This is a genomic window from Pseudomonas sp. HS-18 (assembly GCF_020401845.1).
GTDB lineage: Bacteria > Pseudomonadota > Gammaproteobacteria > Pseudomonadales > Pseudomonadaceae > Pseudomonas > Pseudomonas nitroreducens.
In genome coordinates this window covers 2559337-2615857 of the sequence record NZ_CP084413.1, presented here as the reverse complement: position 1 = coordinate 2615857, position 56521 = coordinate 2559337, and the positions used below count along the sequence as shown (strand labels likewise).

Genomic DNA, 56521 nt, shown 5'->3' with positions numbered 1-56521 from the left:
GGGCTCGCGGCTGACATTGGTCTTCAGCAGGGTCAGCAGCTTGCTGGCGACGATCTGCTGGTAGTGCTCGTCCACCCGAGCCAGACGTTCGCCGGCTTCGGACTCCTGGCAGACCATCGACAACAGGTTCACGAAGCCTTCCAGTTCGCCCAGCCGGTAGCGATTCTCGGTGAAGCGCACGCCACCGCGCGGTGCGTTCCAGCGCTGCTCGGCACAGATGGTTTCGAGCAGGGTCACCGGAATCTTCAGGATGAATTTCTCGCAGTCGTCCGAGTAGGTCAGGTCGACCGGATCGTCCGGGTTGATCAACAGCAGCTCGCCCGGCGCCAGGTAGCGCTCCTGGCGCTGGCCGCGCCAAAGGCAGTGGCCGCTGAGGAGAATCTGCAGATGGAAGATGCTTTCCAACGCCGGCGAGGTGACGCGCACCGCGCCGCCATAGCTGATACGGCAAAGGTCGAGGCTGGCGAAGCGGCGGTGGTTGAGGCTGGCCTGGGGATGACCGTGCGCCGGCAGGCGCAGGTCGTGGGTGCCCACGTGCTGGTTGACGTAACCGGAAACCGCGTAAGGATCGGCACGCTCGAATACACGGCTGCGCTCGCTCAGCAGGCTTTGCATAGAGGCACTCACAGTTGTTGTTAGTGGCCGCAATCTGCGTTGCGGTGCATCCAGTCTATGCAAGTGCAGCAGGGTCGGCGCGAGGCAGAGATGAATGGCAACACAATCCCTGCCCCGCTCGCTGCTCAGGTAGCGTCGGCGTGGCTCACCAGCCCCTTGACCAGCACCGCCGCCGTGGCGATAGCGGCCGGCACCATCAACGCGGTCAACACCTGCTCGAAGTTCCAGCCCAGGCCCAGCAGGGTCGCGCCGATCCAGGCGCCGAGGATGGCGCCGAAGCGGCCGATGCCGAGCATCCAGGACACGCCCGTGGCGCGTCCCTGGGTCGGGTAGAAGCGCGCGGCGAGAGACGGCATGGCCGACTGCGCGCCGTTCACGCACATTCCGGCAGCCAGCACCAGGGTCGCCAGGAGCGTGACGGTACCCAGGCTCTGCCCGACGAAGTAGGCGAACACGCCCGCCAGGCAATAGAAGATGCCGATGACCTTGTGCGGATTGAAGCGGTCCATGGCCCAGCCCACCGCCACCGAACTGAGCACCCCGCCGAGCTGGAACAGCGCGCCGATGAAGGCGGCCTGCTCCATGCTCGCGCCGGCGTCGCGCATCAGCGTCGGCAGCCAGCTGGTGAGCAGGTAGACGATCACCAGGCCCATGAAATAGGTCAGCCACAGCAGCAGGGTTCCCGCGCTGTAGGTGCCGGAGAAGATCACCTTGAACACGTTGCGGCTCTGCACCGTCTTCTGTTCCGGCACGCTGAACTCGCGGGCCGTGACCACCTCGGCCGGCGCGATGGGCGCCAGCACGCGCTTGACCTTGTCTGCTCCGCGATTGCGCACCACCAGGAAACGCGCCGACTCCGGCAGCCATACCAGCAGCACCACCGCCAGCAGCAGCGGCAGAACGCCGCCGAGCAACAGCAGGCTGTGCCAGCCGTAGGCCGGGATCAGTTTGGCGGAGACAAAGCCGCCCGAGGCCATGCCGAGATTGAAGCCACAGAACATGCTGGTCACCAGCAGCGACTTGAGGCGCTCGGGGGTGTACTCCGAGAGCAGCGTGGTCGCGTTGGGCATCGCCGCGCCCAGGCCGATCCCGGTCAGCAGGCGCAGCGCCATCAGCTGTTCGAGGTTGCTGCTGTAGGCCGACAGAAGGCTGAACAGTCCGAACAGGAATACCGCTACCACCAGTACGCCCTTGCGCCCGAAACGGTCGGCCAGCGGGCCGGAGCCCAGGGCGCCGAACACCATGCCGATCAACGCGGCGCTCATCACCGGACCGAGGCTGGCGCGGTCAATGCCCCAGTCCTGGGTCAGCGCCGGGGCGATGAAGCCCATGGCGGCGGTATCCAGACCGTCGAGGAAAACGATGAGGAAGCACAGCAGCACGATGCGGCACTGGTACAGCGACAGCGGCTGGGCGTTGATGAAGGACTGGACGTCGAGGGTGCCGGCAGCGGGCACGTGGGCGGAACTGGTCATGCGAAGACTTCCTGCGAAGGCGTCGTCGCGGGAAGGCCGGCTGGATCGCCCTGCACTCCCGCAAGCTGGACAGGAATGAGGCGCGAGCCGGTGGACGCAAGGACCGGCGGATGGGGCAGGCACACAGGGGCCATGGCTGACGCTCATTGTTGTTATTACCCGTCCGGCTGGACGGGTCGAGCAACAGTACGAAGAGACGTGCAGCCGTTCAATTCGATAATCGCCACAGTGGGCGGTTAGCGAACGGGTTTAGCGCTGAGCCGATCCGAGCCGCGACTAATGGAACAGCCGTGTGCCCAGCTCGCGGCTGGCCTCAAGCAGCACCGGTAGGAAGCGCGTTTCCAGCTCCTGGCGCGACACGCGCCCGGCGTGGGTGCCGACGTTCAGCGCGGCCAGCACCTGACCGGCGGAATCCTTCAGCGGCACGGCGATGGAGCGCAGCCCGACTTCCAGTTCCTGGTCGATGATCACCCAGCCCTGCTGGCGGATCTCGGCGATGCTCGCGCGCAGCATTTCCGGGGTGTGCACGGTACGGCTGGTTTTCACCTGCAGGTCGGCGTGGGCGAGGTAGTCCTCCAGCGCGTCGTCGTTCAGCCCGGCGAGCAGGATGCGGCCCATGGAGGTGCAGTACGCCGGCAGGCGGCTGCCGACGCTCAGGTCCACCGAAATCAGGCGCTGCGGCGTGGCCGAGCGGGCGATGTAGAGAATCTCGTCGCCTTCGAGCGTGGCCATCGAACAGGCTTCGTGCAGTTGCTCGCTCAAACGGTCGAGGATCGGTTGCGCGGTGACTGCCAGCGGCGTCGAGGACAGGTAGGCGTGCCCCAGGGTCAGCACCTTCGGCAACAGCGAATAGGTGCGGCCGTCGGAGGTGACGTAGCCCAGCTTCATCAGCGTGTGCAGGCAGCGGCGTACGGCGGCGCGGGGAATTTCGGTGCGGTGGCTGATCTGCGCGATGGTCAGGTGCCGTTTGCGCTCCTGGAACGCGTGGATCACCGCCAGGCCACGGGCCAGCGAGGTCATGAAGTTCGGGTCGCCGGTGAAGGCCTCGATGCGCTTGGCGGGCGAAGCGATGATCGGCGGCGCAAGGGGCGGCAGGCTGGCACGGGGGGAGTCGGTCATTGTTGTTGTCCTGGCAGGCGAATGCCGGGCGATTATCGACACGCATGGGCGATTATCGCAACACACTTGGCCGATTATCGAACAGAGGTTATCCATGCTTAGCGAATCTAGCGCATCGCGCCAGGGACAACCTGGGTTCGCGAGCAAGCTCGCTCCTTCAGGAAAACGCCTGCGCGCTCTTCGTAGGGCCAAGGGGACGCCTAGTCCTTGCTTGCGAACAACTCTCGACAGCCCGCGCGACCGCCTACAGCGGCTCCAGCTTCAACTGCCGCAACCGGCTCAGCGTTCGCGAGAAGTCCAGCGCGGCCCCGCCCGCCGCCAACTCGTCCAGCGACACCGTGGCGAACAATTGCAGCCTCAACTGCCGGTCGTAGGCGATATCGATGAAGTTGAGGAAGCGCATGCTCACGTCCGGCGGGTAGTCCGCTAGCGGGCCGAGACCGCTCACCGCCATGCGCGGGAAATGCTCGATCAGCCACAGGTAATCGCTGGCTGAGCGCGGGCGTTCGAACATTTCGCTGAAATCCATCCACGCACAGTGATCGTCGTGGGCATGCACCTTCAGCGGGTGGTGATTGACGCTGAGCACCTCGTCGAACTTCGCGTCCGCCGCCAGCCCCAGTCGGGAACCGACCAGTTCGAGATCATCGGCGCGCGCCGGCCAGAGGAAGCTGCCCCACTCTTCCAGCGACGTACTGTGCTCGCGATAGTCCTGCCCGGCATCCACCGAAATCACGTCGAAGCGCTTTTCGATCAGCTCGATGGCCGGACGGAAGCGCTCGCGGTACAGCGGGTTCGGACAGAGATTTTCCGGTTCATAGTTGGACGTACAGACCAGGCCTACGCCTTCGTCCACCAGCACCTTCAGCATCCGCCCCAGGAGCATGGCGTCGCCGATGTCGTGCACGTGGAATTCGTCGAAGCACAGCAGCCTGGTTTCCTCGGCGATGGCGCGGGCCACGCGCACCAGCGGGTCGGACTGCCCGGTGATCGCCAGCATGCGTGATTGCAGTTCCTGCAGGAAAGCATGGAAGTGCACGCGGCGCTTGGCCTGGGTCGGCGCGGCGGCGAAGAACTGGTCCATGACGAAGCTCTTGCCGCGCCCCACACCGCCCCACAGGTAGACGCCTGCGACTGGTTTGCGCAGGAAACCGTGACGCCCGGCAAGGAAGTCGTCGAGCCAGGTGGCGAGGTGGTCCACCGCCGTCACCTGAGCTTCGTCAGCGCGATAGCCGCGCTCGTCGAGCGCGGCCGCGAAGTGCCGCCGAACGCGGTCGGCGACCGGTTCGGCGGATGTCTCATGGAGTCGTGTATCAGAAGTCAAAGAACACCGTTTCCGCATTTCCCTGGACGCGGATATCAAACCGGTAAGCGAGCCTCCCGTCCACCTCGCAACGCTTTGCAATGAGGGTTTGCCGACGTTCGGGCTGCTCGATCAGGTTCAGGATCGGGTCCACGGCATTCGCTTGCGCCTCGTCGTCGAAGTACAGGCGCGTCTGCAAATGGAGATTGATACCCCGGGCGAACAGCGAGACGTTGATGTGCGGCGCCATGGGCACACCGGCAGCATTTTTCACCACACCGGGCTTGATGGTCTGCACCTGCCACTCGCCAGCATCGAAGGTCGTTGCCGTGCGTCCGAAGCCATTGAAGGGCTTTTCCAGATCGAAGGTAGTGTCATACACGCCCTCATGATTCGCCTGCCACAACTCGAGGAAGGAATCGCGGATCAGGTGGCCGTTGCCGTCGTACACATGGCCGATCAGCAGGATGTGTTCGCCGGGCGCGCCGGGCTTGGCCATCTCACTCCAGATTTCCTGGTCACGGGCCGGATTACCGGCGGCGGCCAGCGCCAGGCCGATGTGCACGTAGGGGCCGGCGGTCTGCGAGGGGGTTTCCGGCAGCAGTTCGATAGGCATGGTCGGTCCTCCTCACTTGTTCTCGAAATGGGTCTTGCGCTGGCCGCGCAGCACGATATCGAAGCGATAGGCCAGGCAGTCCATGGGGTTGGCGTTGCTCATGTCGAGCTTCGCGATCAGGCTTTCCACCGCATCCGGGTTGGCGATGGACCTGACGATGGGGCACATCGGAATCAGCGGGTCGCCCTCGAAGTACAGCTGGGTGATCAGCCGCGTGGAGATCGACGGGCCGCTGATGGAGAAGTGGATGTGCGCCGGGCGCCAGTCGTTCGGGCCGTTGCGCCAGGGATACGGGCCGGGCTTGATGGTGCGGAAGACGTATCGTCCTTCGCTGTCGGTCAGCGCACGGCCGACGCCGCCGAAGTTCGGGTCCAGCGGCGCGAGATAACGGTCGTTCTTGTGGCGATAACGGCCGCCGGCGTTGGCCTGCCACATCTCCACCAGGGTATGCGGCACAGGCTTGCCGTACTGGTCCATGACCCGGCCGGAAACGATGATGCGCTCACCGATGGGCAGGCCACCGTTGTTGAAGTTGAGCAGCAGGTCATTGTCGTGCTCGCCCATCTTCAGGTGCGAGAAGTCCGGGCCACTGGTTTCGGAAACCGATTGCGGAATGCTCACCAGCGCCTGGCGCGGGGAACGGGTGATGGAAGTCTTGTAGTCGGGCGTGAGGGCTTTGGGGTGCCAGTTTCGGTCACGAATGACGAAGCGGCTGTTTTCCGCGTCGGACATATCGGTCTCCTCTTGTTGGATTTATAGGAGCCTGTTGCATCAGGCAGTGCGGCAGAGTGTCACCCGCCCAACGGACCTGGAAAATTGAAAAGATACCCGCCATCCATAACCATCTGGTTATGGATAAGTCTCGCTGCGATAAGCTTCCCCCACCTCGCGCAGTACCTCCAAGCACCAGTGCGCACCGAGGGAAAGCGGCAGCGTCGAGTTGCTGCAAATCCCCACTGAACCGCCCGGTTCCTGTACATCCAGCGGCAGTTCGACCATCTCGCCGGAGCGCAGGTCCAGGCGCACCGAATCCAGCGGAGCGATCCACAGGGCATCACTGGTCAATACATAACGGCGGCTGAGCACCGTGGACAGGGTTTCCAGCCTCTGGCGCGGCTGGCCGAGGCCGCTCTGCACCAGCAGGCTGTCGGCGGACTTGCGGATGGTGGTGCCGGCCAGCGGCAGCACCAGCGGCCAGTCGTCCAGCGCCGAGGGCGGCAGCGGGCGACCCAGCAGCGGATGGCCGGCGCGGGCCACCAGGGTCATCGCCTCGCTGTACAGGTGCTCGAAAGCGAGGCCCTGGATCTGCGGGCTTTCGGTCATGCGACCGACCACCAGGTCCAGCTCGCCCACACGCAATTGCGAGAGCAGGTGCGCACTCGGCCCGGTCACCACGCTGACCACCAGCGCCGGGTGACGCTCGTGCAGGCGCCGCACCGTCTCCGGCATCAGCAGGCTTTCGACGGTGGAGAGCACGCCCAGGCGTACCGTGCTGGAGGCGTACTCGCCGCCGCGCAGGCTGTTCACGCCGTCACGCAGCGCCTGCACGCAGGGGCCGGCGTAGCGCAGGAAGGCTACTCCCGCTTCCGTCAGACTGGCCCCGCTCTTGCCGCGCTCGAACAGGCTGGCTTCGAGCAGGTCCTCCAGCTCCTTGAGCGTCTTCGAGATGGCCGGCTGGCTCACGGCCAGGGCATCCGCCGCGCGGGCCAGGCTGCCCTGGCGGGCCACTTCGAGGAAGCACACGAGGTGGCGGAACTTGATACGCGAATCGATATTCATGGCGGCTCAACGCAGCTCGCGGAACGCGCGGGGCGAAAACCCGGCGTAGCGCTTGAAGAATCGGGAGAAATACGCGGGTTCGGAGAAGCCCAGGCTGTCCGACACCTGCTGGATGGTCATGGCTGTGTACACCAGGTTGCGCTTGGCCTCCAGCAGCAGGCGCTGGTGGATCATCTGCAGCGCCGACTGCCCGGCCAGGCGCCGGCACAGCGCATTGAGGTGCGCGGCGCTGATGCCCAGCGCCGCCGCGTAGTGTTCGATGGGCCGATGCAACCGGAAATCCTGCTCCAGCCGGCGGGAGAACGCCTGCATATGCTCGACGCCGCGATCCTGCTGGCTTGCCTCCGCACGGGACTGCTCCAGCGCCCGGCGGCTGAGCCAGACCAGCAGCATGTTGAGCAGCGATTGCAGCATCAGGTCGCGGCCCGGCGCCTGCCCGGCGTACTCGCGGTCGATGGATTCGAACAGCGCATCCAGGTGACGCTTGCCCTCGCCCACGGCAAAGCACGCCGGCTGCTCCAGCACCGTGCTTTCCAGCAGGCTACCGAGCTGTTCGGCCAGTGGCAGACCCATGCTCAACACCCAGCCCTGCACGTCCTCGGCGAAGCGAAAACCGTGCACCGCCAGCGCCGGCGTGACCTGCAGCGACGCCTCGCGGATCGGCGTCAGCTGCCCCTCCACCTCCAGCTCCGCCGCACCGGCCTGCACGTAGAGCAGTTGCACCAGGTCGCCATGGCGATGCGGGCGGATTTCCCAGTCATGCAGGCGACTGCGCGAGGCGATCGACTCGCAGTGGATCAGGTCCGGCGTCGGCCAAACCGTCGTTTCGCCATACAGGCGGAACACCGGGACCGGATTGTCAGCACGTTGTTCGATCACCGCCCGCATCCATGAAAAATCCAAGAAGACTGTTGGAAATTACCTTCAAAGACCGATCCCATCCACAAAAAATGCAGGAGATAAAAACAACAGCGCTCTCCAAGGAGCCACGCCATGAAGACCCAAGTCGCCATTATCGGCGCCGGCCCTGCCGGCCTCCTGCTTGGCCAGTTGCTGCACAAGGCTGGCATCGACACCGTGATTCTCGAACGCCAGACCCCCGACTACGTGCTCGGCCGCATCCGCGCCGGGGTACTCGAACAGGGCACCGCCGACCTGCTGCGCGAAGCCGGAGCCGGCGCGCGGATGGACGCCGAAGGGTTGCTCCACGACGGTTTCGAGCTGGTGCTCAACGGCCGCCGCGAGCGTATCGACCTCAAGGCCCTCACCGGCGGCAAGCAGGTGATGGTGTACGGCCAGACCGAAGTCACCCGCGACCTGATGCAGGCCCGCGCAGCCAGCGGCGCGATGAGCGTGTATGAAGCGACTGACGTGGAGCTGCACGACGTCACCAGCGACAAGCCCTACGTCACGTTCACCCATCAGGGCGAACGCGTGCGCCTGGACTGCGACTACATCGCCGGCTGCGACGGCTTCCACGGCGTGGCCCGGCGCAGCATTCCCGCCGAGCGCCTGAGCGTCTTCGAACGCGTCTACCCCTTCGGCTGGCTCGGCCTGCTCAGCGACACCCCGCCGGTCAGCCACGAACTCATCTACGCCAGCAGCGAGCGCGGTTTCAGCCTGTGCAGCCAGCGCAGCGCCACCCGTAGCCGCTACTACCTGCAGGTAGGGTTGGATGAGAAGGTGGAGGATTGGTCTGACGGGCGTTTCTGGGACGAGCTCAAACGCCGTATTCCCGAAGACGTTGCGCGCCAGTTGGTGACCGGGGCGTCGCTGGAAAAGAGCATCGCCCCGCTGCGCAGCTTCGTGGTGGAGCCGCTGCAGTACGGCCGGCTGTTCCTGGTCGGCGACGCCGGGCACATCGTCCCGCCCACCGGCGCGAAGGGACTGAACCTGGCGGCCAGTGACGTTGACGCGCTGCATCGCATCCTGGTGAAAGTCTACGCCGACGGCCGAACCGACTTGCTGGCGCAGTACTCGCCGATTGCCCTGCGGCGCATCTGGAAGGCCGAGCGCTTCTCCTGGTGGATGACCTCGATGCTGCACCAGTTCCCCGACAGCGACGCCTTCACCCGGCGCATGCTGGAGACCGAGCTGGACTACTTCCTCGGCTCCGAGGCCGGGCGCACGACCATTGCCGAGAACTATGTCGGGTTGCCGTTCGAGGACGTGGCTTAGTGCCGACTCACCGAGCTTGCAGGAGCAACCGTCGTTCCCTGGCTGTTCGTACCGATGCTTTCCCCTCTCCCGCTCGCGGGAGAGGGTTAGGGTGAGGGGCTCTTGATCGGGCAGGAGCGAGCTTGCTCGCGAACCGCCCCAAAGGCGAACCCACTCGCACGACTGTTCGCAAGCAGGCTCGCTCCTACAAAAAGCATCGCGATCTATCCTTACCCTCCAGCCACATCGCTCGCCGCGACACCGCCGGAGGCCGTCATCGACCCGGACGAAGCCAACTTCCTCAGCTACCTGCTCGCCGAAAGCGGCGACGGAGACGCGCGCGCCTTCGCCACGCTGTACCGCTGCACCGCCCCGCGCCTCTACCCCTTGGCGCTGAAGCTGAAGGCCGATCAGACACAGGCAGACGCCCTGCTGGTCGACACCTTCCTCCACGTCTGGACCGACGCCGACCGCTATCACCCCGCGCGAATCGCCGCGCTGGACTGGATGATCGCCCTGCTCTACCAGCTCGCCGGCCACCCTTCCCCACCGCCCAGCGACGAACCCTGGCCGGAACTGCCGCCCCCGGACGAACTCTGGCCCGCCATCCATGCGCGCCTGCCCGATGACGAAGAGGACAGCCCCGGCCTGCGCTGGCCGCTGATCATCGCCAGCGTGGTCGGCGTGCTGATCGGCGCGGTGATCTGCCTGAGCCTGCTGATGGAGCTGCGCCCCGCGACTTAGGCGCTTGCCTGAAAGACGATGGCTGCCGCCGCACATCCGCTCTCCGTATATCCGGAAACTCCCCGCCACACCCCGTAACCCGCCATAAAAACCCTGAATTCGGTGCGGCATCACCTTGCCAATCCGTCACGCAGTTGGCATAAACGTCCGAATGTTTTTCGCACACATAACAAGGAAGTTTCGATGCGCATTCTCGGACGCGTCCTACTGGCGATTTTGCTGCTGCTCTTGCTCGTCGGCGGCCTCATCGCCTGGTACACCGCGCATCCCAACCTGCCGGAATACACTCCGCCGCAGAAGATGATCCACCTCGAGGAGCAGTGGTCCAAACAGGACCGCGAAACCTACTACTACACGCCCCAGGGCACCCAGGTGAAAGGCCTGCGCTACGACTGGTTCACCCACCTCGAGCAGCCTTTCAACAAGGACAAGTTCGCCTCCCCGGAAAACCTTGCGCGCTTCGGCTTCCTCATCGAGCCCGAGCAGATCGGCCGCGCCCCTGACGACACCCTGGCCGCCACCGCAAAGAATCCCGGCAACCTGCCGGTCGGCTTTGCCCGCCACCAGGACGGCGAGACCGGCGCCTGGTACCTGGACATCACCTGCTCCGCCTGCCACACCGGCGAGCTGCGCTACAAAGGCACCGCCATCCGCATCGACGGCGGCGCGGCCATGCACTCCATCGCCTCCACCGTGCCCACCCTGCGCGGCGGCGCGTTCGGCCAGGCGCTGGGCGCCAGCCTCGCCTCCACCTACTACGTGCCGTGGAAGTTCGACCGCTTCGCCAAGGGCGTACTGGGCGACCGCTATCCCAAGGGCAAGGCCGCGCTCAAGCGCGACGTGCGCAACGTGCTCGGCACCCTCGTCTCCACCGCCTGGAACGACACCCACCGCGGCCTCTACCCGACCCTGGAAGGCCCCGGCCGCGCCGACGCCTTCGGACGTATCGCCAACAGCGTGTTCGGCGATGGCATCGACGCCTCCAACTACCGCGTCGCCAACGCCCCGGTGAACTACCCGCAGGTGTGGGACATCTGGAAATTCGACTGGGTGCAGTGGAACGGCTCGGCCATGCAGCCCATGGCCCGCAACATCGGCGAAGCCCTTGGCGTCGGCGCCACCCTGCGCCTGTTCGAAAGCGACGGCAAGCCGGTGATGGGCGATGAGCGCTACGCCTCCAGCGTGCGCCTGCGCGACCTCTACACCCTCGAAGAAACCCTCAAGCAGCTCAAGCCGCCGGCCTGGCCGAAAGACGTCTTCGGCGAGATCGACCTGAAGAAAGCCTCCCAGGGCCGCGCCCTGTTCCAGGCCAACTGCGTCTACTGCCACGGCCCGCACGTGAAAGAGCCCGGAGCCAAGGACTACATCGCCCCGGCCCGCGTGCCCGAGTGGCGCATGAAGCTGGTGTCCACGAAAGAGATCGGCACCGACCCGACCACCGCCGACAACATCGCCGACCACACCTTCGACATCCGCGCGCTGAAGCTGAAGACCGACGAGCTGCAGGGCATGAACGTCCACCTCTACCCGCAGAGCGACGTGCCACTGGACCTGTCGAAGATCTCCGCCGCCAAGGGCCTGGCCTACGTCACCGCCTTCGTCGAGCAGCGCGCCTACCGCGACGCGCACATCAGCGAGCCACAGCAGCAGGAAATGAACGGCTACGGCCTGCCCATCGGCGTGCAGGAACTGCGCGCCTACAAGGCCCGCCCGCTGGACGGCATCTGGGCCACCCCGCCCTTCCTGCACAACGGCTCGGTGCCCAACCTGTTCCAGATGCTCTCCCCGGTGGCCGAGCGCGACGCGCAGTTCTGGGTCGGCAGCTTCGAGTACGACCCCAAGTTCGCCGGCTATCGCACCGAGCGCTTCCCCGGCGGCTTCCTCTACAAGACCAGCGTCACCGGCAACAGCAACCGCGGCCACGAATTCCGCGACGGCTGCCGCCAGGACGGCGTCATCGGCCGCGCCCTGTCGCCGGAAGAACGCTGGGCGCTGGTGGAATACCTGAAGGTGCTGGGCAACGCCGAATACGAAAGCAAGCTCGACCCGAACGTCCCCACCCCAGCGTGGACGCCCGGGCCAAAGTGCGAATGACCGGCCAGCGCTGAACTGTCTTTTGTTTTTTTGTAGGACCGAGGGGGACGCCTAGTCCTTGCTCGCGAACAGACTCCCCACCGCTCCAGAGTGAAGCGGGTTCGCGAGCAAGCTCGCTCCTACAGGCAACCCTAGGCTCCGCAGCAACCTGTAACACCGATCCGCCCCCTCTCCCCCTGGGAGAGGGCTGGGGTGAGGGCCAGCCGCCCGCTCCCAAGCACCACCGAAACACCGACCCCATCCCCTCTCCCTTCAGGGAGAGGGCTAGGGAGAGGGAAACGCTCCACAGCCAGCCCGCACGGGCCAGGGAACGGAATCCCCTCCAAAAAAAGAAAACACCAAAGGACCCCGTGCCATGCGCTCCCTGCTCACCCGAATCTGGCTCTTCCTCGGCAAATGGCTCGGCCGTCTGCTGCTCGCCATCGCTGCCATCGGCCTGCTCGGCTGGGGCATCGGCAGCCTCTACTACGCCTGGAAATTCTCCGGCCCCGTCTCCGCCCAGGAAGAAATCCCGCCGGGCGAAGCCCAGCTCACCCAGGCCATCATCGAAGACGCCGTGCGCATCGTCGAACAGCACCGCGACAACACCCGCGTGCTGCGTGATGCCCACGCCAAGGCCCACGGCTGCGTGAAGGCCGAAGTCACGGTCGCCAGCGACATCGCCCCCGGCCTGCGCCAGGGCGTGTTTGCCGAACCGGGCCACAAGTGGGAGGCCATGGTCCGCTTCTCCAACGGCAACGCCTACCCGCAGTTCGACAGCGCCCGCGACGCCCGCGGCATGGCCATCAAACTGCTCGACGTCCCCGGCGCCAAGCTGATGCCCGGCAAGGGCCACGACACCGAGCAGGACTTCGTCATGTTCAACCACCCGGTGTTCTTCGTCCGCGACGTCGCCGAATACCGGCAGAACTTCGCCGCCCAGGCCAGCGGCCAGAAGGTCGCCGCCTTCTTCCCCAGCTGGAAGCCCAGCACCTGGGAAATCCGCCACCTGGTCATCGCCCTGCAGACCCTCGCCCCCGCGCCCGACAGCCCCTTCGAAACCGGCTACAACGGCATCGCGCCGTACAAGCTGGGCGAGGCGAACAACATCAAGTTCCGCGTCATCCCGCAGACCGAAGGCTGCCCGGCCTACCAGCTACCCAAGCTCAACGAAAAACTGCCCAACTTCCTGCGCACCGCCATGTACCAGCAACTCTCGGTCGACCGCGTACCCGCCTGCTTCGCCCTGCAAGTGCAGAAACAGGACCCGAGCAAGTACATGCCCATCGAAGACACCAGCGTCGAATGGAGCGAATCCGACGCCCCCTTCCAGACCGTCGCCACCGTCAGCATCCCGCCCCAGGACTTCGACAGCCGCGAGCAGAACCTCGCCTGCGACAACATCTCCTACAACCCGTGGCATGCCCTGCCGGAGCACCAGCCAATTGGCGGGATCAACCGGTTGCGGAAGGCGGTTTATGAGGCGGTGAGTGTTTATCGGCATCAGCGCAATGGGGGGGGGTGGGGAATGAGTTACAGAAACAGCTATTAATCTAACGACAAAGAACTTATGAAGTAGCTCTTGAACGAGCTCACCGACCCTATTTAGCGAGTGACGTTTTGAGCCAACTTACTCGGATAGAAACACAGCAGAGAATATTTTAAAAATTACACAAGCACGCATAAAAGAACAGAAAGAAGGAGAAAAAATTGGACTTCACACTAGACACATCAGAAAAAATCATATCTCTAATCGCAGGACTTATAGCCATTGGATCAGTGATTTTTTTCAAGAAAAAGACAGGGGACACAACACCAGCTCAAGCCACACAAACCAACACCAACACCAACACCAACACCAACACCAACACCAACACCAACACTCAGATGGTGACAATTAATCTCACCGAAACTACCCCAACAGCACAAAAAGAATCGGACGCAAGCACAAATAACTTAGACATAGTCGAACTCAAAAGAAAAATTAGAATCCTTTTTATAGATGATGACACTGACTTCAAGATTGTTGGAATCCTCAAAAACATGGGATGGTCGTATACAAATATAATCATAGATGCGACATCTCTAGAGCAGCCAGAAATCACCGAAGCCGATGTGATTTTTGTCGACATCCAAGGCGTAGGGAAGGCAATGCAATATACAGAAGAAGGATTAGGTCTCGCCTCAGCGATAAAGCGTCGACACCCTATGAAAAAAGTCATTATTTACTCAGCCCAAGAAGAAGGCGAGCGCTTCCACGAAGCCCTACAGGCTGCAGACTACAGCCTACCCAAAACTGCCGAACCAGTTCGTTTTGAAGATACAATAGTTAAAGTTTTGAAAAAATGATTTCTCAAACCTTAAAAGTCACTCTTTGGTCGAAAGAGCGCACCGACCCTCTCATCGACCAACTTCTAGACGAGCTTTTGAAAGTACAAGCCGAACTGCCTGACTCTGGCTCTCGGGTAGTTAAAATAGGCGGGAGAAAAACCCGAATAGCCAGGTACCAAAGGGATCAATATACAATTATTGCCGCCTCAGAGAATACAGACAGAGTAAACAGCAAGAAATTAATGGATCAAGACATTAATTCGGTATTCTCAGCCGCAGCAACAATTGACTCATCTATAAGACAAGCAGAGCAGCGAACCAGAAGACTTATTCACAACCTAAAAAGCTTAACCGCAAAAACCAGCCAAGAAATATTCTATCTTGTAGGTCAAGACAGAATGCTATCCGACCCCAAAGAAACCATTAACTACATTGAAGGTGAAATAGAGAAAAAACCGCATGAAACAGCAAAAGCAATCATAGAAATACTCAAACACCAAGCTGCGCAAAAAGCAGAATACTCCGCCTTCGAAAAGCTTTCAGGAAAAATAGAGTCGATAAAAAAGGAAAACCACGACATCCACAGAGTGTTAATGAACGTTTTTTATCTTTTCTTCGGAGAGTTTCTAGACAAAAAAGTCAAGGTATCGGTGGATCGCACACGACTGCAGGCAAATTTTGACTATGACTCTATACACGCCTGCATATACTACCTCGTCGAGAATGCCGCCAAATACACCATGCGCAACAGCACTTTTAATGTATTCACCACTGAAGATCACAATGGCTATATAGACATTCGATTCGAAATGGAAAGCCTTGCGGTAACTCAAGAAGAGCAGCAAAAAGTTTTCGACGAGGGATTTTCTGGAAAAAGCGCAATCGCGAACAATCTGCATGGAACTGGAATCGGACTCTACTTAGCAAAGGCAATGGCGACACTAAATGGAGCCACCCTGAATTTCACCGCAGGGAAACCAACAATCAATCAAAGTTTTGCAAGAAATTCTTTTGTATTATCTTTAAAGGAAGCCGTCTCCGGCTAAATATATAATAGAATTCTTTATGATTGACTGAAGACCGCTTAACTATTAGGGGCGTGGCGGCGGATAACCGCTTCGCGGTTATTCGCCCTACGGTGTTGCCGGTGAATACCGTTCGTAGGATGGGCGGCCAAGGCGCTGCCTCGATGCAAGGCGGATTCAGAGCCGGCCGGTCAGCTTGAGGACGGTGAAGACCAATCCGCCGATGGTCATCGCGGCCGAAAGGATGGTGCCGAGGATCAGCGGGACGAAGGTAGCCGGCGAGACATGGGGCGAGACTTCCAACTGGAAGCCGGGGCGGATGTGTTCCGGGGTCAGGCAGGTGACCTGGTAATCGCCGGGTTCGCTGCAGCTGAACTCGCCCAGTGGGTTGCTGGAGTTGCCGCCCATGTCGCTGCGCCGCACGCTGAACAGGTTGAAACGGCTATAGCGCTGGTACGGCACGGGCTGGCCGGAGGCGCGGGCGGTGATGGCGAAGTCGGCGGAGAAATAGGCGGTGCCGGTGACCACGGTGAAGGCCGGGAAGACGATGTTGATGACGTAGCGCCCGGCGCGGGGCAAGGCGACCGTTTGCGGGCGCGTGGCGTCGGCCCAGCGCTGGCGCACGGCCGGGAAGATGATGCGGCGCAACCGGCCGATACAGCGGGTCAGCAGGTAGCCGCCCAGCAGCATCAGCACGGGAGCGCCCCATAGCAGGGTGGTGGGTTCGAGGGTCATGGGCGCCCTGCTCTGTCAGGTACGTTGGCTGGGGTAGCAGGAACTATAAGCCAGCCGTTCCCCGAGCATGCAATCTGCGGCGCTGCGCGGGCCCGATCCTGCAATCTGCATGGCCATCGGCCGCCGAAATTTTCCAAGCCATTGATTAGACTAGAAATATTATTTTGTTACACCTGGCATAGCCGCTGCAGCGGAAAGACGGAGGCTTCCACCTCTCTTTCACGGAGCAGTCAGCAATGATTACAACGACCGATGCCTACGCCACCACTGCCGTGGATACCACCGACCATTCGGGGGTGTCCTGGGCGGCGGTATTCGCCGGAGCCGCCGGGGCGGCGGCGCTGTCCCTGATCCTGATCATCCTGGGCTTCGGCCTGGGCTTTTCCGCGGTGTCGCCCTGGCCGGGCGATGGCGCGACGCTCAAGCAGATAGGCGTTTCCACCATCGTCTGGCTGATGCTGACGCAGATCCTCGCCTCGGGCCTGGGTGGCTACATCGCCGGGCGCCTGCGCGCGCGCTGGGCAACGCTGCATGACGACGAGGTGTATTTCCGCGACACCGCGCACGGCTTCCTCGCCTGGGCCGTGGCGACGCTGGTAACCGCGACGCTGGTGGTGGGCTCGGTCAGCAATATCGTCGGCGGTGGCCTGCAGGCCGGGGCTTCTGCGGCAACCACCACCGCCGCTACCGCGAGTTCGAACACCAGCGCCAGTGGTACGGACGACGGCTCGGCGTACTTCATCGACATGCTGTTCCGCGATAACCGCCCGGTGGCCGTCAGTGACGACGCTGCCCATGCCATCGCCACGCGCATCTTCCTGCGCGGCCTGGCCGACGGGCAGTTGAGCGCGGACGATCGCAGCTATCTCGCCCGCGTGGTTTCGCAGCGTACCGAGATCAGCCAGGCGGAAGCCGAGCAGCGCATCGACCAGGTATTCGCTGCGGCCCAGCAGGCCAAGCTGAAAGCACAGCAAGCGGCCGATACCGCGCGCAAGGTGGCCGCCGCCTCGGCGTTGTGGATGTTCGTGGCCCTGCTCTGCGGCGCCTTCTTCGCCAGCTTCCTGGCCATCCACGGTGGCCGTCGCCGCGATGCGGTGGTGCTGCTGACCAATACCCGCACGCTGCATTCCACGCAGTCCCGTCCTGCCCACTGACCGGAGGCACACCATGCGCTCGATCCTTCTGTATTTCCTCGGCGTTCCAATCCCGATCATCATCCTGATCGCGCTGTTCTGGCACTGATTGCGGCCGGTTGGCGCAGTGACGAAAAAGCCGTCCTCGGGACGGCTTTTTCAATGGGGCGCCGAGTGGGTTCGCAAGCAAGGAACCGGCGTCCGTCCGGACCTGCACGATCAACCCTTTCCCTTCCGCAGCCAGGAATGGGGAGAGCTGCGCAGCCCTTCCAGAAGAGGCCAATTGCCCGGCCGGTTCCGGCAGGAACGAACCTTCCGGCGAATCATCGGAACAGCAGTCGCAACGGCGATGGATAGAGCAGCACTCCAATCCATCCTAAGTACATGGCGACCTCAGCCGCAGGAGCCGTCCATGGTTTCCTGGCTTTCACGGATGATGCGCTGGCCTTCGTCGCGCAGTTGCGTCCAGGTGGGTATTTCATGGCAGAGCTCGGCGACGCGCACGGTCATCTCGCCGATCTTGTGCATCGCCCTGGCGGAGCCGCAAATGCCAAGGTCCTGGTTGTTGGCTTGCTGGCCAAGCCGTTCCATGTAGGCCTGGCCTTTCTGCTGCGCTGCCTGGCAGCCGCCGGTGAGGTCGACGGAGCCGACTTCGCCGGAAACCGCTGCGCCACCGGCGCTCTGGCTGCCACCGGCCGGCGCAGCCGGGGCATCGGCCTGCACCAACTGGCTGTTGCTGAACACGCCGCTGGCGGTGGTGCCATTCGGGTAGCGATAGGTGCCGTGGCCGCTGAGCGTGCCGTTCTGCAACTCGCCTTCGTAGCGGTCGCCCTTGGCCCACTGGATCACCGCGGGGCCGTTGAAACTGCCCTTGCGCAGGGTGCCCTCGGTGGTGGAGAACACCTGGCCGTCCACCAGCGACAGGAGGATGCCCTTGCCGTCGGCGAAACCGCCCACGCACTGGCCGGACCAGATGTAGCTGGGATTGGAGCGCTGGGCGTTCCAGTCCTGAACCAGGCAGCCCTTGTCCGTTCTGGCGAACTCGCCGGCAAGGCCCGCTGCGCTGACAAGCATGGCGAGCAGGCTCGCCAGTCCGATTCGATTCATTCGATCACCCGCTGACAAGGCTTCAGGGCCCGATGGCTTTCCTGCCGGCAAAGAATAGTGGCGGGCCGATATCACCGCTAGCCGGGAGACAGCGGCGGCGCGGAGGAGACTTCGTACTTATCGCCGCCGCGGGCAGGAAATATCCGATAGAGCCCGCTCCCCCCGCTCCCTAGCCTTGCGCTCCATGCAATCGAGGGCGCGCGAGCTTGCTCATTCCGGGCAGAAATACCCGCCGCCCTCCTGCCCTGGAGAGTTTCTGCATGTCTGCCGTCGAGAAGAAGTTCCAAAAGCTGGCCGCCACCTTCCGCGCCGCCCTGGCGGCAGGCAATTACCGCCAGGGCCGCGACGTGGCGCGTCAGGCGCTGCAGCTCTCGCCGAACAATCCGACGCTGCTGACGGACTACGCCCTGTGCCTGATGCGCACCAAAGACTACGAACAGGCCTACAAGACCTACCTCAAGCTGCTGAATACGCTGGGCGAAGAGAGGATGCCGGACACCGCGCTGGACGGGCTGACGGAGGTTTGCGGCTGGCTGAAGCGGGAAGACCTGGTGCGCCGCTACGGCAACCTGTCGCTCAGCGTGGCGGATCGCAAGTACGGCCAGCTCCCCGCCTATCCCCTGCCCGATGCGCCGCCCCCGCCGTTTGACGGCTCAATCCCGGAACGCAACCTGATCGTGTTTTCGCTGTTCGGCGCCCGCCCCCGCTATTGCGAGAGCGCGCTGAAGAACGTGGAAGCCGCACGCGAGCTGTTCCCGCAATGGCGCTGCCGCTTCTACGTGGACGACACGGTGCCGCCGACGGTGCTGGATCGCCTGGCGAAAGCCGGGGCGCAGGTGGTGCTGGTGGACGCGGCGACACGCGCTTCGATCCCGCCGACGATGTGGCGCTTCCTGGTGATGGAGGACCGCGAAGTCTCGCGCTTCCAGGTGCGCGATGCCGACTCGCTGCTCTCCGAACGCGACCGGGCGGCCGTTGAGGCGTGGCTGCGGAGTGGCTACTGGTATCACCACATGCGCGATTACTTCAGCCACACCGAACTGCTGCTGGCGGGCATGTGGGCTGGCTGTCACAACCCGAACCTGCCGGGCATCCGCGAGCTCATCGCCCAGTACCTGAAGGATGAGAAGGCGCATCCGCGCTTCGCCGACCAGTACTTCCTGCGCCGCAGCCTGTGGCCGACCATCCGCCAGAGCCTGCTGAACCATGACGAACTGTTCGGCTTCCTGGAGGCGCAGCCCTTCCCCGCGCACGAGCCGGTGCGCTGGCGGATGGAAGCCTTCCATGTGGGCTGCAACGTCAGCTACCAGGGCATCAAGGTGCCGAGCCAGCTGAAGGACGGCGAGCTGCAGCCCTGGGGCCTGTTCGAAGCCGAAGGCACGCTGCTGTGCCGTTACGAATCGTCAGTGGCCAAGGGGCACTGGGAGGAATGGATGCCGTACTTCCTCTGCGACGCCATCGCGGACGGCCGCTGCACGGTGCGCAGCCTGGCGTGATTGATCCCCGAGTGCGAATCGCGCCGGTGGCGCGACTCCCCGCCATCCTGCGAAAGCGCCCGCGGCCGGTCAGTAGACTTCCGGCACCTGCAACTCCTGCGGCGTGGGATGCCGGCGGTAGCCTTCGTGGCGCTGCCGCTCGGGCAGGCTGACAGCGGGCAGGTGCACTTCCTGGTAGGGAATCTGGCTCAACAGGTGGCTGATGCAGTTCAGTCGTGCGCGCTTCTTGTCATCGGCCTGCACGATCCACCAGGGCGCCTCGGGGATGTGGGTGCGCTCGAGCATGATTTCCTTCGCCTTGGTGTAGGACTCCCAGCGGCGGCGCGATTCCAGGTCCATGGGGCTGAGCTTCCATTGCTTGAGCGGATCATGGATTCGGCTGAGGAAACGGTAGTGCTGTTCCTCGTCGGAAATGGAAAACCAGTACTTGATGACCTGGATGCCGGACCGCACCAGCATGCGCTCGAACTCGGGCACGCTGCGGAAGAACTCCTCGTACTGGCCGTCGGTACAGAAGCCCATTACCCGCTCGACCCCGGCGCGGTTGTACCAGCTGCGGTCGAACAGGACGATCTCCCCCGCCGCCGGCAGGTGCGAGACGTAGCGTTGGAAGTACCACTGGGTCTGCTCGCGGTCGTTCGGCGCGGGCAGCGCGGCGACCCGGCACACGCGCGGATTGAGGCGCTGGGTGATGCGCTTGATCACGCCGCCCTTGCCCGCCGCGTCGCGGCCCTCGAAGAGGATGACCACCTTGTGGCCGGTCTTCACCACCCAGTTCTGCAGCTTGACCAGCTCGGCCTGCAGGCTGAACAGGGTGTGGAAGTAGCGCTGGCGCGCCAGGCGTTCTTCATGGGTTTGCAGGCTGCCGTGGCGCAGCCCTTCGAAATCGTAGAGTTCGTCGAACAGTTCGAGTTCGAGCTCTTCGTCGCGGTCGTCCTGCAGGTCGCGCTGGACGCGCCGTGGGAAGTTCTTGTCATCGAGCAGCATGGTGGGTTGCCTTGTGCCGTCACTGGCTCAGCCACATTGAGTGACACTTTCATGACAGAAAAATGTAGTCACGCTTTATGACGAATTCATTACAACCAGTGAAAGAAGTTTCTTGCAAAGCCCGTGCTAGAGCGTCCCTTGATAGGACACCCGATGAATTAAGAAGATCTTAAGAACGCACGCCGAGCCGCCGAGCGGTGCTGGTATCGAAGCGCTATCAGCCCGGGGAAAAGGCCGCGAACATCCGTCCGCGGCCGTGGGGAAGTGACTATGCGGGGAGGAAAATGCTCAGGCGTCAGCCAGCGGGCGCGGCTTGTTGACGTACTTGAAGGTGCCCGAGGCGGACGCCACGGCCACGCCCGCGCTATTACGCAACTCGGCCTCGCAGAAGGCGATGGAGCGCGTGTGGTGGCGGACGCTGCCAAGGGCTTCCAGCACTTCGCCCACTTCCCCGCCCGGCCGCAGGAAATTGGTCTTCATTTCCACCGTCACCACGCCGCGGCCGGCTTCGTCGGCATCGCTGGCACTCAGGGCCATGGCGACATCGAGCAGGGTCATGATCAGCCCGCCATGGGCGTTGGCCCAGCCGTTCACGTGCTGCGGTTCGACGCGCACTACCAGCCGACCGGGGCCGTTGCCGTCCTCCGCCGGGGCATGGCGGAACTGCAGGAGGTCGAGCATGGGAATGGCGATGCCACGGTGTGCGGTGTAGAGCTTGAGCTGTTCGATATCGAGGGGCATGGGGCTTCCTGGTGCAACGAGTGGGGCCAGGCGATATTCCCCGCTCCGACCGGCGGATCGCAAGCCCGGCGAAGCTTCATGCACGGCGGGAATGCCCGTCGATTGCAGCGCTCAGGCGCCCCACCGGCGCCCCTCGCCACGGGTGGTCAGCGCGCCTTGCGGGTGCCGCTCTTCTTTTCGCTCTGGCGCTCGACGGCCTGGACGAAGAGTTCCTCTACCAGCAGCGACTGGATCGGCGAGCGTGTTTCCAGCGACAGGCTCATGGACTCCAGCTTCTGGTTCACCCCCAGGCGGGCGATGCCACACAGCAGGATGCGCTGGGCGCCGAAGATGCTGCCCTTGTCGACCAGCACTTCGCGGGGCTTGTCGCCGTCCAGGTAGCTGATCTTGAGGGCTACAGCGGTGTCGTCGCGCACAGCCAGGTTGAGCCAGGTGGCAACGTTGAACTCGACCACCCATCCCAGGCCGGTCTTCTTGGCCACGGCTTCACGGACCAGATGAGCGGGAACCGGACCCAGGGGGGTACTGTGGTTTTCCATGGGGTTACTTCTGACGGCTGCGGGTAGAGCGAAATGCGCTAACGGAAGACCCGAGTTTATGTGAAGCAGTTCAAGTTTTCAGTCTGTATTTTGTAAGACACCGACTATTGAGTAAGCACGAAGTTACAGATCCGGGGCGCTCTAAAATGCCGGTTACAGCCCGGAAACGGATGACGGAAAAAGGCTGACGACGCGGATCGGCAGAGGCGCTCCGACAAAGTGAATGACTACAGGCCAACATCAGGCAAGGCCGGCCCGGCGGGAAGCCGAATCGGCCCTGGCGTGTCCAACTGGCTGGCGCACGCGCCGGTGCGGCCGGGCCCTGAGGCCTGCTTGCTCAGCCTGCGCCAGCGAGGGTGCGTGGCCTCTGTTCGCCCGCGCGGTTCTTGCGCACTTCACGGCGCTCTATGAAGTCCAGTTCTTCCAGGGCGTCCGTGCGGTCCTGCAGGTCTTCGATGACTTGCGGGGTCAACCGCTTGCGATGTCGAGTCATACCTGCCTCCTGAATTCGTATGCCTCATGTTTTGGATTAGCACGCGAGGGGAAGGATTCAAAGGCTGCCTGCGACGGATTACCCCAACGGTCAGCCGCCAAGGATGTAAGACGTCGCCGGGAAAGACGCCTTTCTGCCGGAGCGAGCTTGCTCGCGAACACCCCGCGGCTCTGCGGCTGGGCGGATTCGCGAGCAAGTACCAGGCATTCCCCTCGGTCCTACGAAGAACTCCAAGGCGGGCTATGGCAAACCGCGATGTCCGTCCGCTCGCGAATCAGCGCAATTCGTCGACCAGGCTGGCGACCGTGACCAGCACCGCCTCCGCGAGCGCCTTCGACCGCGCCCCGCTCCACCCGGTACGCGGATTGGGCGACAGGTTGTGGTCCTTGAACGGCATTTCCAGGGTCAGCGACAGGCAGTCGTAAGTGCGGCCGACGTGATTGCAGGCCAGGGTCAGGTTGGCCTGGCCGGGAGCGTCCTTCGGGTAGCCGTGCACGCTCTGGAATTCGCCGTTGGCTTCCAGGCGCTCGCGGAACAGGCTTTCCAGGCGATCCAGGCGCGGCGTGAACTCCGGGTTGCCTTCGCAGCCGGCGGCGAACACGAAGGGGATTTCCTCGTCGCCGTGCACGTCAAGGAACAGGTCGACGCCGTACTGGGCCATCTGCTGCTGGACGAACAGCACTTCCGGGCTTTCCTCGGCACTGGGCGCGGCCCAGGCGCGGTTCAGGTCCTTGCCGGCGGCGTTGGTACGCAGGTGGCCGTGGAAGGCACCGTCCGGGTTCATGTTCGGCACCAGGTAGAAGTCGGCGCGCTCCAGCAGGCGCTGGACCTCGGCATCACCCGATTGCAGGCGCTCGATCAGGCCCTCCATGAACCACTCGGCCATGTGCTCGCCGGGGTGTTGCTGGGCGATCAGCCAGATCTTCCGCGCACCCTCCACGCCCTTGCCGATGCGCAGCAGGGGCAGTTCGCGGCCTTCGATGCTGTGGCCGGTGGCGAGCAGCTCGGCGCCATTGGCCTGGGCGCGCTTCACCAGGTCGGCATGGCGCTCGCGGCTGTAGGGCTCGAAGTAGGCGAACCAGGCCTGGGGCTGTTCGGCAACGAGGCTGAAGTGCAAGCCGTTGGAATCATAGGTACTGGGCACGCGGAACCAGTCGCGCTGGTCATACGAAGCCACCGCGTTGTAGCCCGGCCAGCCGCCGGTGTAGCTGGAGCCGGGGGCGTTGGTCAGGCTGAACTGATATTGCTCACCGGGCTCCAGACCTTCCGCCTTGAAGTGGAACCACTGGAAGTGCGGGCTTTTCGTGTCCGGGCGCAGCGCCAGGCGCACCTGGCGCGGGTCGCTGTCGTCGATGACCCGGATATTGCCGCTGTCGAAATCGCAGTCGATTTTCATGAATTCTCCGTAGGCGCACGAACCCGAGGCGCCAAAGCCCTGCATTTTCGCCCTCCCCGCCGCGTCTGTCATGTCTGCGTGACTTGCGTTGAATCATATATTATGTTCGTAATATAAATCGAGTAACGCTTATCCCAGGCCATGCGCTGGTGATCCGGCGAGCGCGGGCTAACCTCGATTGACCCCTTTTTCCAACTCGGAGAGCACTGCATGAGCGCATACGATGTGATCGTCATCGGCGGCGGCCCCGGCGGCTACAACGCGGCCATTCGCGCGGGCCAGCTGGGCCTGAAAGTTGCCTGCGTGGAGGGCCGCGAAACCCTCGGTGGCACCTGCCTGAATGTCGGCTGCATGCCGTCCAAGGCGCTGCTGCACGCGTCGGAACTGTACGAAGCGGCGGCCGGCGGCGAGTTCGCCAACCTCGGCATCCAGGTCAAGCCCAAGCTGGACCTGGCGCAGATGATGAAGCAGAAATCCGAGAGCGTGACCGCGCTGACCAAGGGCGTGGAATTCCTCTTCCGCAAGAACAAGGTGGACTGGGTGAAGGGCTGGGGCCGCATCGACGGGCCGGGCAAGGTGGAAGTGACCGCCGCCGACGGCAGCAAGAGCAGCCTCACCGCCAAGGACATCATCATCGCCACCGGTTCCGAGCCCTCCCCGCTGCCGGGCGTGGAAGTCGACAACAAGCGCATCCTCGACTCCACCGGCGCGCTGTCGATTCCCGAGGTGCCCAAGCACCTGGTGGTGATCGGCGCCGGCGTCATCGGCCTGGAGCTGGGTTCGGTATGGCGCCGCCTGGGTGCGGAAGTCACGGTGATCGAATACCTCGACCGCATCTGCCCCGGCATGGACCTGGAAACCGCCAAGACCTTCCAGCGCGCGCTGACCAAGCAGGGCATGAGCTTCAAGCTGGGCTCGAAAGTCACCCAGGCCAAGGTCAGCGGCAAGCAGGTGACGCTGAGCGTGGAGCCGGCTGCTGGCGGCGCGGCGGAGTCGATCCAGGCGGATTACGTATTGCTCGCCATCGGCCGCCGCCCTTATACGCAGGGCCTGGGACTGGAAAGCGTGGGCCTGGCTACCGACAAGCGCGGCATGCTGGAGAACCACGAACACCGCAGCAGCGTGCCGGGCATCTGGGTGATCGGCGACGTGACCTCCGGCCCGATGCTCGCACACAAGGCCGAGGACGAGGCCATCGCCTGCGTCGAGCTGATTGCCGGCAAGGCCGGGGAAGTGAACTACGACGTCATCCCCAGCGTGATCTACACCCATCCGGAAGTGGCCACCGTGGGCAAGACCGAGGAACAGCTCAAGGCTGAGGGCCGCGCCTACAAAGTGGGCAAGTTCCCCTTCACCGCCAACAGCCGGGCGAAGATCAACCACGAGACAGAGGGCTTCGTGAAGGTGCTGGCGGACGAGCGCAGCGACGAGATCCTCGGCGTGCACATGATCGGCCCGAACGTCGGCGACATGATCGCGGAGTACTGCGTGGCCATGGAGTTCCGCGGCGCCGCCGAGGACATCGCCCGCACTTGCCACCCCCACCCGACCCGCTCCGAGGCACTGCGCCAGGCGGCGATGAACGTGGACGGCTGGGCCATGCAGGCCTGACCGCTCGTCGCCAACTACAAATGGCACGTGCGGCGCGATGGCGCACCCAAAAAATCGCGACAGGCCACGGCTGACGGGGTCTGTAGCGACTGAAACAGTTTTATTTGCGACTATTTTGTGTACAACCGCGACATGGGTTGTGACTTTCTTCGACTCTGAATCCATCAATTGCGTGAACGAACACGAAAGTGGATGAGCCGCTTTCGCCACCTTCGCAATGGATTACCACGCAGAGAGATCACAACCATGCATGCGACTCTTCGTTTCAACGAGGCTCTGCTGATCACTGGACGAGCCTTCCAACCCTTCAATTGTGTGACCTGGGTTGACCAAGGGGGCGACGGCAGCCTCGACCTGTCCGTCCTCGATCGCACCGGTACCCGTCTGCTGGGCCTCACCCGCATTCCCAGCTCCGCCTACTCCGACCCGGAGCAGCTCGAAGGCCTGCTGAATCAGGCCCGCGACGAGCTGAACCGCGAAGGCTACCGCCTGCAGGAATGGCACATGCCCGCCTGATCCGCAGACAGGTACCCAAAGAAGCCCGGCCCCAAGCCGGGCTTCTTCATTTCCGGCGCCAGCCGTCGGCAACCGCTCAATTTGCCGCTTCGTCTGCCGACAACGAAGTGTCGGTCGCCGTCCGGCTGCATCGTTTCAGCTTCGATTCCGAACATTGGCTTTCCGCTCGTCCGAAACCCGCATTCCACTGCCGGTTCAGCGGGAGCAGCGACCGACAATGATGGCAATTTGCAGCCATCCTGTGTTTTGCTCACCCCGTCTCGTCTTCCACCGGGCCTTCGGCACGCAGTACGGTCTCGTTCAATGCTCGATCTGCAGCGATATTTCTACAGCGGCGACACCCCTTCGCTGCTTGTTTTCGGCGAGCACAACAATGCTCTGGTGCTGCTCTCCATCCTCATTGCCGTCTTCACCTCGACCATGGCCCTGCAACTGTCAGGCGTGGCGCGGCTGGCGCGCAGCCCGTTCTACCGCCAACTGGCCATCGGCACCGGCGCGGTGGCCCTGGGCGGCGGCGTGTGGGCGATGCACTTCATCGGCATGCTGTCCTTCCAGCTCTGCGCGGCGGTGCGCTACGACCCGTTGATCACCCTGCTTTCCGGCCTGCCGAGCCTGTTCGCCTCCTGGATAGCCCTGAGCCTGTTGGCCCGGCGCAACGTCAATCGCCTTCAGCTTATTGGCGGCGGGGTGCTGGTGGGCGCCGGCATCGGTGCCATGCACTACAGCGGCATGGCCGCCATGCAGATGGCTCCGCTGCTGCGCTACAACCCGTGGATGTTCGCCCTGTCGATCCTTGTCGCAGTGGTGCTGGCGGTGATTGCGCTCTGGGTGCGCTTCGGCCTGCGCGGGCGGATGCGGCCGAACCTGGCGATCCTGGTCAGCGGCCTGGTGATGGGCCTGGCAATCGCCGGTATGCACTACACCGGCATGGCCGCCGCGCGCTTCGTCGGCCGCGAGGAGTTCGGCGTGCCGCAGGGCGTGCAGGGCAGCTTCTACCTGGCGCTGGCAGTGTCCATGGCCACCATCAGCCTGAGCATCTGCGTTGCCGCGGTGAATGGCCTGCTGCGCTATCGCCAGCTGTTCCAGGAACTGGAGCGCCGGCGCAAGCACCTGGATTCGCTGCTCGACGCCGCCGTCGAGGCGATCCTCACCATCGACCACAGCGGCGTGATCCGTTCGGTCAACCACGCGGTGCTGCGCCTGTTCGGCTGGCACCCGCACGAGCTGGTGGGCAAACCCATGCAGGTACTGATGAACGAGGCTTACGGCCATCAGTTCCGCATGGCGCTGGATAACTACAAGAGCAGCGGCAAGCGCCAGTTCAGCAACTCCGAACTGGAGCTGGAAGGCCTGACCCGCGACGGCCGGGAAATCCCCGTGCGCGTCAGCCTCGGCGTCACCGATCACAACGGCAAGCCCTGGTTCGTCGTGTTCGTCGCCGACATCAGCGAACGCCGCGAGATGGAGCAGGCCCTTCGCACCAGCGAGGAACAGTACCGCTCGCTGATCCGCAATATGCCCGGCATCGTCTTCCGCGTCCTCCCGGACCACGCCTGGAGCACCCTGTTCGTCAGCGATGCGGTCGAGGCCGTCACCGGCTGGTCGGCGCAGGACTTCAGCGACCAGCGCATCACCTTCGCCCAGCTCTACCATCCCGATGATCAGGAAGCGGTGAACGAGGAAGTCCGCCGCGCCATTGCCGAGCGCCGCAGCTACGTCGTCGAGTACCGGCTGTTCGACCGCAGCGGCGCCGAACACTGGATCTGGGAAGGCGGCAGCGCCTGCTATGACGAATCCGGTAACCCGCAGTGGATCGACGGTGTGCTGCTCGACCAGACCGAAACCAAGCTGCTGAGCAACGAATACGAAGGCAAGGTCACGGCCATCGGCCGCGCCATGGCGCTGATCGAATTCGACCTCGAAGGCCGCGTGCTCGCCGCCAACGACAACATCCTCGAACTCTTCGGCTACACCGAAGCCGAGGTGCTGGGCCAGCACCACAGCCTGTTCTGCCCGCCGGACATCGCCGCCAGCGCCCAGTACCAGGCGTTCTGGCAGGCACTGCGCAAAGGCGAGCACAGCGCCGGCGAATACCGCCGCCTGGCCAAGGACGGGCGCGAGGTTTGGATCCACGCCACCTACAACCCGATCCTCGACTTCGACGGCAAGCCGGTGAAGGTGGTAAAGCTGGCCACCGACCTCACCCCGCGCCGCGTCATGGAGCAGGAACTGCGCAGCGCCCGCGACCGCGCCGAACAGGCCGCCGCCGCGCGCAGCAGCTTCCTGGCCAACATGAGCCACGAAATCCGCACGCCGATGAACGCCATCATGGGCTTCACCGAACTGCTGCTGGATTCACCGCTGGAAGCGAACCAGCGGCGCTACCTGAGCACCGTACAGAACGCCTCGCGCTCGCTGCTGGGCCTGCTCAACGACATCCTCGACACCGCCAAGCTCGATCGTGGCGCCATCGAACTGGAAGCCCTGGACTTCTCCCTGCCGGAGCTGTGCGAGCAGGTCTGCGCGGCGCTGCGGCTGTCCGCCGAGCGCAAGGGCCTGAGCCTGCAGATCGACTATGGCCAGCGCGCCGGCGAGTACTTCCGTGGCGACCCATTGCGCCTGCAACAGGTGCTCACCAACCTGCTGGGTAACGCGGTGAAGTTCACCGAGCGTGGCGAAGTGCGGCTGGTCATCAGCGGCGAACCCGGCGCGCTGCGCCTGGCCATCCGCGACACCGGCATCGGCATCGCCGCCGACCGCCTGGAGCGCATCTTCGACCCCTTCGCCCAGGCCGACGCCTCCATGAGCCGGCGTTTCGGCGGCACCGGGCTGGGCACCACCATCTCGCGCCAGCTGGTGGAGCTGATGGGCGGTCGCATCAGCGTGGAAAGCCAAGTGGGCCGGGGCAGCGTGTTCACCGTCGACCTGCCCTTGCCAGCCGGCCACAGTGTGCAACCGGTTATCCGCAGCCACGCGCCGAGCCTGCCGCCGCTGCACATTCTGGTGGCGGACGACGTGCCGCAGAACGTCGAGCTGCTGGAGCTGAACCTGCGGCGCCTGGGCCACCACCCGCACAGTGTCGGCGACGGCCAGGCCGCGGTGGAGGCCTACAGCGCGCAGGACTTCGACCTGGTTCTGATGGACGTGCAGATGCCCGGCATGGATGGCCTGGAAGCGACCCGGCGCATCCGCGCCATCGAGCAGCAACGTGGTGAAGACGCCGTGCCGATCATCGCCCTCACCGCCAGCGTGCTCGACCGCGACCGGCAGAACGCCCTGGATGCCGGCATGAATGGCTTTGCCAGCAAACCGCTGGACCTCACCGGCCTGCTGGACGAAATGGCCCGGCTGCTGGGTGCCGCGCCCGCGATTCGCAGCGCGCACGTCAGCGAAACTGCGCCATTGGCGACCCTGGACTGGACCGTCGGCGCCCGCCTGTGGGGCGGACCGCTGCCCATGGCACGGGCCGTCGTGCGCTTCCTCGAAGAGCAGGAAACCAGTCTGAACGCTCTGGAAAGCGCAGTGAGCAACGGCGATCGCGCCGGCATTGCCGCCCTCGCCCACCGCCTGCGCGGCGCCGCCGCCAACCTCGCCCTGCCGCGTCTGGCCGGCGCCATCGGCGCGCTGGAAGGCGCCGCAGATCACGGCAAGACTGAACAATTGGCGGCTGCCCTGGAGCGTGTCCGCGCGGAGTTCACTACGGTCCGCGAATCGGTGCCGCTGGTGCCGGTAGCCTTCGCCGAGGCGGTCGGGGCTGCCGTTGGCGAGGCCGCCTCGCAGGACCTGCGTGACGCGCTGCAGGCCCTGCAACTGGCCCTTTCCCGCGGCGGCCTGGACGACCAGGCGCTGGAACGCCTGCGCCTGGGCACCGCCCAGGGCGAACACCGCGAGGCCTTCGAAGCCCTGCGCTACGCCATCGACGACTTCGACTTCGACCAGGCCCTGGAATGGGTCCGCACCCTCGGCGCCCGACTGGAGCAAGCATGAGCCTGACCGCCCAAGATCATCGTCCCTGCCTGCTGCTGGTGGACGATGAAGCCACCAACCTCCAGGTGCTGCGCCACATCCTGCAGGACGACTACCGTCTGCTGTTCGCCAAGGATGGCGAGAAGGCGCTGGAGCTGGCCAACCGCGAACGCGCGGACCTGGTCCTGCTGGACGTGATGATGCCCGGCATGACCGGCTTCGAGGTCTGCCAGCGGCTCAAGGCCGAGCAGGCCACCTGCGCCATTCCGGTGATCTTCGTCACCGCGCTCGCCGATGTACCCGACGAGGCGCGGGGCTTCGAGGTCGGCGCGGTGGACTACATCACCAAGCCGGTCAGCCCGCCCATCGTCAAGGCGCGCGTGCGCACGCACCTGTCGCTGGTGCGCGTGGAGGAACTGCGCGAAACACGCCTGCAGATCGTCCAGCGCCTGGGCAAGGCTTCGGAGTACAAGGACAACGAGACCGGCCTGCACGTCATCCGCATGAGCCACTACGCGCACATCCTGGCCCGCGCTGCCGGCTACTCGGAGAAGGCCGCCGACGACCTGCTCAACGCGGCGCCCATGCATGACGTGGGCAAGATCGGCATTCCCGATGCCATCCTGCAGAAGCCCGGACGCCTCGATGAGCAGGAATGGGCGGTGATGCGCCAACACCCGGAGATCGGTGCGCGGATCATCGGCGAACACGACTCCACCCTGCTCACCCTGGCGCGCAGCATCGCCCTCACCCACCACGAACGCTGGGACGGGACGGGTTACCCCAATGCCCTGCGCGGCGAGGAAATCCCTCTGGAGGGCCGCATCGTCGCCATCGCCGACGTGTTCGATGCGCTGACCAGCGTGCGCCCGTACAAGCCGGCCTGGAGCATCGACGAAGCCATCGAACTGCTGCGCCGGGAAAAAGGCCGCCAGTTCGACCCGGAGCTGGTGGAGCTTTTCCTCGGTCGCCTGCCCGACATCCTCGCTGTGCGCGAGCGCTGGGCCGACGCCGGCTGAGCCGCAGGCCGCGCAAATCCTGCTTTACTCTCTGACCTTCAACCCCTGCCGAGAGTAAGCAAGATGAATGCGAAGCAACGCGACGCCCTGCTGGCCACCCTGCAGGCGCGGTTCAAGCAGCACCCCGAGCGCCACAAGGGCATCGACTGGGCGGAAGTCCAGGCGCGCCTGGAGGCCGCCCCGGCCAAACTGAAAGCGCTGGAGCAGATGGAGGAAACCGGCGGCGAACCCGACGTGGTCGACCGCGAAAGCGCCAGCGGCGCCATCCTGTTCTTCGACTGCTCAGCCGAAACCCCGGCCGGCCGCCGCAGCCTCTGCTACGACCGCGAAGCCCTGGACGCGCGCAAGAAGGACAAGCCCGCTGGCTGCGCCACCGAACTGGCCGCGCAGATCGGCATCGAGCTACTGGACGAGGCGCAGTACCGCCAGTTGCAGGAACTGGGCAGCTTCGACCAGAAGACCTCCAGCTGGCTGCGCACGCCCGGCTCCATGCGCAAGCTGGATGGCGCGCTGTTCGGCGATCGCCGCTACGAGCGTGTGTTCACCTATCACAACGGCGTGCAATCCTATTACGCCGCGCGGGGGTTTCGCGGCGTGCTGAAAGTCTGACGCGGCACCGTTTTCACGCCTTTCGTCGAGGCTCGGCACCACAGCGGCGGAGGGCTTTGCTCCTGAGCAGATCGGCCCTGCCCACCGGGGCGAGCGGGAGCTGGCCAGTGGATTGGCAGGATATGTGGGGTAGCTGACGTTGCCGCCAGCGTCGGCCACCGCCACACTCGTGACATCCAATGAACGAGTGTCGCCATGGAATCGCTGCGCCGCGTCGCCTGCCTACTCTATCCCGAGGTCATGAGTCTGGACATCACCGGGCCGCTGCAGGTGTTCGCCTCCGCCAACGTCGAGCGCCAGCGCCAGGGCCTGGCGCCGATCTATGAGCTGCTGGTACTGGGCGAACAGGCCGGGCCGGTGGCCACCTCGGCCGGCCTGCGCATCTGCGCTGACATGGGATGGCGGGAAGTCGAGCCCGCCACCCTGGATACCCTGCTGGTCCCCGGCGGGCTTGGCGTCCCGAAACAATGCGAGAACACCGACCTGCTGCACTGGCTGGCTGCCGCCGAGCCCCAGGTGCGCCGGCTCGGCTCAGTGTGCTCCGGCGCGCTGATCCTCGCCGCGGCCGGCGTGCTCAACGGCCGTCCGGCCACCACGCACTGGGCGGATGTCGATGAGCTGTGCAGCGACTACCCCGAGGTACTGGTCCAGGGCGACCGCCTGCATACCTACGATCCGCAGCGCCGGGACGGCGACGATCACGTGTTCACCTCGGCCGGCGTCACCGCCGGCATCGACCTCGCCCTGGCGCTGGTGGAAGCCGATCTCGGCCGTGCCCTCGCCCTGGCCGTGGCGCGGCGGCTGGTGATGTTCCTCAAGCGCCCCGGCGGGCAGGCGCAGTTCAGTCACTGGTTGACCCCGGAACCTAGCCGCACGCCACGCCTGGCGGCACTGCTGGAGTGGATACCGGCCAACCTGGGCAGCGACCTGTCGCTGGAGGTTTTGGCCGAACAGGCGTGCATGAGCCCGCGCACACTGTCGCGGGTGTTCATCAACGAGCTGGGCATGGGCCCGGGCCGCTACGTCGAGCGCGTGCGCCTGGAAGCCGCCCGTGCACTGCTGCAGGACGCCCAGGCGTCGATCAGCACGGTATCGCGGCTGTGTGGCTTCGGCCACCCGGAAAACCTGCGCCGCACCTTCCACAAGCACCTGGCGATCAGCCCGCAGGAATACGCCGAGCGCTTCGGCCAGATGCACTGACTTCAATCCACCGCAAAGGACTTTGCCATGCTCGAACTTCGCCCCGGCTGCGAATGCTGCGACCGCGACCTGCCCGGCGACAGCGCCGACGCGCGCATCTGCAGCTTCGAATGCACCTTCTGCAGCGACTGCGCCGAACAGGTGCTGCACGGCCATTGCCCGAACTGCGGCGGCGAACTGCTGCCGCGCCCACGCCGGCCGCTGGCGAAGCTGGCGGCCAACCCGGCCTCGACCCAGCGCGTGCTCAAGCCTGCCGGCTGCCAGGGCTGAGGACGGAACATGCTGCTGCGCATTCCGTCGATCCGCCTGCTGTTCGCCAGCCAGGCGCTGTACTGGTCCTGCTCGCTGATCGGCATCACCCTCACCTCGCTGGTGGGCGCGCAGCTTACGCCGCTCAACAGCCTGGCCACGCTGCCACTGGCAATTCTGGTGCTGGGCAACCTGTTGGCGGTGCAGCCGTTGTCGCTGTTCATGCAACGCCACGGACGGCGGCGCGGCCTGCTGCTGGGCGCCGCCTGCGGCGTGTTCGGCGGGCTGCTTTGCGCGCTGGGCGTGTGGCTGGCGGACTTCCTGCTGTTCTGCCTCGGCGCATTGCCTATTGGCGCCTACCAGGCGTCGGCGATGTATTACCGCTTCGCCGCGCTGGAAGCGGTGGACGAAACCCACAAGGGGCGCGCCACCGCCTACGTGATCGGCGGCGGCGTGCTGGCGGCGTTGCTCGCACCGAGCCTGGCGCTGTGGTCGCGCAATGCCCTGCCCGCGCCCTTCGTGGGTTCGTACCTGGCCATCGCCACACTGGCGCTGGTCGCCCTCGCCGTGCTCAGCCGTCTGCCGGAAGGCGCAGCGCCCGCGCCATCCACCGGCGGCTGGAAGGTGATGCGCGAGTTGCTGTCGCGCCCGGCGGTCCGCGCGGCCATGGCCTGCACCGCCGCCGGCCACGGGCTGATGATCCTGATCATGAACGCCACGCCGCTGGCCATGAGCTTCTGCGGGCTGCCGCTGGAGCGCTCGGTGAGCGTGATCCAGTGGCACGTGCTGGGCATGTTCCTCCCCGCCTTCGTCGCCGGCCCGCTGGTGGACCGCCTCGGCGGCCGCCGCGTGGCCTGGGCCGGCATGGCGCTGCTGGCGGTGAGTGCGGCGGTGGCGCTGAGTGGTCAGTCGGTGGCGCAGTTCCTCATCAGCTCACTGCTGCTGGGCATGGGCTGGAACCTGATGCTGGTGGCCGGCACCACCCTGCTCGCCTTCGGCCATTCGCCGCAGGAGCGCGGGCATGCGCAAGGGCTGATGGAACTGGGCAATGGCAGCCTGGCGGCGCTGATGTCGTTCAGCTCCGGCGCGCTGATCACCAGCGTCGGCTGGAGCGCGGTGAACCTGCTGGTCTGGCCGGTGCTGCTGGTGGCGCTGGTGATGCTCTGGTCGGGGCGACGGCAAGTGGCGCAGGCCTGAGGGTTTGGCTGCCTACGCGGTTCGCGAGCAAGCTCGCTCCTGCAAGGAGCACCACTGCGTAGGGTGCATAACCCGGAGCGGGTTATCCGCCGCAATGGCGGATAACGCCTGAGGCGTTATTCGCCTTACGTTTCCGAGCAGGCCCAGACCCGGCTCCAAACGAAAAAGGCGACCCGAAGGTCGCCTTTTCGCTGCTCGATCGCCTGCCTTTAGTAGTAGGCGTTCTCGCGGTTGCTGTGGTCGGTGACGTCCCGCACGCCCTTCAGCTCAGGGATGCGCTCGATCAGGGTCTTCTCGACACCGTCCTTCAGGGTCATCTCGACTGCACCACAGCCTTGGCAACCGCCGCCGAAACGCAGCACGGCGATGTTGTCCTCGACCACGTCCACCAGGCTCACCTGGCCGCCGTGGCTGGCCAGGCCGGGATTGATCTCGGTCTGCAGGTAGTAGTTGATGCGCTCGGTGATCGGGCTGTCCTCGTTGACCATCGGCACCTTGGCGTTCGGCGCCTTGATGGTCAGCTGGCCGCCCATGCGGTCGGTGGCGTAATCGACCACGGCGTCTTCCAGGAAGGGCTCGCTGATGGCGTCGATGTAGGCGGTGAAATCCTTCAGGCCGACCGGGGTGTCTTCCGCCTTCTGCTCGCCCGGCTTGCAGTAGGCGATGCAGGTTTCGGCGTACGTGGTGCCCGGCTGGGTGATGAAGATGCGAATGCCGATGCCGGGAGTGTCCTGCTTGGACAGCAGCTCGGCCAGGTAATCCTGTGCGGCTTCGGTAATGGTGATAGCGCTCATGGCAACTCCTCGCAAACGTGGCGCCAGTTTACGCCAAACGGGGGGATCGGATAAAGCCCTACTGATTTAGTAGGAATAATTCGCAGGTAGGCCAAGCACTTTCCTGTAGGAGCGAGCTTGCTCGCGAATGGCCCCGCAGCGGGGGCCGGTTCGCGAGCAAGGACTGGGCGCTCCCCTCGGTCCTACAGGTTCAGGTCCGCGATCTGGTTTACAGGTTCTCGTAGCGATTCATGTCCAGCACGCCTGCCTCCACCGGTTCTGTTTCGCGCAGGTAGGCATCCAGGTCGTGGAAGTAGAACCAGAACTGCGGGTTGCTGCGACGCACTCCCCAGCGGTCGGCGATCTTCTCGAAGTCCGCCGCGCTCTTTACCTGCTCCAGGGCGCCAACGAAATCCCGCACGTCGGCCGCCTTCAGGTTGAACATGAAGTTCGGGTAGCTCGACAGCACGCCTGGGTAGATGGTCAGCGTATCCAGCCCCGGCTGGTAGCGCAGCGACTCGCCCGTCATGAAGGCCACGTTGCTGTGGGCACGGTTGCGCAGCACGGTGTAGATCTCGCGCTGGCCGTCCGGCAGTTCCACACGCAGCATGGTCGCCTCGGGGAACTGGTCGATGACCGGCAGGCCGGCAGCCGGCCGGCTGACCAGCCGGCTGAAGGCCTGTTCGGCATCCTGCAACGGTGCGGCCACCGAGTTGCGGTAGCAAGCGCCGTTTTCGCACAGGTTGATCGGGTCGGGCCGCGCATTGAGCGCCACGTAGTGCTTCAGCAATTGCTTGGCGAAGGCCAGCTTGGCGCCCTTCTCCGGCAGGAACAGCCCGGTGGGCGCGTCGCTGTCGGAGTTGTAGTAGTCGGCCCACATCTTCAACTTGCCGCTGCTCTGGTACCAGTCATCGAGGAGCTTCTTGCGCTCGCCGACCGGCATCAGGCGCAGGAAATTCTGCTCGGCGCCGTTGCGGATCAGGTCGAAATACAGCCGCGTCTGCGCCTGGTGGGCGACGTTGCCGAACACGTCGAAGTTCACCACCAGCCCGTAGTAGGTGCGCTCCAGCAGCGGGTAGTCCATCCACCAGAGGGTCTGCGGCACGCCGCCGATCAGGCCCTTGCGCACCGAGGCACTGTCGTACTGGCGGAAGATGCTCAGCACGGCGTTGTCGTTGCCGGCCCAGATGTCCGCCCAGGTCGGCGCGGGCGCCTCGTCATAGACGTCCTGTCGCAGCTCTTCGTATTGATTGCGCTTGTCGCGGTAGGAGCGCCATTGCGACAGCATCGCGCCGACGTCGTCGATCTGCCCCGGCAGCGCCAGCAGCGGCGAGGCCTGGCGCTGGAACTTCGGATCGGTGACATAGAGATCGTGGTCCGGGTCCTGGAACACTGCCCAGAAATTGTCGCGGATCACGTCGGTGGCAATCTGCCCACGGCACACCGGCCCGCGGATGAAGGTACGGACGAAGTACTCGGCGTTGTCCAGCATGAACTGGTAGCGCGCCCGCGCCGGAATCGCCTCGAAGGTCAAGAAGGGGTTGGCGCGGTGCTGCAGGCCATAGCCGGGAACCTTGTCGGTATCCCAGGCTGTGCCGTAGAACAGCTCCTGGTTGCGCTGGAGGCGAGCCGCGTTGAGCGGATAGGTGATGTGCGTCTTGTGCACGATCACACCCTGGATCGGCCACAGGCGGTAATAGAAGGTATTGCCCGGATCGTCGTTCGGCCGCCGCGTGGCGATGGGGTCGATGGGCTGGCCGCTGGGCGTGCGCGAACGCACCAGCTGGAAGAAGTGCCCCGGCTCGCCGCGCTCGGTGAAGTACAGGTGGGCGAGGAACAGGTGCTCGTAGATCCAGCGCGACACCAGGCTCTGACGGGCGCCGGGCTGGTTGAGGAAGCTTTCCCACTCGCCGATCTGCTGCGCTTCGCCGCTGCCCGGCTGCCAGGCCTGTTCGTCCACCGGCGCGCCCTGAGCCAGCCAGGTCTTGATGGTTTTCAGCTGCTTGTCGGTCAGGCCGGTGACGGCGAAGGGCATGCCGCTGCGCGGGTTCTTCGCCACGAAGTCGTCGATGGTCGCGGGCGTCGGGCACTGGTTGGTGCGGTTGATCGACAGGTCGAGGCCATCGGGGATCTTCGCGTTGGGCACCAGCGGGTGGTCATGCCCCAGGTCGATCATCCGCGCCATCAGCGCCGCCTGGCTGCCACGGCCATCGAGCACCGACCAGAAGTCCTTGCGCCGCCAGGCGTCCGCGCCATGGGCGTCGAGGAACAGCCGGGTGGTGTCCTGCGCCTTGGTACGCGCGCCGTCATACACCGGCAGCTTGTTCGCGCCGCGTTGCGCGCCTTCGGCGGCCGTCAGGTTGAGCTGGCACGGCGAGTCGTAGCAGGCATGGCAGGCCACGCATTTCTCGGTGAAGATCGGCTGGATATCGCGGGTGTAGGACAATCCTCCCGCCTGGGCCAGCGCCGAAAACGCCAGGCCAGCGATAAGCAACGTGAAGCGGGCTCGCAGGGACATGAAGGGCTCCAAACATCAGGATGATGCGGATTCTAGCGGGAGTGCCGGCCCAATGCGCTCCAACGAAAGGCTGAACATGAGAAATCCTCATGCAAAATCCGCCGACGTCAAATTTCCTGCAGCTTTGCTATCATCAGCGACCTTTCGCCACGCCCTTTTCCCCCAGGTATTCCAATGATCGACCGTGCCGCACGCCTGCAAGCCCTCCAGCAAGCCCTCAAGGAGCGCATCCTGATCCTCGACGGCGGCATGGGCACCATGATCCAGAGCTACAAGCTGCAGGAGGAAGACTACCGTGGCACGCGCTTCGCCGACTGGCCGAGCGACGTGAAGGGCAACAACGACCTGCTGCTGCTCAGCCGCCCGGACGTCATCCAGGCCATCGAGAAGGCCTACCTCGACGCCGGCGCCGACATCCTCGAGACCAACACCTTCAACGCCACCCGCGTGTCGCAGGCCGACTACGACATGCAGGAGCTGGCCTACGAGATGAACGTCGAGGGCGCGCGCCTGGCCCGTGAAGTGGCCGACGCCAAGACCGCCGAGACCCCGGACCGCCCGCGCTTCGTCGCTGGCGTCCTCGGCCCGACCAGCCGCACCTGCTCGATCTCCCCGGACGTCAACGACCCCGGCTTCCGCAACGTCACCTTCGACGAACTGGTGGAGAACTACAGCGAATCCACCCGCGGCCTGATCGAGGGCGGCGCGGACCTGATCCTGATCGAGACCATCTTCGACACCCTCAACGCCAAGGCAGCGATCTTCGCCGTGCAGGGCGTCTATGAAGAGCTGGGCGTCGAGTTGCCGATCATGATCTCCGGCACCATCACCGACGCCTCCGGCCGTACCCTGTCCGGCCAGACCACCGAGGCCTTCTGGAACTCGGTACGCCACGCCAACCCGATCTCCGTCGGCCTGAACTGCGCCCTCGGTGCCAAAGAGCTGCGCCCCTACCTGGAAGAACTGGCCACCAAGGCCGGCACCCACGTCTCCGCCCACCCCAACGCCGGCCTGCCGAACGCCTTCGGCGAGTACGACGAGACCCCGGCGGAAATGGCGGTGGTCGTGGAAGAGTTCGCCTCCTCGGGCTTCCTCAACATCATTGGCGGTTGCTGCGGCACCACGCCGGGCCACATCGAAGCCATCGCCAAGGCCGTGGCCAAGTACGCGCCGCGCGCCATCCCGGAGATTCCCAAGGCCTGCCGCCTGTCCGGCCTTGAGCCGTTCACCATAGACCGCAGCTCGCTGTTCGTGAACGTCGGCGAGCGCACCAACATCACCGGCTCGGCCAAGTTCGCCCGGCTGATCCGCGAGGAGAACTACGCCGAAGCGCTGGAAGTGGCGCAGCAGCAGGTGGAAGCCGGCGCCCAGGTGATCGACATCAACATGGACGAGGGCATGCTCGACTCCAAGGCTGCCATGGTGAAGTTCCTCAACCTGATCGCCTCCGAGCCGGACATCTCCCGCGTGCCGATCATGATCGACTCCTCCAAGTGGGAGGTGATCGAAGCCGGCCTGAAGTGCATCCAGGGCAAGGGCATCGTCAACTCCATCTCCATGAAGGAAGGCGTCGAGCCGTTCAAGCACCACGCCCGCCTGTGCAAGCGCTACGGCGCCGCCGTGGTGGTGATGGCCTTCGACGAAGCCGGCCAGGCCGATACCCAGGCGCGCAAGGAAGAAATCTGCCAGCGCTCCTACGACATCCTGGTCAACGAAGTGGGCTTCCCGCCGGAAGACATCATCTTCGACCCGAACATCTTCGCGGTCGCCACCGGCATCGAGGAACACAACAACTACGCGGTCGACTTCATCGAGGCCTGCGCCTACATCCGCGACAACCTGCCCTACGCACTGACCTCGGGCGGGGTGTCCAACGTGTCGTTCTCGTTCCGTGGCAACAACCCGGTGCGCGAGGCGATCCACTCGGTGTTCCTCTACTACGCGATCCAGAACGGCCTGACGATGGGCATCGTCAACGCCGGCCAACTGGAGATCTACGACGAGATCCCGCAGGAACTGCGCGACAAGGTCGAGGACGTGGTGCTCAACCGCAGTCCGGACGCCACCGAGGCGCTGCTGGCCATCGCCGATAACTACAAGGGCGGCGGCGCGGTCAAGGAAGTGGAAGACGAAGAGTGGCGCAGCCACAGCGTCGAGAAGCGCCTGGAGCACGCGCTGGTCAAGGGCATCACCACCTTCATCGTCGAGGACACCGAGGAGTGCCGGCAGAAGTGCGCGCGCCCCATCGAGGTCATCGAAGGCCCGCTGATGTCCGGCATGAACGTGGTCGGCGACCTGTTCGGCGCCGGCAAGATGTTCCTCCCGCAGGTGGTGAAATCCGCCCGCGTGATGAAGCAGGCCGTGGCGCACCTGATTCCCTTCATCGAAGCGGAAAAAGGCGACAAGCCCGAGGCCAAGGGCAAGATCCTCATGGCCACGGTGAAGGGCGACGTCCACGACATCGGCAAGAACATCGTCGGCGTGGTACTGGGCTGCAACGGCTACGACATCGTCGACCTGGGCGTGATGGTCCCGGCGGAGAAGATCCTGCAGACCGCCCGCGAGCAGAAGTGCGACATCATCGGCCTGTCCGGCCTGATCACCCCGTCGCTGGACGAGATGGTCCACGTCGCCAAGGAGATGCAGCGGCAGAACTTCAGCCTGCCCCTGTTGATCGGCGGCGCCACCACCTCCAAGGCGCACACCGCGGTGAAGATCGACCCGCAGTACAGCAACGACGCGGTGGTCTACGTCACCGACGCCTCCCGCGCGGTGGGCGTGGCGACCACGCTGCTGTCCAAGGAAATGAAGCCCGAGTACGCCCGCAAGCTGCGCGAAGAGTACGCGGAAGTGCGCGAACGCACCGCCAACCGCAGCGCACGCACCGAGCGCCTGAGCTACGAACAGGCCATCGCCGCCAAGCCGAAGTTCGACTGGGCCGGCTACCAGCCGCCGGTGCCGAGCTTCACCGGCGTCAAGGTGCTGGATGATATCGACCTCAATGTGCTGGCCGAGTACATCGACTGGACGCCGTTCTTCATCTCCTGGGACCTGGCCGGCAAGTACCCGCGCATCCTCACCGACGAAGTCGTGGGCGAAGCGGCGACCAGCCTGTTCAACGACGCCCAGGCGATGCTGAAGAAGCTGATCGACGAGAAGCTGATCAAGTCCCGTGCCGTGCTGGGCTTCTGGCCGGCCAACCAGGTGCACCACGACGACCTGGAGGTCTACGGTGACGACGGCCACAAGCTGGCCACCCTGCACCACCTGCGCCAGCAGACCATCAAGCCCGACGGCAAGCCGAACTTCAGCCTGGCCGACTTCGTCGCGCCGAAGGACAGCGGCGTGAAGGACTACGTCGGCGGCTTCATCACCACCGCCGGCATCGGCGCCGAGGAAGTGGCCAAGGCCTACGAGGCCAAGGGCGACGACTACAGCGCGATCATGGTCAAGGCCCTGGCCGACCGCCTCGCCGAAGCCTGCGCCGAGTGGCTGCACGAGCGCGTGCGCAAGGAATACTGGGGCTACCAGCCCGAGGAACACCTGGACAACGAGGCGCTGATCAAGGAGCAGTACGTCGGCATCCGCCCGGCGCCCGGCTACCCGGCCTGCCCGGACCACACCGAGAAAGGCACGCTGTTCAAGCTGCTCGACCCGGACGGTCTGTCCGGCGTGACCCTGACCGAGCACTACGCCATGTTCCCGGCCGCCGCCGTCAGCGGCTGGTACTTCGCCCATCCACAGGCGCAGTACTTCGCCGTCGGCAAGCTCGACAGGGACCAGATCGAACGCTACAGCGCGCGCAAGGACCAGGAAATCAGCACCAGCGAGCGCTGGCTGTCGCCGAACCTGGGCTACGACAACTGATCTGACGCCCCACGCCGCAGCCGGGCCCGCCCGGCACGGCGGTTTCGTCAGGCAGGTCCGCGGCCTGGGGAAAAGCGTCGCTGCATATCCTGCGCAGATGCGGGATAATCCCGGCATCCTGGGCACCCCCAGGGCACAACGGATCGAAGCCGGCCACCCGCCAGGCTTCCGCTGAAGAGAGAGTCACAGATGAAATACCTCACCCCCGAACAAATGGCCAAGCCTCGCAAACGCCGCCTGCTGAAGAAGCTGCGCCTGGGCGAGTTCCAGGAGTTCGGCTTCAGCCTCGAAGTGAACTACACCGGCGACCTGGATGACGTGCTCGACCAGTGGATCGCCTTCGTCGAATCCGAAGGCTGGGTCTTCGTCGGCGGCGCCACCGAAGACGGCGAGTTCACCGGCTACCTGTGCCTGAACGACGTCGGTAGCCTGACCGAGGCCGACCGCGAGACCACTCGCCTGTGGCTGGAAAAGCAGTCCTGGGTGAAATCCTTCGAACTGGGCGAGCTGAGCGACTGCTGGCACGGCCTGTTCGAGGAGTAAGCACTCCTTGTGCAAAGCGTGGGCGGGCCTCCCCGCCCGCCCACGTCCATCAGCTCACCTCAGATCGCCATCTGCCCCTCCACCTCCTGCAACTTGCGCCGCGCCAGCGCCAGGTTGGCTTTCACCTTGTCCAGCACGTAGTACATGAACACCCCTTCGTGCTTCGCCATCGGGCGGATGATGTGGTATTGCCGGCCGAGGGTGATGAGGATGTCCTCGATCACGTCGTTGAGCGCCAGGGACTTCATGGTCTTGAGCTTGGCGCGAACCACCTCGGTGTTGCCCGCCGCCGCCAGTTCCAGGTCCACGCCGCCTCCTGCCTGCCCGAGCAGCATGCCGCTCTTGGCATCCACCACGGCCGACGCCAGGGCACCATCCAGGTTCAGCAGTTCGTCCAGCGATTGTTGCAGTGCTGCCATAGCGATTACTCCTTGAGTGCGCGTCCTGTTATAGGGGCCCCGCGACCGCGCGCGCCGCGAAGCCTTTTGTCTCAGCCGGCCAGCGACAGATCCGCCAGCCGGGTTGCCGTTCGCTTGGCCTGATAGAGCACCTGGCCAAGCATCTCCTCGCGATCGGCGACCAGGTTGAGGATCATCGGATGGCTCGGATGCGGTATGTCGACGATGACGATGTAGCCCTCGCTGGCCTCGACTATCACGTTCTGGTGCGGGCCGACCTCGCTCTCCTGGCCGACCATGGCGCCGAGGGCCGAAATCGAGCAGGCCATGGCGGCCAGCTTGGAAACCTCCAGCCCCTTGCCGGCACGGGAGGCCACCTCGAAGCCGTCGGTGGTGGCGATCACCGCCGCGCTCAGCCGCCCCAGGCTGGCGCCGAGCTCATCCAACGCCTGCTCGGCGTCGTTCCGCAGTCTTTCCGGCAAGCTCGTCAAGGCGTGTTCCATGGTCGACTCCAGTCGGTTGCAAACGTCAGGCTTCAGGCCGCCGTGCATTCCAGTTGCAGCAGGAGCAGGTCGAGCAGCATGCGCACCTGCTCTGCCTCACGTACGTCCACCTCGATGACTGGGAAGCTGTGGCCGGCCCTAGCCAGCGCGGCAGCGTAGTCATCCAGGCCGGGCGCGGGATGCCCTGGCAGACGCCCGACGCCGATGACACAGGGCGCACCGGCGATGCAGTCGGCAAAGCCGTGGAGGTAAACCTGCAGGTCGCCCAGCGGATCGGGCCGCGAGTTGTCGATCAGGATCACCAGCCCCAGCGCTCCGCGCGCGAGGATGCTCCACATGAAGGCAAAGCGCGCCTGACCGGGCGTGCCATACAGGCGCAGGCGCTCATCGGGTCCGATCACCACCTCGCCATAGTCCAGGCCGACTGTGGTGCGCGCCTTGTCCAGGCTGGGATCGTTGTTCTGCACGTCGGTGCTGACCGGCTCGATGTCGCTGATCGCGGCGATGGCGGTGGTCTTGCCCGCGCCCATGGTGCCGGTGAAGAGGATCTTGTATTCCCTCATCGGCCGGCCTCCGAAGCACCGCCAAGGCCGAGGCTGCGACGGATGCGCGCCAGCAGGCCGACGGGAGCGGCAGCCTGTTGTTCGGCCGGCGCAGGCAGGGCCTCGCCGGGCTGGAACATTTCATGGGAGGCCATCAGGCGGACGAAGCTCTCCGCCACGTGGCGCGGCACGCCGGAGCGCTCGCAAAGCTCGTCCAGGCTCATGGTCCTTGCACAAAGCAGCGTGGCCAGCCGGACGTAGCGGTGATCACCGTTGAGCAGTGACGCGGCCGGCCAGTGCTTCAGGCGCAGGGCTTCACCCGCGGACTGCGCCGGCCTCTGGCCGATGGCGCGAGCGGCACGTTCCAGGCAATCGAATACCTCGCTGGCACGCAGCGGCCAGTGCACCCAGAGCGGCTCACCCTCGGCCGTGCGCAACCGCACCCGCGGCGCGCCCTCCTCCCCCTCCACCAGCAGGTCGGCGGGACCCTCGACATACGCCCAGCTCGCCAAGGTGCGACCACTGAGCAGGCCGACGATGGACTTGAACACCACCTGATCACGCAACGCCATCCGGGCGAACCCGTAGGTGTACTGAAGCTGGTACGGCTGATTCATCGGCGCGCTCCCTTTGGCCAACAAACACCATCAACCTGCTCGGGTTGATCAGGCGGCTCACCGGGACGTAGGAGGATGCCGAGCACAAGCTCGCAGAGGGCGCGGACGAACGTCCGGCCGGCTTGGCAACCCCGCGGTCATGGCCCTTGCGGGCGTTAGATCGGTGGCTTTGCGTCCCTGGCTTTCGCACAGGTTTGCCCTGGTCAATTGAAATTCAGCGTAGTACGCCGCTTTCGTTCGCCAAGCCGAAAAAACGTGACAGACCTCACACAAACATCGGAAATATCACCGGAACAACTTCGCAATGTTCGTAGGCATATTCCGCCCCAAAAGGGAGCAGGAAGCCTGCCCTTCGGCTAGGATTTCCCACAGCGGCGCCTCACCGGCACGGCCCGCCGGATGTCCACAACAAGCCGGAATTCACTGCCCCGAGACGCCATGCTAGAGCGCCAGAGGTTCCAGAACATTCTCAGCCTGGGCCTGCCGATCATCGGCGGCATGCTCAGCCAGAGCCTGCTCAACCTGGTGGATGCAGCCATGGTCGGCCACCTGGGGGAGAAATCCCTCGCCGGGGTCGGAATCGGCAGCTACGCCAACTTCGTCGCCATCTCCCTGGTGATGGGTCTGGGCGCCGGCGTACAGGCGCTGGTGGCCCGCCGGCGGGGCGAAGGTCGCAGCGGCGAACTGGCCGCGCCGCTGAACTGCGGGCTGCTGGTCGCGCTGGGCCTGTCGCTGCCGATCACGCTGATCTGCCTGCTGTTCGCCGAGCCCATCATTCGCGCGCTGTCTCATGATCCGGAGGTGCTGGCGGTCGGCATCCCCTACTTCGAATGGCGCGCGCTGTCGGTGCTCGCCGTGGGCCTGAACTTCTCCTTCCGGGGCTACTGGAACGGCACCCGGCGATCAGGCATGTACATGCGCACCCTGGTGGTCATGCACCTGGCCAACGCGGCGATCAGCTACAGCCTGATCCACGGCCTGTTCGGCCTGCCGCGCATGGGCGCAGTGGGCAGCGGCCTGGGCACCACGCTGGCGTTGTACATCGGCTCGCTGATCTACGCCTGGATCACCTGGCGCGATGCGCGCGCCCAAGGCTGCCACCCGCGCCTGCCGAGCGAGCGCGACGTCCGCACGTTGTTGCGCCTGTCACTGCCCAACTCGCTGCAGCAGTTCTTCTTCGCCGCCGGCATCACCCTGCTGTTCTGGATCATCGCCCAGGTCGGCACCCGCGAGCTGGCGGTGGCCCACGTGCTGATCAACCTGGCGCTGTTCCTGATCCTGCCCGGCGTCGGCCTGGGCATGGCGGCGACCACGCTGGTCAGCCAGAGCATGGGCGAGCGCGACTTCGACAGCGCGCACCGCTGGGGCTGGGACGTCGTGAAGGTGGCGGCCTGTGGGCTGGCGCTGCTGGGTGCGCCGTTCTGGATATTCTCCGAGGCCATTCTGCGGCTGTTCGTCAGCGACCCTGCGCTGATCGAACTGGGCCGCGTGCCGCTGATGCTCACCGGCATGGGCATGGTGATCGACGCCACGGCGCTGGTGCTGACCCAGGCGCTGCTGGGCGCGGGCGCCGTGCGCACGGTGATGGCGGTCAGCCTGGGCAACCAGTGGCTGTTCTTCCTGCCGCTGGCCTACCTGGTCGGCCCGGTGCTGGGCGGTGGTCTGCTGGCGATCTGGAGCATGCAGATTCTCCAGCGCGGGATGGCTTCGGCGATCTTCGCGGTGATGTGGCAGAAGCGCCAATGGACGCAGATCGAACTCTAGCGTTCGCTAGCGCAGGAGCTAGGCTTGCAGGCAAAGGGAGGACCAACGATGGACGAGCAACAGAACAAGCCGCCGACCTTCTGGCAGATGCTGCACAGTGTGCTGGCCGCAGCCTTCGGCGTGCAGAGCGGGCGCAACCGCGCACGCGACTTCACCCACGGCAAGCCCAGTCACTTCATCGCCATGGGCATTCTCTTCACGCTGATCTTCGTGCTGCTGCTGTACGGGCTGGTGCAGCTGGTGCTGCATTTCGCCGGGCTGTAGGACAGGCGGCGGGGCGTTTGGTACCAGCGGGCCGCAGGACGGCCCGCCGGCACCGCTGTCACTGATGGCTGACCCAGAACACGGCGGTCGCGACCACCAGCAGGATCAGGATGAATGCGGCGCGGGCATCGACGACGCTATCGCTGGTCTTGTTCGACGTTTCTTCGCTCATGCTTCCCCCATCTTCTCGTTATTGGCTGAAGGACCACACCACCAGTTAAGACCAGCTCCGCCCGCCCCGCTACTCCCGCCCCGCTTCGAAAGCCGTTAGGCTTGGCTGCTAGACAAGCACAACGACAAGAGCAAGGAACAGTAATGAACCTGGTATCGCTACAGGACACCGTCGCGCCGGAAGGCGTCTGCTATGGCTGCGGCGGCAGCAACCCGCACGGGCTGCACATCAAGAGCCGCTGGCACGAGGACGGCATCCACGTCGTCGCCGAGCACCTGCCCGAGGCCAAGTACTGCGGCTGGCCGGAGCTGGTCTACGGCGGCCTGATCGCGATGCTGGTGGACTGCCACTCCAACTGGACCGCCATGGCCTATCACTACCGCGCCGAGGGCCGCGAGCCGGGCAGCCTGCCGCGCATCGACTGCGTCACCGGTAACCTGGGCATCAAGTACATCAAGCCGACACCCATGGGCGTGCCGCTGACCCTCAAGGCCCATGTCGAGGGCGAAGTCGGCCGCAAAAGCCGGATCATTTGCGAGGTCTATGCCGGCGATGTGCTGACCTGTGTTGGCGACTCGATCTTCGTCCGCGTCGACACCTCGCAACTGCGCGATGCCGCCCACGGCCGCGAAGCCTGATCACGGCATAAAAAGCACTAAGCGCAGCCGCACACAGGTGCCCGTGCAAGCCGCGGCCAGACCCGTGATTCAGGCCTGGCGCGGCTTAGATCCGAAAGTTCTCGCCATATACTCAAACATCACTTTTGCGCATATTCCCGAACTGGTATCGTGCGCCCCACTCCGCGTGGAGCGCGTTGCCGTGCGCGCTGGGAAACGCAGTACGCCCTGAGCGCTATAGCCTGACAGCAGGATGATTCATGTACGTATATGACGAATACGATCAAAGGATCGTAGAGGATCGCGTCAAGCAGTTCCGCGATCAGACCCGCCGCTACCTGGCGGGCGAACTGACCGGCGAGGAATTCCGCCCGCTGCGTCTGCAGAATGGCCTGTACATCCAGCGCTATGCGCCCATGCTGCGCGTGGCCGTGCCTTACGGCCTGCTGTCCTCCCGGCAGGTGCGCAAGCTGGCGCAGATCGCCCGCGACTATGACAAGGGCTACGCGCACATCAGTACCCGCCAGAACGTCCAGTACAACTGGCCGGAACTGGAAGACGTGCCGGAAATCCTCGCCGAGCTGGCCACCGTGCAGATGCACGCGATCCAGACCAGCGGCAACTGCATCCGCAACACCACCACCGACCAGTTCGCCGGCGTCGCCCATGACGAGCTGGTCGATCCGCGCCCCTGGTGCGAGATCATCCGCCAGTGGTCGACCTTCCACCCCGAATTCGCCCACCTGCCGCGCAAGTTCAAGATCGCCGTCAACGGCGCCGTGAGCGACCGTGCCGCCATCGAGGTGCACGACATCGGCCTGGAAGCGGTGCAGAACGAAGCCGGCGAGCTGGGCTTCCGCGTCTCTGTCGGTGGCGGCCTGGGTCGTACCCCGATCGTCGGCAATTTCATCAATGAATTCCTGCCGTGGAAGCACCTGCTGTCCTACCTGGACGCCATCCTGCGCGTGTACAACCGCTATGGCCGTCGGGACAACAAGTACAAGGCGCGCATCAAGATCCTGGTCAAGGCGCTGACGCCGGAAGTCTTCGCCCAGAAGGTCGACGCCGAATGGGCGAACCTGAAGGACGGCCCGAGCACCCTGACCGACGCCGAGCTGCAGCGCGTGGCCGCGCACTTCGTCGACCCGGCCTACCAGGCCCTGGAAAACCAGGACGCCGCCCTCGCCCAGCTCGACGCCGAGAACCCCGGCTTCGCCCGCTGGCGTAGCCGCAACACCTTCGCCCACAAGAAGCCCGGCTATGTCGCCGTGACCCTGTCGCTCAAGCCCACCGGCGTGGCGCCCGGCGACATCACCGACAAGCAGCTGGACGTGGTCGCCGACCTGGCCGACCGCTACAGCTTCGGCGAAGTGCGCAACAGCCATAACCAGAACATCATCCTCGCCGACGTCGAGCAGGCTCAGCTGTTCACCCTCTGGGGCGAACTGCGCGAGAACGGTTTCGCCACCCCGAACGTGGGCCTGCTGACCGACCTCATCTGCTGCCCGGGCGGCGACTTCTGCTCCCTGGCCAACGCCAAGTCGATCCCGGTGGCCGAAGCCATCCAGCGTCGCTTCGACGACCTGGACTACCTGTTCGACATCGGCGCCATCGACCTGAACATCTCCGGCTGCATGAACGCCTGCGGCCACCACCACGTCGGCCACATCGGCATCCTCGGCGTGGACAAGAAGGGCGAGGAGTTCTACCAGGTCTCCCTCGGCGGCAGCGCCAGCCGCGACGCCAGCCTGGCGCAGATCCTCGGCCCGTCCTTCGCCCAGGAGCAGATGGCCGACGTGATCGAGAAGATCATCAAGGTCTACGTGGAACAGCGCACCGAAGAGGAACGTTTCCTCGATACCTACCGTCGCATCGGCATCGACCCCTTCAAGGAGCGCGTATATGCAGCGAATCATTAAACACCGCGAGGTCGTCGACGACCGCTGGCACCTGCTGCCCAAGGACGCGACCCTGGAAACCGTGCCCAACTGCGACGACGTGATCATCCCGCTGAACCTGTGGCTGGAACACGGCCCTGCCCTGCGCGGTCGCGACGGCGGCCTGGGCGTCTGGCTGGATGCGGACGAAGAGCCCGAAGCCATCGCCGGCGACCTGGACAACTTCCAGGTGATCGCCGTGAACTTCCCGGCCTTCACCGACGGCCGCGGCTTCAGCACCGCGCGCCTGCTGCGCGAGCGCTTCGGCTACAAGGGCGAAGTGCGCGCCATCGGCGATGTCCTGCGTGACCAGCTGTTCTTCATGCAGAGCTGTGGCTTCGACGCCTACGCCATCCGCGCCGACCGCGATCCGCAAGCAGCGCTGGCGGGCCTGGACGACTTCAGCGAGGTCTACCAGACCTCGGTGACCCAGCCGCAACCGCTGTTCCGTCGCCGCCAGCTGGCCTGATCTGGCCGATATGAAAAAGCCCCGCATCGCGGGGTTTTTTCTTTGGCTCTTCGTAGGAACGAGCTTGCTCGCGAACCCCCAGCTTCAGTGCCGCCGGCAAATCCGTTCGCGAGCAAGCTCGCTCCTACAGGGAGGCCACACTCAAGCGCGAACGCTCTCCCAGGCAATCTGCGCCAACTGATCGCGACAATCGATCAGGTCCACCCGCGTGCGCCCGGCCAGCCAGTTGCGCGCGTAGTCCTGGCTCGGGCCGATCACCACCGAATTGAACAGCTCCGGTGCGAGTTCCTTGAACGCCCCGGCCTTGCGGTGCTCGGAGAGCAGCCCGGCAATGCGGCGACCCTGTTCGCGGTTGGCCTCGCGCAACGCCTCACCCACCTCTCCCGCTTCGACGCGGCCTCGGCTGTGCAGGATGAAACGCGCCCACTCCGGGTTGGCCGCCACCCAATCGACGTAGCAGGTGACGAACAGCTTCACGCAGGCCTCCGCGCTCATGCCCTCCTCGATTCCGGCGTCCAGCAGCGCCGCGTACTGGCCAACGCCTGTGAGGTAGAGCGCGCCGATGATGCGTTCCTTGTTGCCGTAATGGTGATAGAGGCTGCCGATGCTGGCGCCGGAGCGGTCGCGGATCATCTCGATGGTGGTGGCATCCACGCCGGATTCGCTGAAGCAGGCCAGCGCGGCCTGGAGGATGTCGTCTTTGCGGGAAGGTCGGGCCATGGGGTTCCTGTTGGAAAAACCGCTCGAACATAATTCTAGAATATTTTTCTAGAATTAATTTCTAGTCTTCGTATACTGCCTGGGCGCGCATCCATCTTCAATCCGCTTTGCCCCGGAGTTGCCATGAGTCAGATGATGCAAATGTACCAGCAGGCCGGCCCCGCGCAGTTCAGCGCCATGATCGGCCAGGTCGCCCCCTACTTCGCCAGCATCGCCCCGCAGTTCGTCGAACTGCGCCCAGGCTACGCGGAAGTGACCTTCCCCAAGCGCCGCGAAGTGCTCAACCACATCGGCACCGTGCACGCCATCGCCCTGTGCAACGCTGCCGAACTGGCCGCCGGGACCATGACCGACGTGTCGATCCCCAAGGGCCGCCGCTGGATTCCCCGCGGCATGACCGTGGAATACCTGGCCAAGGCCGACGGCGACGTACGCGCCGTGGCCGATGGCCGTGCCGTGGACTGGAATCAGGAAGGCGACGTCATCGTCCCGGTGCTCGCCTACGTCGGTGACAAGAAGGTCTTCCGCGCCGACATCACCATGTACATCAGTCAGGCCTGAGGGACCGCGCCATGATCACACCGCTTCCCCGCCCGCTGGACAACGGCAATGGCCAAAGCCTCTCCAGCCACTGGTACTACCCACCCGGCGAAGCCCGCGGAGCGGTGCTGATCGTTCCTGCCATGGGCGTCGAGCAGCGCTTCTACACGGCCTTCGCCAACTGGCTGGCCGAGCGCGGCTACCTGACAGTCACCTTCGACTATGCCGGCATGGGTAAATCCCGCGCCGGCTCCCTGCGTGATCTGGACGTCGACATCCTCGCCTGGGGCAACCACGACTGCAGCGCCATGCTCGATGCCGTAGTCGCCGCGGCCGGCGAGCTGCCGGTGTACTGGATCGGCCACAGCCTCGGCGGGCAGATACTGCCCTTCGTGCGGGGTACCGAGCGCATCCACCGCGCCTTCACCATTGCCACCGGCAGCGGCTACTGGCGCGAGAACACCAAGGGCTTGCGGCACAAGGCCTGGCTGCTCTGGTACCTGCTGGCACCGACGATCACGCCGCTGCTGGGCTACTTCCCCGGCAAGCGCCTGGGCGTGGTCGGCGACCTGCCACGCGGGGTGATCGAGCAATGGCGGCGCTGGTGCCTGGACCCGGAGTACTCGGTGGGCGCGGAAGGCGGCGCGGTGCGCGAGGCGTATTCCTCGGTGAGCACACCGATTACCTCCATCTCTTTCACCGACGACGAGATGATGTCCGGGCGCAATACCGAGTCGCTGCACGGTTTCTACCGTGGCTCGCCGAAGACGCTGAAGAGAATCGCGCCGGAGGATATCGGCGTGAAGCGCATTGGCCACTTCGGCTTTTTCAGAAGCCAGTTCGCCGATTCGCTGTGGGCGGATTACCTGTTGCCGGACCTGGGCTGACACCCAGGCCCGGCACGGGCATCAATCCAGGTTGACCAGCACCCGGCCCACCAGCTTGCCGGCCAGGATCTGGTGGATGGCGGCCGGCAGGTCATCGAGCTTGACCTCGCGGACGGCTGCTTCGAGGTTGTCGAGCTTCCATTGCAGGGACAGCTTGTCCCACATGGAAGCCTTGACCACCAGCGGCAGCTCTACCGAGTCCACGCCCAGCAGGTTCACGCCGCGTAGAATGAACGGCAGCACGGTGGCCTTGAACGCGGCGCCGGCGGTCAGGCCGCAGCAGGCGACGCTGCCGCCATACTGCAGCGACTTGACCACGTTGAACAGGATGTCGCCGCCCACGGTGTCCACCGCGCCGGCCCACTGCTCGCGCAGCAGCGGCTTGTCGACTCCGTCGGAGACAGTGGCACGGTCGAGAATCTGCCGCGCGCCAAGGCGGTTCAGCAGCTCGGCCTGTTCCAGCTTGCCGGTGGCGGCAGCCACGGTGTAGCCCAGTTGCGCCAGCAGCATCACCGCGATGCTGCCCACGCCGCCGGTGGCGCCAGTGACCAGGATGGGGCCGGCGGACGGCGTCAGGCCGGCGCGCTCGAGCTTGTCGACGCACAGCGCGGCAGTCAGGCCGGCGGTGCCGAGGATCATCGATTCGCGCAGCGACAGGCCCTGCGGGCGCTTGATCAGCCAGGCGGCAGGCACGCGGATGTACTGGCCAAAGCCGCCCGGGGTGTTCATGCCCAGGTCATAGCCGGTGACGATGACTTCATCGCCGGCGGCGAATTCGCCCACCGAGGACTCTTCCACCACGCCGGCGGCGTCGATGCCGGGAGTGTGCGGGTACTTGCGGGTGACGCCACGGTTGCCGCTGGCGGACAGCGCATCCTTGTAGTTGAGCGAGGAATACTTCACCCGCACCAGCACCTCACCCGCCGGCAGATCGGCAACCTGCCGCTCGGCCACCTGCAGGTCATGCACGCCATGCGCGCTCTCCGTGACCCACAACGCCTTGAATGCACTCATCTCGACCCTCCTCTTTCGAATTCGATAAACGGGCGCGATCCCGGCGCCCGACGCCCAATCATTGCCAGAAGAGTCACTGCCAGAAACGGCTGCGACCCAGGCGGTCCCACCAGGTCACCAGCACGCGATCGATCACGCCGCTGACACCGACGCCGAAGCGCTCCTGGATGGACTTCTTCTGCACATAACTGAGCTGGTAGACATCCGCCTCACGGGCGCGTTCGGCCAGGTATTCGTCACTGGTCTTCAGCTCGTCGACCAGTTTCTTGCCCAGCGCCGCCTGGCCCAGCCAGACCTCGCCGGTGGCGATCTCGTCGATGGCCAGCTGGGGGCGGTAGTGGACGACGAAACGCTTGAACAGCTCGTGGGTGGTTTCCAGGTCTTCCTGGAACTTCTCCCGGCCCTTCTCGGTGTTCTCGCCGAACACGGTCAGGGTGCGCTTGTACTCGCCGGCGGTGAGCACTTCGAAATCGACGTCGTGCTTCTTCAGCAGACGATGGATGTTGGGCAGCTGCGCCACTACGCCAATGGAGCCGAGAATGGCGAAGGGTGCGGAGAGGATGCGCTCGCCGATGCAGGCCATCATGTAGCCGCCGCTCGCCGCGACCTTGTCGACGCAGACGGTCAGCGGCACGCCGGCCTGGCGGATGCGTGCCAGCTGGGAAGCAGCCAGGCCGTAGCCATGGACCATGCCACCGCCGCTCTCCAGGCGCAGTACCACTTCGTCACGCGGGGTAGCCAGGGTCAGCAGCGCAGTCACTTCATGGCGCAGTTGCTCGGTGGCCGAGGCCTTGATGTCGCCATCGAAGTCGAGCACGTAGACGCGGTTCTTCTCGCCGCCCTTCTTCTTTTTCGCTTCCTTCAGCGTTTTCGCCTCGGACTTGCGCAGGGCCTTGAGCTTGGCCTTCTCCAGCACGCTGTGCTGCAGGCGCTCGCGCAGTTCCTTGTAGAAGTCGTTGAGCTTGTGCACCTCCAGGTGCCCGCTGCCGCCACGACGGCCGCGGCCGCGCAGAGCGGCGATCACCACCAGGACGATGACGATGGCCACCACCACGGTGAAGGTCTTGGCCAGGAAACCCGCGTAATCCGCTAGAAACTCCACTCACATCCCCTTTTACAATTCTGTACGCGCACGCGTGACAAGCGCTGTGAATCCCGCAAGCATACCCACGCCGCCGGCCCGCCACCAGCGCTGGCAAAGCGCTGTATCAGTCCAGCGAATAGCATTCAAACAAGCGTATGTTTTTTCGTTGACAGCCCCAGGTGATCCTCATAACCTCGCCGGAACTTTCAGCCCTGCCGGGACCGCGCGCGTGGGAAGCATCTACCTGATTCGACATGGCCAGGCTTCATTCGGTGCCGACGACTACGATGTGCTCTCGGACACCGGCGTGCGCCAGGCGCAAATCCTCGGCGAGCACCTGGCCAGCCTCGGCCTGCGTTTCGACCGCTGCGTCGCCGGCGACCTGCGCCGTCAGCGCCACACCGCCGAAGCGGTGATGGGCCGGCTGAACGAGGCCGGGATCGATACGCCCACCCTGGAAATCGATTCCGCCTTCAACGAATTCGAAGCCGACGCAGTGATCCGCGCCCACCTGCCGGACCTGCTGGAGATCGAACCGCAGGCGCTGCACATCCTGCGCAACGCCGCCGACCACCGCGCCGAGTTCCAGCGCCTGTTCTCCACCGTGATCGCCCGCTGGGTTTCCGGCGATCACGACAAGGACGGCCTGGTCAGCTGGGCCGAGTTCCTCGACACCGTGCACGGCGGCCTCAAGCGCCTGCTGGAGTCGGCCAGCGGCAAGGACAACATCGGCGTGTTCACCTCCGGCGGCACCATCACCGCGGTGCTCCAGCAGGTGACCGGCATTCCGGCGCTGAACGCCTTCGAGCTCAACTGGCAGATCGTCAACACTTCGCTCAACCGCCTGAAGTTCCGCGGCAGCGAAGTGGCCCTGGCTTCCTTCAACAGTCACGTGCATCTGGAACTGTTGAGGGCGCCGGAACTCATCACCTATCGTTGAGTACCGGCCCAATGCGGCGCCGAGCGCCGCGCGAGAAAACCTAGAAAAGGAATAGAACCATGAGTGTTGCTGACATCGTTTCCACCATGAAGAGCAAGTTCAACGCCAGCGCGGCCGCCGGCCTGGATCTGGTGTTCCAGTTCAACATCGAAGACGGCGACAACCACTACCTGGTCGTCAAGGACGGTACCTGCGAAGTGGTACAGGGCGACGCCGAGTCCCCCAACGTCACCCTGATCATGGACAGCGAGACCCTCAAGGGCATCACCAGCGGCGAAACCGACGGCATGCAGGCCTTCATGGCCGGCAAGCTGCGCGCCGAAGGCGACATGATGCTGGCGATGAAGCTGGGCGAACTGTTCCCGGTCTGATCCGAGGCAAACCTACCCGCGCAGCACGAAAAACCGGAGTCCCTGGCTCCGGTTTTTTTATGCCCGCGCCCCGCTCCGGCCCGCGAATCAGGCAGCTTGATCGGGGTGCAACACGGACGCCAATAACGTCCCGCCGTGCTTGTGAGCGGCAGACGTCGACATTAGATTAGCCAATGATCACCCGGCGCCATCATTGCTTTGCCTGATTCTGCCGCAACCCATCAGGCAAGAGCACGACGCCACCTTGCGCGCCACCCTTGCCCGCCGCTCTCGCTGCGGTGCGATGACCCGTACAAGCCCAGTACAAGAAGGGACCAGCATGTCGTTGACCGACCAGACCATCCGCTCCCGCGAAGGTGAAGAACTCGACGCCGCCGTGATCGACGGCTACCTCAAGGACCACATTCCCGGCCTGCAGGGCCAGCCGCGCATCAGCCAGTTCCCCGGCGGCGCGTCGAACCTGACCTACCTGATCCAGTACGACAACCAGGAGCTGGTCCTGCGCCGCCCGCCGTTCGGCAAGAAGGCCAAGTCCGCCCACGACATGGGCCGCGAATACCGCATCCTGAACCAGCTCAGGGACGGCTTCCCCTACTGCCCCAAGGCGTACGCCTACTGCACCGACGAATCGGTGATCGGCGCCGAGTTCTACGTCATGGAACGGGTCAACGGCATCATCCTGCGCAGCGACCTGCCCAAGGAACTCAACCTCGACGCGGCGCAGACCACCGCGCTGTGCAAGAGCTTCATCGATAAGTTCGTCGACCTGCACAACGTCGACTACAACGCCTGCGGCCTGGGTGACCTGGGCAAGCCCGAGGGCTACGTGCAGCGCCAGATCGGCGGCTGGATCGATCGCTACGAGAAGTCCCTGACCCCCGATGCGCCGGCCTGGGAACAGGTGAAGGTATGGCTGCGCGAGAAGATGCCGGCCGACCACCACAAGCCGGGCATCGTCCACAACGACTACCGCTTCGACAACGTCATCCTCGACCCGAACAACCCGATGCAGATCATCGGCGTGCTCGACTGGGAGATGACCACCCTCGGCGACCCGCTGATGGACCTGGGCAACACCCTCGCCTACTGGATCGAAGCGGGCGACCCGCAGCCGATGCAGATGCTGCGCCGCCAGCCCAGCCACGAGCCGGGCATGCTCACGCGCCAGCAATTCGCCGACTACTACGCCGAGCGCGCCGGCATCCAGATCGACAACCTCGATTACTACTACACCTACGGCCTGTTCCGCCTGGCCGGCATCATGCAGCAGATCTACTACCGCTTCTTCCACGGCCAGACCCAGGACAAGCGCTTCGCCACCTTCATCCACGCCAACAAGCTGCTGGAACAGGTGAGCCTGCAGGTCATCGGCAAGTCTCGCCTGTAACGGCGCTAAAGAATAAGGAGAACTCCCCATGTCCAAGACCCAACTGTTCGACCTCGATGGCAAGATCGCCTTCGTCTCCGGCGCCAGCCGCGGCATCGGCGAGGCCATCGCCAAGCTGCTGGCCCAACAGGGCGCCCACGTGATCGTCTCCAGCCGCAAGATTGACGGCTGCCAGGCCGTGGCTGACGAGATCGTCGCCGCCGGCGGCAAGGCCACCGCGATTGCCTGCCACATCGGTGAAATGGAGCAGATCCAGGCCGTCTTCGCGCAGATCCGCGAGCAGTTCGGCCGCCTGGATATCCTGGTCAACAACGCCGCTACCAACCCGCAGTTCTGCAACGTGCTGGACACCGACCTGTCGGC

Annotated in this window: 53 protein-coding genes and 1 riboswitch (2 of these 54 running past the window's edge); of the genes, 29 read left to right on the top strand and 24 right to left on the bottom strand. The window is 64.7% G+C overall.

Going from position 1 to position 56521, the window contains the following annotated elements; all coding sequences use genetic code 11:
- The 8 genes from LDJ84_RS12295 to LDJ84_RS12260 form a co-directional block, all read right to left on the bottom strand.
- A protein-coding gene (locus tag LDJ84_RS12295) for an AraC family transcriptional regulator (protein ID WP_226046395.1) crosses the window boundary here: on the bottom strand, positions 1 to 615 show its 5' portion. 339 nt of this gene lie to the left of the window's left edge; 615 of the gene's 954 nt are visible here — the first part of the coding sequence; its start codon is at positions 613 to 615; its stop codon lies off the left edge, out of view.
- A 125-nt stretch (positions 616 to 740) separates the two neighbouring features.
- Positions 741 to 2090, bottom strand: coding sequence for an MFS transporter (locus LDJ84_RS12290; RefSeq protein WP_024763341.1), 1350 nt, complete (start codon positions 2088 to 2090; stop codon positions 741 to 743).
- A 276-nt stretch (positions 2091 to 2366) separates the two neighbouring features.
- Positions 2367 to 3209 (bottom strand): IclR family transcriptional regulator, encoded by an 843-nt coding sequence (locus LDJ84_RS12285; RefSeq protein ID WP_024763339.1) that lies wholly within the window; start codon positions 3207 to 3209, stop codon positions 2367 to 2369.
- 244 nt (positions 3210 to 3453) lie between these two features.
- Positions 3454 to 4533, bottom strand: a complete 1080-nt coding sequence (gene zapE / locus LDJ84_RS12280) for a cell division protein ZapE (RefSeq protein ID WP_170859604.1) — start codon at positions 4531 to 4533, stop codon at positions 3454 to 3456.
- Complete coding sequence (gene pcaG / locus LDJ84_RS12275) at positions 4523 to 5128, bottom strand: protocatechuate 3,4-dioxygenase subunit alpha (protein WP_226046394.1); 606 nt, start codon at positions 5126 to 5128, stop codon at positions 4523 to 4525. The genes zapE and pcaG overlap by 11 nt, the downstream gene beginning before the upstream one ends.
- Before the next feature lie 12 nt (positions 5129 to 5140).
- Complete coding sequence (pcaH, locus tag LDJ84_RS12270; RefSeq protein WP_169887825.1) at positions 5141 to 5860, bottom strand: protocatechuate 3,4-dioxygenase subunit beta; 720 nt, start codon at positions 5858 to 5860, stop codon at positions 5141 to 5143.
- 117 nt (positions 5861 to 5977) lie between these two features.
- Positions 5978 to 6907: a pca operon transcription factor PcaQ gene (pcaQ, locus tag LDJ84_RS12265; RefSeq protein ID WP_084359036.1), complete on the bottom strand. Its 930-nt coding sequence runs from the start codon at positions 6905 to 6907 to the stop codon at positions 5978 to 5980.
- Positions 6908 to 6913: 6 nt separating this feature from the next.
- On the bottom strand, positions 6914 to 7783 hold the full coding sequence (locus LDJ84_RS12260) for a helix-turn-helix domain-containing protein (protein WP_413247458.1): 870 nt from the start codon (positions 7781 to 7783) through the stop codon (positions 6914 to 6916).
- A gap of 117 nt (positions 7784 to 7900) precedes the next feature.
- On the opposite strand from LDJ84_RS12260, the gene pobA reads away from it, so the two are divergent.
- The 6 genes from pobA (at position 7901) to LDJ84_RS12230 (ending at position 15258) form a co-directional block, all read left to right on the top strand.
- Positions 7901 to 9085 (top strand): 4-hydroxybenzoate 3-monooxygenase, encoded by a 1185-nt coding sequence (pobA, locus tag LDJ84_RS12255; protein WP_193452354.1) that lies wholly within the window; start codon positions 7901 to 7903, stop codon positions 9083 to 9085.
- A gap of 366 nt (positions 9086 to 9451) precedes the next feature.
- Complete coding sequence (locus LDJ84_RS12250; protein ID WP_226046393.1) at positions 9452 to 9808, top strand: hypothetical protein; 357 nt, start codon at positions 9452 to 9454, stop codon at positions 9806 to 9808.
- Positions 9809 to 9991: 183 nt separating this feature from the next.
- Entirely contained in the window at positions 9992 to 11902 is a 1911-nt protein-coding gene (locus LDJ84_RS12245) for a di-heme-cytochrome C peroxidase (protein WP_169887829.1), read from the top strand.
- Between the two features lie 355 nt (positions 11903 to 12257).
- Positions 12258 to 13433, top strand: coding sequence for a catalase family protein (locus LDJ84_RS12240; protein ID WP_226046392.1), 1176 nt, complete (start codon positions 12258 to 12260; stop codon positions 13431 to 13433).
- A 158-nt stretch (positions 13434 to 13591) separates the two neighbouring features.
- Entirely contained in the window at positions 13592 to 14230 is a 639-nt protein-coding gene (locus LDJ84_RS12235; RefSeq protein ID WP_226046391.1) for a hypothetical protein, read from the top strand.
- Positions 14227 to 15258 carry a sensor histidine kinase gene (locus tag LDJ84_RS12230; RefSeq protein ID WP_226046390.1) on the top strand — a complete coding sequence of 344 codons (1032 nt, stop codon included), beginning with the start codon at positions 14227 to 14229 and terminating at the stop codon, positions 15256 to 15258. The genes LDJ84_RS12235 and LDJ84_RS12230 overlap by 4 nt, the downstream gene beginning before the upstream one ends.
- Positions 15259 to 15414: 156 nt before the next feature.
- Here LDJ84_RS12230 and LDJ84_RS12225 read toward each other — a convergent pair whose 3' ends face one another.
- Positions 15415 to 15972: a hypothetical protein gene (locus LDJ84_RS12225; protein WP_196912642.1), complete on the bottom strand. Its 558-nt coding sequence runs from the start codon at positions 15970 to 15972 to the stop codon at positions 15415 to 15417.
- Positions 15973 to 16208: 236 nt separating this feature from the next.
- Between LDJ84_RS12225 and LDJ84_RS12220 the strand changes: the two genes are divergently transcribed.
- Complete coding sequence (locus LDJ84_RS12220; protein WP_024763331.1) at positions 16209 to 17126, top strand: hypothetical protein; 918 nt, start codon at positions 16209 to 16211, stop codon at positions 17124 to 17126.
- Positions 17127 to 17498: 372 nt separating this feature from the next.
- On the opposite strand, the gene LDJ84_RS12215 is transcribed toward LDJ84_RS12220, so the two are convergent.
- Complete coding sequence (locus tag LDJ84_RS12215; protein WP_024763330.1) at positions 17499 to 18212, bottom strand: hypothetical protein; 714 nt, start codon at positions 18210 to 18212, stop codon at positions 17499 to 17501.
- Positions 18213 to 18472: 260 nt separating this feature from the next.
- Here LDJ84_RS12215 and LDJ84_RS12210 point away from each other — a divergent pair, with 260 nt between their 5' ends.
- Entirely contained in the window at positions 18473 to 19708 is a 1236-nt protein-coding gene (locus LDJ84_RS12210; RefSeq protein WP_226046389.1) for a tetratricopeptide repeat protein, read from the top strand.
- Between the two features lie 69 nt (positions 19709 to 19777).
- Here the strand turns inward: LDJ84_RS12210 and ppk2 are convergent, their stop codons facing one another.
- From ppk2 to LDJ84_RS12185, 5 genes are all read right to left on the bottom strand, one after another.
- Complete coding sequence (gene ppk2 / locus LDJ84_RS12205; RefSeq protein WP_084359054.1) at positions 19778 to 20695, bottom strand: polyphosphate kinase 2; 918 nt, start codon at positions 20693 to 20695, stop codon at positions 19778 to 19780.
- A gap of 288 nt (positions 20696 to 20983) precedes the next feature.
- Positions 20984 to 21436, bottom strand: coding sequence for a PaaI family thioesterase (locus LDJ84_RS12200; protein ID WP_024763329.1), 453 nt, complete (start codon positions 21434 to 21436; stop codon positions 20984 to 20986).
- 146 nt (positions 21437 to 21582) lie between these two features.
- Positions 21583 to 21975, bottom strand: a complete 393-nt coding sequence (locus LDJ84_RS12195; RefSeq protein WP_024763328.1) for a hypothetical protein — start codon at positions 21973 to 21975, stop codon at positions 21583 to 21585.
- Positions 21976 to 22312: 337 nt separating this feature from the next.
- Complete coding sequence (locus tag LDJ84_RS12190) at positions 22313 to 22468, bottom strand: hypothetical protein (protein WP_164488247.1); 156 nt, start codon at positions 22466 to 22468, stop codon at positions 22313 to 22315.
- 274 nt (positions 22469 to 22742) lie between these two features.
- Positions 22743 to 23864, bottom strand: coding sequence for a M14-type cytosolic carboxypeptidase (locus tag LDJ84_RS12185; RefSeq protein ID WP_226046388.1), 1122 nt, complete (start codon positions 23862 to 23864; stop codon positions 22743 to 22745).
- 210 nt (positions 23865 to 24074) lie between these two features.
- On the opposite strand from LDJ84_RS12185, the gene lpdA reads away from it, so the two are divergent.
- The 8 genes from lpdA (at position 24075) to LDJ84_RS12145 (ending at position 34231) form a co-directional block, all read left to right on the top strand.
- A complete protein-coding gene (gene lpdA / locus LDJ84_RS12180) occupies positions 24075 to 25475 on the top strand; it encodes a dihydrolipoyl dehydrogenase (protein ID WP_226046387.1) in 1401 nt (466 codons plus the stop codon).
- 246 nt (positions 25476 to 25721) lie between these two features.
- Complete coding sequence (locus LDJ84_RS12175) at positions 25722 to 25991, top strand: hypothetical protein (RefSeq protein WP_024763325.1); 270 nt, start codon at positions 25722 to 25724, stop codon at positions 25989 to 25991.
- Between the two features lie 303 nt (positions 25992 to 26294).
- Positions 26295 to 29978 carry a PAS domain S-box protein gene (locus tag LDJ84_RS12170; protein WP_226046386.1) on the top strand — a complete coding sequence of 1228 codons (3684 nt, stop codon included), beginning with the start codon at positions 26295 to 26297 and terminating at the stop codon, positions 29976 to 29978.
- Positions 29975 to 30976 carry a two-component system response regulator gene (locus LDJ84_RS12165; RefSeq protein ID WP_024763323.1) on the top strand — a complete coding sequence of 334 codons (1002 nt, stop codon included), beginning with the start codon at positions 29975 to 29977 and terminating at the stop codon, positions 30974 to 30976. Before LDJ84_RS12170 ends, LDJ84_RS12165 begins: the two co-directional genes overlap by 4 nt.
- Positions 30977 to 31039: 63 nt before the next feature.
- Positions 31040 to 31585, top strand: coding sequence for a DUF4256 domain-containing protein (locus tag LDJ84_RS12160; RefSeq protein WP_226046385.1), 546 nt, complete (start codon positions 31040 to 31042; stop codon positions 31583 to 31585).
- 195 nt (positions 31586 to 31780) lie between these two features.
- Positions 31781 to 32785 carry a GlxA family transcriptional regulator gene (locus LDJ84_RS12155; RefSeq protein ID WP_226046384.1) on the top strand — a complete coding sequence of 335 codons (1005 nt, stop codon included), beginning with the start codon at positions 31781 to 31783 and terminating at the stop codon, positions 32783 to 32785.
- Positions 32786 to 32812: 27 nt separating this feature from the next.
- On the top strand, positions 32813 to 33055 hold the full coding sequence (locus tag LDJ84_RS12150; protein WP_024763320.1) for a DUF1272 domain-containing protein: 243 nt from the start codon (positions 32813 to 32815) through the stop codon (positions 33053 to 33055).
- Between the two features lie 9 nt (positions 33056 to 33064).
- Positions 33065 to 34231, top strand: a complete 1167-nt coding sequence (locus LDJ84_RS12145; protein ID WP_226046383.1) for an MFS transporter — start codon at positions 33065 to 33067, stop codon at positions 34229 to 34231.
- 209 nt (positions 34232 to 34440) lie between these two features.
- On the opposite strand, the gene nfuA is transcribed toward LDJ84_RS12145, so the two are convergent.
- Positions 34441 to 35025 (bottom strand): Fe-S biogenesis protein NfuA, encoded by a 585-nt coding sequence (nfuA, locus tag LDJ84_RS12140; protein ID WP_024763318.1) that lies wholly within the window; start codon positions 35023 to 35025, stop codon positions 34441 to 34443.
- Between the two features lie 208 nt (positions 35026 to 35233).
- Entirely contained in the window at positions 35234 to 37522 is a 2289-nt protein-coding gene (locus tag LDJ84_RS12135; protein WP_226046382.1) for a fatty acid cis/trans isomerase, read from the bottom strand.
- A gap of 174 nt (positions 37523 to 37696) precedes the next feature.
- Here LDJ84_RS12135 and metH point away from each other — a divergent pair, with 174 nt between their 5' ends.
- Entirely contained in the window at positions 37697 to 41389 is a 3693-nt protein-coding gene (gene metH, locus LDJ84_RS12130; RefSeq protein WP_226046381.1) for a methionine synthase, read from the top strand.
- 189 nt (positions 41390 to 41578) lie between these two features.
- A complete protein-coding gene (locus LDJ84_RS12125) occupies positions 41579 to 41932 on the top strand; it encodes a 50S ribosome-binding protein YggL (protein ID WP_024763316.1) in 354 nt (117 codons plus the stop codon).
- 59 nt (positions 41933 to 41991) lie between these two features.
- Here the strand turns inward: LDJ84_RS12125 and LDJ84_RS12120 are convergent, their stop codons facing one another.
- The 4 genes from LDJ84_RS12120 to LDJ84_RS12105 form a co-directional block, all read right to left on the bottom strand.
- On the bottom strand, positions 41992 to 42351 hold the full coding sequence (locus LDJ84_RS12120; RefSeq protein WP_024763315.1) for a hypothetical protein: 360 nt from the start codon (positions 42349 to 42351) through the stop codon (positions 41992 to 41994).
- Positions 42352 to 42422: 71 nt separating this feature from the next.
- Positions 42423 to 42833: a roadblock/LC7 domain-containing protein gene (locus LDJ84_RS12115; protein WP_024763314.1), complete on the bottom strand. Its 411-nt coding sequence runs from the start codon at positions 42831 to 42833 to the stop codon at positions 42423 to 42425.
- 32 nt (positions 42834 to 42865) lie between these two features.
- Positions 42866 to 43396 (bottom strand): GTP-binding protein, encoded by a 531-nt coding sequence (locus LDJ84_RS12110; RefSeq protein ID WP_084359070.1) that lies wholly within the window; start codon positions 43394 to 43396, stop codon positions 42866 to 42868.
- Positions 43393 to 43992 (bottom strand): hypothetical protein, encoded by a 600-nt coding sequence (locus LDJ84_RS12105; protein ID WP_084359072.1) that lies wholly within the window; start codon positions 43990 to 43992, stop codon positions 43393 to 43395. Before LDJ84_RS12105 ends, LDJ84_RS12110 begins: the two co-directional genes overlap by 4 nt.
- Before the next feature lie 121 nt (positions 43993 to 44113).
- Positions 44114 to 44201, bottom strand: a riboswitch (cyclic di-GMP riboswitch).
- 229 nt (positions 44202 to 44430) lie between these two features.
- Here LDJ84_RS12105 and LDJ84_RS12100 point away from each other — a divergent pair.
- The 5 genes from LDJ84_RS12100 to LDJ84_RS12080 all read left to right on the top strand — a co-directional run bounded on the left by LDJ84_RS12100 (position 44431) and on the right by LDJ84_RS12080 (position 49215).
- Complete coding sequence (locus tag LDJ84_RS12100; RefSeq protein WP_024763311.1) at positions 44431 to 45756, top strand: MATE family efflux transporter; 1326 nt, start codon at positions 44431 to 44433, stop codon at positions 45754 to 45756.
- Between the two features lie 48 nt (positions 45757 to 45804).
- On the top strand, positions 45805 to 46020 hold the full coding sequence (locus tag LDJ84_RS12095; RefSeq protein WP_024763310.1) for a DUF2970 domain-containing protein: 216 nt from the start codon (positions 45805 to 45807) through the stop codon (positions 46018 to 46020).
- 315 nt (positions 46021 to 46335) lie between these two features.
- The gene (locus tag LDJ84_RS12090) at positions 46336 to 46830 is read left to right on the top strand and encodes a PaaI family thioesterase (RefSeq protein ID WP_084359074.1); all 495 of its coding nucleotides are present in this window, start codon (positions 46336 to 46338) and stop codon (positions 46828 to 46830) included.
- 239 nt (positions 46831 to 47069) lie between these two features.
- On the top strand, positions 47070 to 48728 hold the full coding sequence (locus LDJ84_RS12085) for a nitrite/sulfite reductase (protein WP_024763308.1): 1659 nt from the start codon (positions 47070 to 47072) through the stop codon (positions 48726 to 48728).
- A complete protein-coding gene (locus tag LDJ84_RS12080) occupies positions 48712 to 49215 on the top strand; it encodes a DUF934 domain-containing protein (protein ID WP_054907707.1) in 504 nt (167 codons plus the stop codon). The genes LDJ84_RS12085 and LDJ84_RS12080 overlap by 17 nt, the downstream gene beginning before the upstream one ends.
- A 141-nt stretch (positions 49216 to 49356) precedes the next feature.
- Here the strand turns inward: LDJ84_RS12080 and LDJ84_RS12075 are convergent, their stop codons facing one another.
- Positions 49357 to 49935: a TetR/AcrR family transcriptional regulator gene (locus tag LDJ84_RS12075; protein WP_024763306.1), complete on the bottom strand. Its 579-nt coding sequence runs from the start codon at positions 49933 to 49935 to the stop codon at positions 49357 to 49359.
- 123 nt (positions 49936 to 50058) lie between these two features.
- Between LDJ84_RS12075 and LDJ84_RS12070 the strand changes: the two genes are divergently transcribed.
- Both LDJ84_RS12070 and LDJ84_RS12065 read left to right on the top strand, forming a co-directional pair.
- On the top strand, positions 50059 to 50496 hold the full coding sequence (locus tag LDJ84_RS12070) for a hotdog fold domain-containing protein (RefSeq protein WP_024763305.1): 438 nt from the start codon (positions 50059 to 50061) through the stop codon (positions 50494 to 50496).
- Positions 50497 to 50507: 11 nt separating this feature from the next.
- Positions 50508 to 51362 (top strand): alpha/beta fold hydrolase, encoded by an 855-nt coding sequence (locus LDJ84_RS12065; RefSeq protein WP_037011894.1) that lies wholly within the window; start codon positions 50508 to 50510, stop codon positions 51360 to 51362.
- A 21-nt stretch (positions 51363 to 51383) separates the two neighbouring features.
- On the opposite strand, the gene LDJ84_RS12060 is transcribed toward LDJ84_RS12065, so the two are convergent.
- The gene (locus tag LDJ84_RS12060; protein WP_054907709.1) at positions 51384 to 52376 is read right to left on the bottom strand and encodes a YhdH/YhfP family quinone oxidoreductase; all 993 of its coding nucleotides are present in this window, start codon (positions 52374 to 52376) and stop codon (positions 51384 to 51386) included.
- Between the two features lie 73 nt (positions 52377 to 52449).
- Entirely contained in the window at positions 52450 to 53478 is a 1029-nt protein-coding gene (gene sohB / locus LDJ84_RS12055; protein ID WP_024763303.1) for a protease SohB, read from the bottom strand.
- A 211-nt stretch (positions 53479 to 53689) separates the two neighbouring features.
- Between sohB and LDJ84_RS12050 the strand changes: the two genes are divergently transcribed.
- The 4 genes from LDJ84_RS12050 to LDJ84_RS12035 form a co-directional block, all read left to right on the top strand.
- Positions 53690 to 54400, top strand: coding sequence for a histidine phosphatase family protein (locus LDJ84_RS12050; RefSeq protein WP_024763302.1), 711 nt, complete (start codon positions 53690 to 53692; stop codon positions 54398 to 54400).
- A 59-nt stretch (positions 54401 to 54459) separates the two neighbouring features.
- Positions 54460 to 54771 (top strand): SCP2 sterol-binding domain-containing protein, encoded by a 312-nt coding sequence (locus LDJ84_RS12045; RefSeq protein WP_017519529.1) that lies wholly within the window; start codon positions 54460 to 54462, stop codon positions 54769 to 54771.
- 319 nt (positions 54772 to 55090) lie between these two features.
- A complete protein-coding gene (locus LDJ84_RS12040; protein WP_024763301.1) occupies positions 55091 to 56158 on the top strand; it encodes a phosphotransferase family protein in 1068 nt (355 codons plus the stop codon).
- Positions 56159 to 56186: 28 nt separating this feature from the next.
- On the top strand, positions 56187 to 56521 hold the beginning of the coding sequence (locus LDJ84_RS12035; protein WP_024763300.1) for an SDR family oxidoreductase. It continues 433 nt past the right edge of the window; 335 of the gene's 768 nt are visible here — the first part of the coding sequence; the start codon lies at positions 56187 to 56189; its stop codon lies beyond the right edge, outside the window.

Bases quoted from the DNA above. Each gene is read 5' to 3' on its own strand.
- LDJ84_RS12290 (WP_024763341.1), bottom strand. From the start codon at position 2,090: ATGACCAGTTCCGCCCACGTGCCCGCTGCCGGCACCCTCGACGTCCAG.
- LDJ84_RS12285 (WP_024763339.1), bottom strand. From the start codon at position 3,209: ATGACCGACTCCCCCCGTGCCAGCCTGCCGCCCCTTGCGCCGCCGATC.
- pcaG (WP_226046394.1), bottom strand. From the start codon at position 5,128: ATGCCTATCGAACTGCTGCCGGAAACCCCCTCGCAGACCGCCGGCCCC.
- pcaH (WP_169887825.1), bottom strand. From the start codon at position 5,860: ATGTCCGACGCGGAAAACAGCCGCTTCGTCATTCGTGACCGAAACTGG.
- pcaQ (WP_084359036.1), bottom strand. From the start codon at position 6,907: ATGAATATCGATTCGCGTATCAAGTTCCGCCACCTCGTGTGCTTCCTC.
- pobA (WP_193452354.1), top strand. From the start codon at position 7,901: ATGAAGACCCAAGTCGCCATTATCGGCGCCGGCCCTGCCGGCCTCCTG.
- LDJ84_RS12245 (WP_169887829.1), top strand. From the start codon at position 9,992: ATGCGCATTCTCGGACGCGTCCTACTGGCGATTTTGCTGCTGCTCTTG.
- LDJ84_RS12240 (WP_226046392.1), top strand. From the start codon at position 12,258: ATGCGCTCCCTGCTCACCCGAATCTGGCTCTTCCTCGGCAAATGGCTC.
- LDJ84_RS12230 (WP_226046390.1), top strand. From the start codon at position 14,227: ATGATTTCTCAAACCTTAAAAGTCACTCTTTGGTCGAAAGAGCGCACC.
- LDJ84_RS12225 (WP_196912642.1), bottom strand. From the start codon at position 15,972: ATGACCCTCGAACCCACCACCCTGCTATGGGGCGCTCCCGTGCTGATG.
- LDJ84_RS12220 (WP_024763331.1), top strand. From the start codon at position 16,209: ATGATTACAACGACCGATGCCTACGCCACCACTGCCGTGGATACCACC.
- LDJ84_RS12215 (WP_024763330.1), bottom strand. From the start codon at position 18,212: ATGAATCGAATCGGACTGGCGAGCCTGCTCGCCATGCTTGTCAGCGCA.
- LDJ84_RS12210 (WP_226046389.1), top strand. From the start codon at position 18,473: ATGTCTGCCGTCGAGAAGAAGTTCCAAAAGCTGGCCGCCACCTTCCGC.
- ppk2 (WP_084359054.1), bottom strand. From the start codon at position 20,695: ATGCTGCTCGATGACAAGAACTTCCCACGGCGCGTCCAGCGCGACCTG.
- LDJ84_RS12200 (WP_024763329.1), bottom strand. From the start codon at position 21,436: ATGCCCCTCGATATCGAACAGCTCAAGCTCTACACCGCACACCGTGGC.
- LDJ84_RS12195 (WP_024763328.1), bottom strand. From the start codon at position 21,975: ATGGAAAACCACAGTACCCCCCTGGGTCCGGTTCCCGCTCATCTGGTC.
- LDJ84_RS12190 (WP_164488247.1), bottom strand. From the start codon at position 22,468: ATGACTCGACATCGCAAGCGGTTGACCCCGCAAGTCATCGAAGACCTG.
- LDJ84_RS12185 (WP_226046388.1), bottom strand. From the start codon at position 23,864: ATGAAAATCGACTGCGATTTCGACAGCGGCAATATCCGGGTCATCGAC.
- lpdA (WP_226046387.1), top strand. From the start codon at position 24,075: ATGAGCGCATACGATGTGATCGTCATCGGCGGCGGCCCCGGCGGCTAC.
- LDJ84_RS12175 (WP_024763325.1), top strand. From the start codon at position 25,722: ATGCATGCGACTCTTCGTTTCAACGAGGCTCTGCTGATCACTGGACGA.
- LDJ84_RS12170 (WP_226046386.1), top strand. From the start codon at position 26,295: ATGCTCGATCTGCAGCGATATTTCTACAGCGGCGACACCCCTTCGCTG.
- LDJ84_RS12165 (WP_024763323.1), top strand. From the start codon at position 29,975: ATGAGCCTGACCGCCCAAGATCATCGTCCCTGCCTGCTGCTGGTGGAC.
- LDJ84_RS12160 (WP_226046385.1), top strand. From the start codon at position 31,040: ATGAATGCGAAGCAACGCGACGCCCTGCTGGCCACCCTGCAGGCGCGG.
- LDJ84_RS12155 (WP_226046384.1), top strand. From the start codon at position 31,781: ATGGAATCGCTGCGCCGCGTCGCCTGCCTACTCTATCCCGAGGTCATG.
- LDJ84_RS12150 (WP_024763320.1), top strand. From the start codon at position 32,813: ATGCTCGAACTTCGCCCCGGCTGCGAATGCTGCGACCGCGACCTGCCC.
- LDJ84_RS12145 (WP_226046383.1), top strand. From the start codon at position 33,065: ATGCTGCTGCGCATTCCGTCGATCCGCCTGCTGTTCGCCAGCCAGGCG.
- nfuA (WP_024763318.1), bottom strand. From the start codon at position 35,025: ATGAGCGCTATCACCATTACCGAAGCCGCACAGGATTACCTGGCCGAG.
- LDJ84_RS12135 (WP_226046382.1), bottom strand. From the start codon at position 37,522: ATGTCCCTGCGAGCCCGCTTCACGTTGCTTATCGCTGGCCTGGCGTTT.
- metH (WP_226046381.1), top strand. From the start codon at position 37,697: ATGATCGACCGTGCCGCACGCCTGCAAGCCCTCCAGCAAGCCCTCAAG.
- LDJ84_RS12125 (WP_024763316.1), top strand. From the start codon at position 41,579: ATGAAATACCTCACCCCCGAACAAATGGCCAAGCCTCGCAAACGCCGC.
- LDJ84_RS12120 (WP_024763315.1), bottom strand. From the start codon at position 42,351: ATGGCAGCACTGCAACAATCGCTGGACGAACTGCTGAACCTGGATGGT.
- LDJ84_RS12115 (WP_024763314.1), bottom strand. From the start codon at position 42,833: ATGGAACACGCCTTGACGAGCTTGCCGGAAAGACTGCGGAACGACGCC.
- LDJ84_RS12110 (WP_084359070.1), bottom strand. From the start codon at position 43,396: ATGAGGGAATACAAGATCCTCTTCACCGGCACCATGGGCGCGGGCAAG.
- LDJ84_RS12105 (WP_084359072.1), bottom strand. From the start codon at position 43,992: ATGAATCAGCCGTACCAGCTTCAGTACACCTACGGGTTCGCCCGGATG.
- LDJ84_RS12100 (WP_024763311.1), top strand. From the start codon at position 44,431: ATGCTAGAGCGCCAGAGGTTCCAGAACATTCTCAGCCTGGGCCTGCCG.
- LDJ84_RS12095 (WP_024763310.1), top strand. From the start codon at position 45,805: ATGGACGAGCAACAGAACAAGCCGCCGACCTTCTGGCAGATGCTGCAC.
- LDJ84_RS12090 (WP_084359074.1), top strand. From the start codon at position 46,336: ATGAACCTGGTATCGCTACAGGACACCGTCGCGCCGGAAGGCGTCTGC.
- LDJ84_RS12085 (WP_024763308.1), top strand. From the start codon at position 47,070: ATGTACGTATATGACGAATACGATCAAAGGATCGTAGAGGATCGCGTC.
- LDJ84_RS12080 (WP_054907707.1), top strand. From the start codon at position 48,712: ATGCAGCGAATCATTAAACACCGCGAGGTCGTCGACGACCGCTGGCAC.
- LDJ84_RS12075 (WP_024763306.1), bottom strand. From the start codon at position 49,935: ATGGCCCGACCTTCCCGCAAAGACGACATCCTCCAGGCCGCGCTGGCC.
- LDJ84_RS12070 (WP_024763305.1), top strand. From the start codon at position 50,059: ATGAGTCAGATGATGCAAATGTACCAGCAGGCCGGCCCCGCGCAGTTC.
- LDJ84_RS12065 (WP_037011894.1), top strand. From the start codon at position 50,508: ATGATCACACCGCTTCCCCGCCCGCTGGACAACGGCAATGGCCAAAGC.
- LDJ84_RS12060 (WP_054907709.1), bottom strand. From the start codon at position 52,376: ATGAGTGCATTCAAGGCGTTGTGGGTCACGGAGAGCGCGCATGGCGTG.
- LDJ84_RS12045 (WP_017519529.1), top strand. From the start codon at position 54,460: ATGAGTGTTGCTGACATCGTTTCCACCATGAAGAGCAAGTTCAACGCC.
- LDJ84_RS12040 (WP_024763301.1), top strand. From the start codon at position 55,091: ATGTCGTTGACCGACCAGACCATCCGCTCCCGCGAAGGTGAAGAACTC.